This window comes from Quadrisphaera sp. KR29, assembly GCF_052644995.1.
The window spans coordinates 1-56,053 of sequence record NZ_JBQXXG010000009.1; the positions used below are offsets into that span (position 1 = coordinate 1).

Sequence of the window (56,053 nt, forward strand, 5' to 3'; positions counted from 1 at the left end):
GCCGGCGATCTTGGACACGACGGTGTCGGCGATGGTGGTGGAGCCCTGGGTGGTGCTCAGCGCACCGGAGGTGGCCGGGCTGGCCGGGACGACGGCGGTGGTGGTCTTGGAGGTGGTCTGCGACATGGGGTCTGCGTCCTCTCGTCCGTGCCGGCGCTGGGGGCCGGCCCTGTGGGCTGTGGCGCGCCCGCCGGTCTGGCCGGTGGTGCGCGACACCAGGTAGGAGTCAGGAGGGCCCGGATCCGTCATGCCCCGGCTGGTGTGATCTGGGTCACGTCCGGTCTGGGGTGGTCGGCACCGCTCCTCGTCACTGCGCCGCCCGGGCGACCGCACGGCGGGCCGCCGCGGGGCCCGGCTGTGGCAGCATCCGCGTGTGGTGGCCGCGACCCCGACGGTGTGGGAGCGCTGCGCGCCCGACCCGGCCCTGGTGAGCAAGGCGCTGGCGGGCAGCGAGCAGCGGGTGTTCTGGCTCGAGGAGGCCCCGCCGCCGCCCGCTGCCGAACAGCTCACGGCGAGCACCTCCGCTGACCTCGTGGTGGTCGGCGGCGGCTACCTGGGGCTGTGGACGGCGGTGCTGGCCAAGCGGCGCGACCCGGGCCGCAGCGTCGTCGTCCTGGAGGCCCAGACCGTCGGCTGGGCGGCCTCGGGCCGCAACGGCGGCTTCTGCGAGGCGAGCACCACCCACGGCGAGGAGAACAGCCGCAACCGCTGGCCCGCCGAGCACGAGCAGCTCACCCGCCTGGGCCGGGAGAACCTCCAGGCGCTGGCGCGCGACGTCGAGGAGCTCGGGCTGCACTGCCAGCTCGAGAGGACCGGCAGCCTGTCCGTCGCCGTCGAGCCCCACCAGGTGCCGTGGCTGTCCGAGGGGCTGTCCGAGGGGCTGTCCGAGGGCGCCTCCGGCAGCGGGGCGGCCGACGTGCTGGACGCCGCCGCCACCCGCGCGGAGATCGACTCGCCCACCTTCCTCGCGGGCCGGTGGGACCGCGACGACGTCGCCCTGGTGCAGCCGGCCCGCCTGGTCTTCGAGCTGGCCCGGGCTGCCCGCGAGCTGGGCGTGCGGGTCTTCGAGCACTCGGCGGTCACGAGCCTGGACGGGCCCAGCACCAGGGGCGGCCGGCAGGTGGTCCGCACCGCCCGCGCCGCCGTCACCGCCCGCCAGGTGGTGCTGGCCACCGGCGTCTTCCCCGCCCTGCTGCGCCGCGACCGGCTGATGGTGGTGCCGGTCTACGACTACGTGCTCATGACCGAGCCGCTGACCACCGAGCAGAAGCGCGCCGTGGGCTGGCAGCACCGCCAGGGCCTGACGGACCTGGCCAACCAGTTCCACTACGCCCGCCTGTCCGCCGACGACCGCGTGCTCTTCGGCGGGTACGACGCGATCCACCACCCCGGCGGGCGCGTCGACTCCCGCTACGAGGACCGCCCGGCCACCTTCGAGCGCCTGGCCAGTCACTTCCTCACGATGTTCCCCCAGCTCGAGGACGTCAGGTTCAGCCACCGCTGGGCCGGGGCCATCGACACCTGCACGCGCTTCACCGCCTACTACGGCACCGCCCGCAGGGGGCAGCTCGCCTACGCACGAGGGTTCACCGGCCTGGGCGTGGGCGCGACGCGCTTCGCCGCGGAGGTGCTGCTGGACCTGCTCGCCGGCACCGAGACCGAGCGCACGCAGCTGGAGATGGTGCGCCGGAGGCCGCTGCCCTTCCCGCCGGAGCCCTTCGCCTCGGTCGGGATCGCGCTGACCCGGGCCGCCCTCGACCGCGCCGACCACCGGCAGGGCCGGCGCGGTCCCTTCCTGCGGGCGCTCGACGCCGCCGGACTGGGCTTCGACTCCTGAGCGGTCGGCCCGGCCGCCGGGCGCACCCGCGGGCTCCTCGCGCGAGTGGCGAGGGGTGCGCGCGCGGGTCAGTCTGTGGTCGGCGCCGCAAGGCGCGACCGACCCCCGTGAGGAAGGCCAGACATGACCACCACCCCCGCGAGCTCCGGCACCGCCGCCAGCGCCGCCTCGGCGCGCACGGCCTCGGGCACCTCGGACGTCACCAGCCAGCAGACCACCAGCTTCTCCGACCTCTTCCGGGAGATGTGGAGCTACCTGACCGGCCGCGGCGCCGCGATCAACTACGAGTTCGTGGGCATGGAGGTCGAGGTGCCCCGCGAGACCGGCCCCGACGCCCCGCGCGCCACCTGGCGGCTCAACGGCACCCTGCGCATCACCACCGCCGAGGACGCGAGCCGCGGATGAGCGCACCCTCGCCACGCGCGGCCCTCCTGCCCGCGGGCCTGCGCGTGAGCGCCGACCTGCTGGTGCAGGTGGACGACCTCGACGTGCGCGTCGAGGGTGACGGCGCCGAGCTGCGGGTGACCACCGCGGACGCCAGGGCGCTCGTGGCGGGGGTCCGGCAGGCGGCCGCCGCAGCCGGTGTGCGCGGCGGCCGCTCCAGCGCCGCGGTGCTCGCGCGCGTGGGCGAGGAGCTCGCGGCCGCGGGCCTCGTGGCGCGGGTGATCACCCCGACCGGCCCGGTGCTCGAGGCCGGCGCCGGGGTCGACTCCCGCCTCGGGCGCCTGGCCCTGGGCAGCTCGCGGGTGCGCGTGCACCGCGCCGGGGCGCTGGCCGCCGTCGGCGGTGCCCGCTGGGGCCTGGCCGCGGGCCTGGCGGCACTGGTCGGTGCGGTCGCGGTGGCCGCGGCCAGGTCGGGCCGCCGCAGCTGAGCCCCGGCTCAGTGCGACTCGCGACTGACCTCCGGTCCGCTGGAGCCGACGAGGAAGTCGAGGTCGGCGCCGGTGTCGGCCTGCAGCACGTGGTCGACGTAGAGCCGCTCCCACCCGCGCCGGGGCGCCGCGTACGCACGGGCGCTCTCGGGGCTGGGGGCGCGCTGCGCCAGCTCGTCGTCGTCGACGTCCAGGTGCAGCCGCCGCCCGGGGACGTCCAGCTCCACCCAGTCGCCCGTGCGCACCCGGGCCAGCGGGCCCCCGGCGGCGGCCTCCGGCGCCACGTGCAGCACCACCGTCCCGTACGCCGTGCCGCTCATGCGCCCGTCGCAGATGCGCACCACGTCGCGCACGCCCTGTTCCAGCAGCTTCGTCGGCAGCGGCATGTTGGCCACCTCCGGCATCCCCGGGTAGCCCCTCGGGCCGCAGCCGCGCAGCACCATGACGGAGTCGGCGTCGACGTCGAGGTCCGGGTCGTCCACGCGCGCCCGGAAGTCCTCGACCGAGTCGAACACCACCGCCCTCCCGCGGTGGCGCAGCAGGTGCGGTGACGCGGCGGCGGGCTTGATGATCGCGCCGTCCGGGGCGAGGTTGCCGCGCAGCACCGCGATGCCGCCCTCGGCCAGCAGCGGCGCCGACCGCGGGCGGATGACCTCGCGGTCGTGGACCTCCGCTGCGCGCAGGTGGTCCACCAGGCGGGTGCCCAGCACCGTCAGCGCGGTCGGGTCCAGCAGGTCCTCGACCTCGCGCAGCACGGCGAGGAAGCCGCCGGCGCGGTGCAGGTCCTCCATGAGGAAGCGGCCCGCGGGCTGCAGGTCCACCAGCGCGGGCACCCGCGAGCCGATCGCGTCGACGTCGTCCAGGGTCAGCTCCACCCCGAGCCGCCCCGCGATGGCGAGCAGGTGCACCACGGCGTTGGTCGACCCGCCGATCGCGGCCAGCGCCACGACGGCGTTGTGGAAGGAGGCCCGGGTCAGCAGCGCGCTGGGCCGGCGGTCGGCCGATACCAGCTCCACCGCGAGCAGCCCGGTGGCGTGCGCGGCCTCGAGCAGGCGGCTGTCGGGGGCGGGGGTGCCGGCCACGCCGGGGACGGTCGTGCCGAGCGCCTCGGCGAGCAGCCCCATCGTCGAGGCGGTGCCCATGGTGTTGCAGTGGCCGCGGCTGCGGATCATCGCCGACTCCGACGCCAGGAAGTCGGCGCGGCTCATCGTCCCGGCGCGCACCTCCTCCGACAGGCGCCAGGTGTCCGTGCCGCAGCCCAGCGGCCTGCCGCGGAAGGTGCCGGTGAGCATCGGGCCGCCGGGGACGACGACGGCCGGCAGGTCCACGCTGGCCGCGGCCATGAGCAGCGCGGGGATGGTCTTGTCGCACCCGCCCAGCAGCACCACGCCGTCGACGGGGTTGGCCCGCAGCAGCTCCTCGGTGGCCATCGCGGCCATGTTGCGCCAGAGCATGGCGGTGGGCCGGACGTTGGTCTCTCCCAGGGAGACCACGGGCAGCTCCAGCGGGATGCCGCCGGCCTCGTAGACGCCGTCGCGCACCGACTGCGCCACCTCGGACAGGTGCCGGTTGCACGGCGTGAGGTCGGAGGCGGTGTTGGCGATGGCGATCTGCGGGCGCCCCTCGAACGCCGAGCCCGGCACGCCGCGGCGCATCCACGCGCGGTGGATCGAGGCGTTGCGGTCCGTGCCGGCGTACCACTGCGAGCTCCTGAGCTCCACGTCGAGCCCCTCCCTGTGCTGCTGGGCACGATGCTCTACTGCTCGGTGTGCCGACGTCGAGCAGTGTTGCTCAGGGGGTGGGGCGCGCGTGCGCGCGTTCGTGCTGACAGGGCCCGGTGAGGGCGGCGTCGTCGAGCTCCCCGCCCCGGTGGCGGCGCCCGGCGAGGTGGTGGTCGACGTCGAGCGCGCCGGCGTCTGCGGCACCGACGTCGAGTTCTCCACCGGTGAGATGGCGTACCTGCGCTCCGGGCACAGCAGCTACCCGCTGGTGCTCGGCCACGAGTGGTGCGGCACCGTCGCGGCCGTCGGACGAGGGGTCGACGAGGGCTGGGTGGGGCGCCGCGTCATGGGCGACACGATGCTCGGCTGCGGGACCTGCCGCCGCTGCCGGCGCGGTCACCAGCACGTGTGCGAGCAGCGCCAGGAGGTCGGGATCCGCGGTGGCCGCCAGGGCGCGCTGGCCGAGCAGCTCGCGGTGCCGGCGAGCTCGCTGCACGCCCTGCCCGACAGCGTCGACCCGGTGCTGGGCGCGCTCGTCGAGCCCGGCGGCAACGCCCTGCGGGCGGCGCGGGCCGCCGGCGTCGGGCCCGGTGACCGGGCGCTGGTCATCGGGCCCGGGACCATCGGCTGCCTCGTGGCCCTCTTCCTGCGCGCGGCCGGCGCCGAGGTGCACGTGCTGGGGCTGCCGGGTGCGCCGCTGGAGTTCGCCCGCGGGCTCGGCGCCGGGGACGCGTGGACGCGCGAGGAGCTCCCGCAGCTGCCGTTCGACGCCGTGGTCGACTGCTCCACCGGCGCCGGGGTCCCCGCGCTCGCGCTGTCCCTGGTGGAGCCGGCCGGTCGGCTGGTGCTCATCGGCATCGCGCACGAGCCGACGCCGGTGGACACCCGCGACCTGCTGCTGGCCGACGTCACGGCGGTCGGCGTCCTGTCGGCCTCCCCGGGGCTGGAGGACACCGTCGCCGCGTACGCCTCCGGCGCCGTCGACCCGAGCCCCCTGGTGGCGGCGACCGTGGCCCTGGAGGACGTCCTCGGCGTCCTGGCCGGCCACCGCCCGCCCGGCGCCGGGGCCGGACCCAAGGTGCACGTCGACCCTCGCCTCCGCCCGTGATCATGGGCGGTCGGCCACCGTCCCGGTGACGACCGAGCGCCTGGGCGCTACGCCCCGGTGACGGGTGTGGCGCTCAGGTGCTTGATCGTCGCGAGGGAGGGAGGCCTCCGGCGCGGTGCCGCGCTCCCGGGCCGGCTCAGACGACGACGACCTTCCCTGAAACCTCGCCCGCCGCGGCGCGCGCGTGCAGCGCCGGCAGGCCGGCGAGCTGGATGCGCTCGCCCACGGTGATGCGCAGCTCTCCGGCGTCGACGCGGCGGACCAGCTCGGCCAGCTGACCGGCGTCGCTGCGGACGAACACGTCGACGCCCCGCACGCCGCGCGCCTCGTCGCTGGGCGCGGGCATCCACACGGTGGTGTTCACCAGCCGTCCCCCGTCGCCGACGAGCCCCAGGAGCACCGTCAGCAGCTCGGGCTCGACCGGTGCGAGGTTGAGCGCCAGGTCGACGGGGCCGCCCACCGCTGCCGCCAGCTCCTCGGGCGCGCCGAGCGAGCTCCTGTCGACCACGACGTGGGCCCCGGCCCCGCGCACCCGCTCGGCGCTGCGCGGTCCGGCGACTCCGATGACGTGCGCGCCCGCCGCCACCGCCAGCTGGACGGCGAACAGCCCGACCGCGCCGCCGGCGCCGTTGACGAGCACCCGCTGGCCGGTGCGGAGGCCGCCGCGCTCGAAGAGCGCCTGCCAGGCGGTGAGCCCGGTGAGGGGCAGCGCGGCGGCGTCGGCGAGGTCGACGGTGCTGGGTGCCGCGACCAGTGCCTCGGCGGGGGCGAGCGCGAGCTCGGCCGAGGCGCCCGGCGCGGCCATCGGGAGGAACCCGATGACGGCCTGCCCGGGCCGGAGGTGGCCGCGGGCCCCGCCGTCGTCGTCCTGGTCGGCGTCGGGAGCTAGGGCGTCGACCGTGCGCGAGCACCTGCGGACCGCGCCGCCCCGCTCGGCGGCCCGCCGGCGCAGGTCCGCGGGCTGACGGCCGGCTGCCCTCAGTCCTCGATGACGTCCAGCCCCTGCTCGCGCAGGCGCGCCAGGCCGTCGAGCATCCCCTGCAGCACCTCGGGGGAGTGGCCGGGCCAGTCCTGCACCTCGCCGAGCACGCGCAGCGGGTGCAGCGTCCGGTAGGACCGGGTGGGGTTGCCGGGGAACTTCTTGTCGGTGACGTTGGGGTCGTCCTCGAAGGGGCCCAGCGGCTCGACCACGTACACGTGCCCGCGGCCCTCGCCGCCCAGCTGCTCGGCCTCGCCGCGCAGCGCCGACGCCAGCTCTGCCCCCCACACCGCGGTCTCCAGCACCCCGGTGAAGTAGACGTGCCGCAGCGCCGCCTCGCGGAAGTTCGAGCGGAAGCCGGGCACCAGCTCCTCGCCGACCGCCACCCGCGCCCGGGTCCCGTGGAAGAACGGGCCCGTGACGTGGTCGCAGTGCTCGTAGGTCACCGGGACCCGGTGCTGCGCGGAGCCGTCGGCGCTCACTGGTCGCTGCTCCGCCCGGCGAGCTCGCGCGCGGCGGCCGCCTCCTCGTCGTCCATGCCCTGGTGGTCAGCGCGCGCGTGCTGGCGGACCTGCTCGTCGATCCACCGCTGGTGGCCCTCCCACGCCGACTGCCGGCTGACCCCGAGCGCCTGCCCGATCTGCGCCCAGCTGGCACCCGCGGCACGCGCCGCGCGGATGGTGAGCTGGCGCCCGTAGCCCGCCTTGCGCACCAGCACCTCGCTGAGCGCGAGCAGCTCCAGCGCGCTGGTCGGGTCGCCGAGCGCGGTGTCGACGCCGGCGGAGTCGGCGATCTCCTGGCGGCGCAGCGCGTCGTAGCGGGCGGCAGCGGTGAGCAGGGTGTGCTCGCGCTCCAGGGCGGTCGGTGTCGTCACGGCGGCACGATGGCCGTCAGGTCACCCTGACGTCAAGGACGTGGGGCGTGACACGCACGACCCCGGTCGACGGCGTCGAGGCTGACGGCGTCGCAGGCTCGGAGGATCGGCCCCTTCGCGGTGACGGAGCGGCACGCCCATGAGGCCGGTCCTCCGAGGCGCGTCCGCGTGCTGTCGCGAGGGGCGCCGTCGTCTCCCCGGTCGTCGCCCAGCCGGGCGCCCCAGGGCCGGGCGCCTCAGGACCAGGCGCCTCAGGACCGAGCGCCCAGCTGGGAGTCCATCCAGCGCAGGTGGGGCCAGCCGGCCCGCTCGTCGGCCTCGACGAACAGCCTGAAGTCGTGGCTGAGCGGCTCGCGCTCGTAGGGGAAGTCGACGCCCTGCTCGGCGAAGAGGTCCACGACGGCCTCCACGCGGTCGCCGTTGAGGTCGCCGCCGGTCAGCTGGACCGGAGGCTGCTGGGCCCGCACCCCGGGCAGGAACTCCAGGTACGACTGCGGGTCGCGGGCCATGGCGCCGTCCACCGACCACACCGCCGCGAAGTCGGCCGGGTGCTCCACCGCGAACCGGAACGCGCCGTGCCCGCCCATCGACCAGCCGACCAGCAGCCGCTGGGCGGCCCCCGGCTCCACGCGGTAGGTCTGCTCGACGTGGGGGATGAGGTCGTCGATGAAGTGCGTGTCGTACACGCCCTCCCAGCGGCCGTCGCGGTTGCTGTCGGGGGTGATGATGACGACGTCGCGCAGCGCCCCCGCCTCCACCGCCGCGCGCAGCCGCTCGGCCTCCGGCAGGAAGGTGGCGTTGGACTGGTCCCGCCCGTGCAGCGCGTACAGCACCGGGTAGGTCGTGCAGGCGGTGTAGTAGTCGGCGGGCAGGCTCACGCTGTACGGGACGGCCTGGCCGTCGGCGCCGGTCATCTCCGTGTCGAAGCGCAGGTCACCCTCGGTCTGCCCGTCGCACCCGGCCGAGGACGTCGGTGTCGGCGACGACGACGGCCCGGCCACCGGCGCTCCCGCCTCGCCGCCCTCCTGCCCGCGCTGGCGCAGCTCGCGGACCGCGAGCACCCCTGCCGCGACGAGCACCACCACCGCGGCGGCGGCCAGGACGACGACGAGGCGGCGGCGCCCGCGCGGTCGGCGGTCGGCAGGAGGGGCGGGAGGGGTCACCCCACGAGTCTGCGGCACGGAGATCGCCGCCGGCACCACCCCGACCGCCGATCGAGCGTCGCGCCCCGCGCGCGGCGGTCGCGCCCCGCGCGGAGCTCTCAGGACGCCAGCGGACCGCCGCGCGCGTCGAGCAGGGTGCGCAGCACCGCCAGCTCGCTGGTCTGCGAGCTGACCACGGCCTGCGCCAGCGAGCGCTCGGCGCTGTCGCGCTCGGGCAGCAGGTCCAGCGCGGCCTGCGCCATCACCACGCCCGCCTCGTGGTGGGGGATCATCAGCTGCAGGTAGAGCCGCTCGGCGTCGGTGCCCTGAGCGGCCTCGAGCCGGGCCAGCTGGGCGGCGGAGGCCATGCCGGGCATCGCGGCGACCCCGGTGCCGCCGCTGGCGCCGTCCGCGCCCTGCATGCCCTCCATGCCCTGCGTGCCGCTCATGTCGTGGCCCTGGTGGCCGGCGCCGCCCCCGTCCGGGTGGCTCATCCACGCCATCACCGGCTGCGCCCCCGTCTGCGGCAGGCCCCACAGCTCCAGCCAGCCGTGCATCTGACCGGCCTGCTGCTGCTGGGTGAGCAGGACGTCGGTGGCCAGCTGGCGCACCTCGGCGTCGTCGGTGGCGCCCAGCACGGACAGCGACATCGCCACCGCCTGCCGGTGGTGCGCCTGCATGTCACGGGCGAAGCCCGCTTCCACCGAGTCGTCCGCCGGTGCCACCGCCGCCCCGCCGCCCGTGGCGCTGCCGGGGCCGGCGCGCTGCACGAGCAGCACCCCGAGCACCACCGCGGCCGCCAGCGCGACGGCGGCGAAGACCGCCAGCGCCGCCAGGAGGGCGGAGCCTCCGGACCGGGCGTCGTCGGGGCCCGCGTCCTCGGCCGGGTCGTCGTGCTGGGCGGTGCTCACGCCGGCGTGCCCACCCCGCCCGTGCACGGAGCCCCCGGCTCGGGCGTCTGCGGGCCGTTGACGTACTTGCGCAGGAAGACGGGCAGGCGCGGGTCGTCGGCGTCCGGCAGCTGCAGCTGCACGCCCCAGGCGCTGGCCACCACGGGGCTGGGCACACCGGCGTAGGGGCTGAGCAGGGTGTAGTCGCTGACCGAGACCGCCTCGCGCAGCGCCTCCACCTGCTCCTCGGGCAGCGCGGGGTCGTAGGTGACCCACACCGCGCCGTGCTCGAGCGCGTGGACGCCGTTGCGGTCGGCCACCTGGGCCTGGTCGGTGTAGACCCCGCAGTTCTGCCACACCGCGTCGTGGTCCCCGCCCACCGGCGGCAGCGGGTCGTAGGTCACCTCGGTGGTGACGTGCTGGCGGCCCAGCTCCGCGCCGAGCGCGCCGCCGTGCTCCTGCACGCCCTCGATGGGCCGGGTGGCGGCCTCGGCGAGCTCGCGGTCAGCGGCGACGTCGAGGGAGATGACCGTGGCGACCACCCCCACGACGACGGCGACGGCGCCCGCCGTCAGCCCGATGACCAGCGCGCGGTGCCGCTTCTCGCGGCGCTCGGCCTCCTGGCGGGCCGCTGCGGCGCGCGCGGCGCGCTCGGCGCGGTCGATCTTGCGGGGTTCGGCCACGCCGTCGATCGTCGCACGGCCCTGCGCGCGCAGGGCCGGGTGCGACGAGGGCGCCGCAGCCCGCCGGTGCTTGACACGGCAGTACCTAGCGCCGCAGAGTACTGGTACTCAGCGTCGCTGAGCACTGACGGCGAGGAGGCCCACCTGGACAACCTGACCGAGGTGCTCAAGGGCGTCCTCGAGGGCTGCGTGCTGCAGGTCATCGACCGCGGCGAGACCTACGGCTACGAGATCACCTCGACGCTGCAGGAGCTCGGGCTCACCGGGGTCGTCGAGGGCACCGTCTACGCGGTCCTGCTGCGCCTGGAGAGGAACGGCCTGGTCAGCACCGAGAAGCGGCCCTCGTCCAGCGGGCCGCCGCGCAAGTTGTACGCCCTCAACGACGCCGGCCGGCAGCGCCTGGCCGCCATCTGGAGCACGTGGGACTTCGTCTCCGCCACCATCGACGACCTGCGGGAGGACCGACGTGCGTGACCTGCTCACCAAGCTGATCGGGGAGAAGAAGGAGTGGCGGGCCATGGAGGCCCGCGCCGCCGCCCTCCCCGAGGACTACCGCGTGGTGTACCGCGAGATCAAGAAGTACGTCTTCAACCTCGCCGGCGGGGACGGCCGCTCGATCGTCGCGCTGCTGGACGACCTGCTCGGCCTCTTCGAGACCGGCGCCGCCGACGGCCGCAGGGCGCTGGAGGTCACCGGCGACGACGTCGCCGGCTTCTGCGACGAGCTGCTGCGCGGCGCCCGCACGTACACCCAGGACTGGCGCGAGCGGCTCAACCGCACGGTGCAGCAGGAGCTCGGTGACCCCTCGTGACCGGTGCTGGTGCCTCGCCTCGGAGGACCGGCCCAGGGGAGTGACCGGCTGGTCACCGCGATGGGGCGCGTCCTCCGAGCACCGCCCACCTGGTCCGGGGTCGGCCCGGCCCGCACGGCGTCCCGGCGACCGCTACGGGGCCCCGGCCGGACCCGGTCGGTGGGCCCGCCAGAAGGCCGCGGCGCCAGCGGCGGCGCGCTCCCGGATCCGCGCCGCGGGGGGCGGCGGCTCGCCGAGCATGCCGCGGTCGAGGTCGGCGCCCATGACGAGGAAGGCGAAGTGCTCCGCGGCCAGGTGCGCGTCGTCCACCCGCAGGGTGCCGCTGCCGGACAGGGCCGTGAAGGTGCTGGCCAGCGCCTCAAGCACCGCCTCGGGCGCCCGGCGGCGGTAGTCGGCGAGCAGCTCGGGGAACCGCTCGCCCTCGCGCGCCAGGAGGCGGCGCAGCGGGACGACGGGGCCGGTGAGCACCGTGAGCGCCAGCTCCTCGGCGAGCCGGGCCAGCCCCGCGCGGGCGTCGGCGCTCGCGGCGAGCTCGTGCACGTGGGCCAGCAGCTGCGCCGTGAAGCGCTCGGCGGTGTCCACCGAGCCCTCGAGGGCGGCGCGGAAGAGGGCGGGCTTGTCGGGGTAGAGGTTGAAGACCGTCCGCTTGGCCAGGCCGGCCCGGGCGGCGACCTGCTCGACCGTCGTCGCGTCGTAGCCGCGCTCCAGGAAGCAGGCCGTCGCCGCCGCCAGGACGCGCTGGCGCGAGCGCGCGGCGCGGGGGTCCTCGCGACTGCCGCCGTCGTCGTCCTCGGTCACAGCCGCCACGACGTCCCTCCGGGCGGGGTGCTGGGAACGAGGTCCCGCCGGCGCTACCGTACGACCAGCGCTCTTGCACCCACCGGTGCACCAGAGCGGTGGGCTCGGACGGAGGGCGGTGGTGGCCGTGGCGCAGGGGGAGCTGGACGGGTCGGCGGCGGTGACGCGGAGCCTGCTGGGCTGGGGCGTCGTCGCAGGTCCGTTCTACGTGGTGGTCGGGCTGGTGCTCGCGCTGACGCGGCCCGGCTTCGAGCTGCCGCACCACGCTCTGTCGCTGCTCATGCTCGGTGAGCACGGCTGGCTGCAGCGCACCAACCTCGTGCTCACGGGGCTGATGGTCCTGGCCGCGGCGCTGGGCGCCGCGCGCGCCCTGCGCGACGGCCGCGGGCTGGCGATCGCGGCGACGACGGGCGTGTACGGGCTGTGCCTGCTCGCCAGCGCCGTCGCGCTGCCCGACCCGGTCGCCGGCTTCCCGCCCGGCTCGACCTCCGGCACCGTCAGCACCCACGGGCTGCTGCACATCGTCGTCGGCGCGCTCGGCTTCCTCGCGCTGGCGGTCGGCGCCTTCGCCGAGGCCCGCTGGCGGGCCGGGCTGGGGGAGCGCGGTGCGGCGCGGCGCTCGCGGCTCCTGGGGGCGCTGGTGCTCGCCGGGTTCCTCGCCGGGGCCGCCCTCGCCCAGCAGGTGGCCGGCACGGTGCTGCTGTGGGTGGCGGTGCTGGCCGGCTTCGCGTGGCTGGCGCTGGCCTGCGCGCGCCTCTACGTGCACGTGCCGCACCCGCTCCACGCCCGCCGCACGGCCGGGGTCGGCTGACGCGAGGGCCGGGGCGCGCTGCTCGAGCGGCGCCCGGTCAGGCGGTGGCGGAGCGCGCCTGCCGACCGGGCCTCGCGCCGGACCCGGTGGCGAGCGGCCCCGTGCCCGCGCGCGGCGTCGCGGCCTTCCACGCCGAGAGGGCCTCGGCCAGCGTCGCCCGCGCGGCGACCTCGCCCGCGGTGTCCGCTGCGGCGAGGAGCCGCTCGACGGCCGGGTCCGCCCCGACGACGGCCGCGCGCCCGCCCAGCGCCGTGGTGCGGCGCAGGGTGGCGAGCAGCAGGCCGCCGCCGGCGGCGTCGGCGGTGGGGACGGCGGCGAGGTCGACCACCACGTCGGGCGCCACCGCGGCCGCGGAGGCGCCTGCCGCGGCGTCGTCCTGCGGCCTGCGGGGCGACCACGTCCTCAGCAGGGCCTGCTCGAGGGCCGAGCGCAGGTGCGGACCCGCCGAGGCGTCGAGGTCGCCGGTGAGCGTCATGACCACCAGGGCGCCTGCGCCCGCGGCGCGCTGGTGCACCTCCACGGCCACCCGCAGCGGCGACCGGCCTGGCGGGGCGAGCGCACCGGCCGCCGCTGCGCCGGGTGCTGGGGGTGCTGGGGGTGCTGGGGGACCGGCGGGTGCGGTGGTGCCGGGGCGGAGGACGGTCAGGGCCATCGGGCGCCTCCTCGTCGTGCGCACTGTGCCTGAGGTGTCACTCAAAGTAGCCACATCGGGTGACACCTGGCAAGGGCGCAGCCGTCGGCCGCGGGGCCGCTGCGGCCGGTGGCCGGGTGCCGCCCGACGTCCCCGCGGCTAGCCTCGACGCGTGGACCTCGGGCTGTCAGGTCGTGCGGTGCTGGTGGTCGGAGGCGGTGGCCTCATCGGCCGCGCCGTGGTCGGGCGGCTGCGCGAGGAGGGCGCCACCGCCGTGGTGGCCTCCCGGTCCACCGAGCCCGACGCCACCGGCACCCGGCTGCGGCTGGACGCCCGCGACGACGCCTCGGCCACGGCCGCCGTCGAGGCGGTCCTGGCCCACCACGGCCGCCTGGACGGTCTCGTGGTCACCGCGGCCCCGAGCGCGCAGACCCTCGACGCCACCCGCAACGACGACCCCGCCCAGGTGCTGGAGGCCTTCGACGCCAAGGCCGTCGTCTTCCTGCGCCTGGCCGCTGCGGCGCTGCCGGTGATGCGGGAGGCGGGCTACGGGCGCGTGGTGGGCATCAGCGGCCAGAACGCCTTCCTCACCGGCGGCACCACCGGTGCCGTCCGCAACGCCGCGCTCATCGTCACGGCGAAGAACCTCGCCGACGCCGTCGCCGGCAGCGGCGTCACGGTCAACACCGTCAGCCCCGGCACCGTGACCCCGACCCCGGCCGCCGAGGTGCAGCCGGGCCGCGGCGGGGAGTCCAGCCCCGACCAGGTCGCCGACCTCGTGGCCTTCCTGCTGTCCCCGCGCGCCGCGGCCATCTCGGGGGAGTCCATCGCCACCGGTCACCGCGTGCGCGGCGTCGTCACCTTCTGAGGCCCCTCCTCTCCCACGACGACGCGGACCGGCTCCGCGAGCGCAGGGTGCCCGGTGTTGACGGCGCCGCGTCCAGCAGCCACGCTGGTCCCGATCCACAGCACCGCCTGAACCACCCGAACCACCCGCTCCACAGGTCATGAGCGTCAGCGACAAGCCCTGGCTGGCTGACCGGCAACCCTCGCTCCGCGGCGGGGTGCCCCAGGTGACGACCCGACCGGACCCACCCGTCCGGTAAGCGCGATGCCCCTCCCGGGGCGGAAGAGGTCCCCCGATGTCCACGCTGCACCTCGCCCTCGCCCTCGGCGGCCCTCGACCGGGCCCGTCGACCAGCTGGTCGCACCTCGTGCGCGAGGCCGAGGCCGGCCTGCTCGACCTCGTGACGCTCGAGGGCGCCGGGGCCGGCGCGGACGAGCTCGGGGACGTGGCCCTGGCGACCCGGCTCGCTGCGGGCACGCGCTCCATCGGCCTGCTGCCCACCGTCCACGCCGGGCGCAGCGAGCCGTCGGCCATCGCCCGCGCGGTGGAGGCCCTCGACGCCGCCTCCGGAGGCCGCGCGGGCGTCCACCTGCGGGTGCCGGTGCCCGCTGACGAGCACGGCTGGGTCCAGGCGGTGCGCCGCCACTCCTCGAGCGGTCCCGGTGCTGTCGTGGCGCTGCCCGGACGTCCGGGGCGCGGGCCCCGTGCCCTGCCCGCGGGTGCCGCCGACCTCGCCTTCGTCGCGCCCCGCACCACCGTCGACGCCCAGCAGCTGGTCGCGGCGGCCCGCGCCGCCGGGGCACCCCCGCTCCTGCTCGGAGACCTGGTCGTGGTGGTCGACGAGAGCGCGGAGCGCGCCCGGGCGCGCTGGGAGCGCTCCGCCGGTGAGCTGCCCGGCACCGCGCCCGAGGGCACCCGCGTCTTCTGCGGCACCCCGGCCCAGCTGGCCGACCTGGCCCAGGGGTGGCGCGCCGCCGGGCTGGCGGGCCTGCGGCTGCACCCGGCTGACCCGGCCGTGGACGTCCTCGCCGCCACCCGCGCCCTGGTGCCCGAGCTGCAGCGGCGCGGCGCGTTCCGCCGCGCGTACAGCGGTGCGGGCCTGCGCCAGCGCCTCGGCGAGCGAGCGCCAGCGCACCCCGCGCCGGCGCACCTCGTGCCCGGGGCACGCCCGTCGGACCACTGCGCGGCCGCCTGACGGCTGCCCGCGGCCGGTGCAGGACCAGGAGCGGAGCGCGCTGGAACAGATGCGCCCCCACCCCTGCTGACCCGGACGTGGCCGCTGGACCGGATCCGACCATGAGCTCCTCACCCGTGCCCCTGCACCTGGCCGTGGCGCTGGACGGCGCGGGGTGGCACCCCGCCGCCTGGCGCGAGCCCACCGCCCGGCCCACCGAGCTGTTCACCGCCCGGTACTGGACCGACCTCGTCCGCGAGGCCGAGGCCGGTCTGGTCGACCTCGTGACGCTCGAGGACGCGCTGCGCCTGCAGTCCGACGACCCGCGCCGCCCCGACGACCGCACCGACAGGGTCCGCGGCCGCCTCGACGCCGTGCTCCTCGCGGCCAGGCTCGCGCTGGTCACCGACCGCATCGGCCTCGTGCCGAGCGCGACGGCCACGCACACCGAGCCGTTCCACCTGTCCAAGGCGATCGCCACCCTCGACCACACCACCCGGGGCCGCGCCGGGGTGCGCGTGCAGGTGTCGCTGCGCCCCGACGAGGCCGCGCACTTCGGCCGCCGCCCCGAGCTGCAGGCGCTCACCGCCGGGCAGGTGCCACCCCCGGCGCTGGTCGAGGACGTCGCCGACGAGGCCCGCGACTGGACCGAGGTGCTGCGGCGCCTGTGGGACTCCTGGGAGGACGACGCCGAGGTCCGCGACGTCGCCACCGGCCGGTTCGTCGACACCGCCAAGCTCCACACCGTCGACTTCGCCGGCCCGCACTTCTCCGTGCGCGGCCCCTCGATCACGCAGCGTCCGCCGCAGGGCCAGCCGGTCGTCGCGGCGCTGGCCGGCGGGCCGCCCGGCGACCGGCTCGTGGCGCGCTGCGCGGACCTGGGGTTCCTCACCCCCCACGACGACGCCGAGGTGCGCCGCCTCGTCGCGGCCGTCCGCCGCGAGCGGGAGGACCAGCCCGCCTGGCCGGACGGCCTGGGCGAGGCGCCGCTGCGCCTGCTCGGTGACGTCGTCGTCGTCCTCGACGAGCGTCCGGGGGCCGCCGCGGAGCGGCTGGCCCGCCTCGACGCGGCTGCCGGTGCGCCGCTGGCGGCCACCAGCGACGCGCTGGTCTTCGCCGGGACGCCGGCCGAGCTCGCCGACCTGGCCCTGGCGTGGCAGGAGGCGGGCCTGGACGGGCTGCGGCTGCGCCCCGCCGCCCTGCCCGACGACCTGCTGGCCGTCACCCGCGCGCTCGTGCCCGAGCTGCAGCGCCGCGGGGCCTTCCGCACCGCGTACGCCGAGACCACCCTGCGCGAGCGCCTCGGGCTGCCGCGCCCCGCCAACCGCTACGCCGCTGCCGACAGGGAGCCCACGCCATGACCCGCAAGCGCCAGGTGCACCTCGCGGCGCACTTCCCCGGCGTCAACAACACCACCGTGTGGTCCGACCCCGCCGCGGGCAGCCACATCGACCCCGACTCGTTCGTCCACTTCGCGCAGACCGCCGAGCGCGGCAGGTTCGACTTCATGTTCCTCGCCGAGGGGCTGCGGCTGCGCGAGCACGCCGGGAAGATCTACGACCTCGACGTCGTCGGCCGGCCCGACACCTTCACGATCCTCGCGGCGCTCGCCGGGGTCACGACGCACCTCGGGCTCACCGGGACGATCAACTCGACGTTCAACGAGCCGTACGAGGTGGCCCGGCAGTTCGCCACCCTCGACCACCTGTCCGAGGGCCGCGCGGCGTGGAACGTCGTCACCAGCTGGGACGCGTTCACGGGCGAGAACTTCCGCCGCGGCGGCTTCCTCGCCGCCGACCAGCGCTACTCCCGTGCCCGCTCCTTCCTGGAGACCGCCGTCGAGCTCTTCGACTCCTGGCGCGGCGACGAGGTGGTCGCGGACCAGGCCACCGGCCGGTTCCTGCGCGCCCCCGGCCCTGGCGCGTTCTCCCGCCACGACGCGCACTTCGACATCGCCGGGCACACCACCGTCCCCCGCAGCCCGCAGGGCCGGCCGGTCGTCTTCCAGGCCGGCGACTCCGAAGAGGGCCGCGAGTTCGCCGCCGAGCACGCCGACGCCATCTTCAGCCGCCACGCGACCCTGGAGGCGGGCAGGCCGTTCTACGCCGACGTCAAGGCCAGGCTCGCGCGGTTCGGGCGCCAGCGCGAGGAGCTGCTCGTGCTGCCCGCCGCCACCTTCGCCCTGGCGGACACCGACGCCGAGGCCGAGGAGCTGGCCCGCGAGGTGCGCCGCGCGCAGGTCAGCGGCGCCACGGCCATCGTCCTCCTCGAGCAGGTGTGGAACCGCGACCTGTCCGGCTACGACCCCGACGGGCCCCTGCCCGACGTCGACCCGGTGGTCGGCGAGGAGCTCATCAGCAAGGGCCGCGCCAGCGTGCGGATGCACCGCGACCCGCTGGCCACCGCCAGGGCGTGGCGCGAGCGCGCCGCGGCGGAGGGCCTGTCGATCCGCGAGCTGATGATCGAGCAGACGGCGCGCCAGACGTTCGTGGGCTCGCCCACCACGGTGGCGGACCAGGTCCAGCACCTCGTGGAGGCCGGGGCCGCCGACGGCTTCATCCTCGTCCCGCACCTCACTCCCGGCGGCCTGGACCCCTTCGTCGACCAGGTGGTGCCGGTCCTCCAGGAGCGCGGCGTGCACCGCACCGAGTACTCCGGCACCACCCTGCGCGAGCACCTCGGCCTGCCGCCGCTGCCCGCTCCCGCGACCCCGTCCCTGGACACGACGGCGGGGACCCGCGCGTGAGCACGCCGCTGGCCGTCCTGGACCTCACCCCCGTCCCCTCGGGCAGCACGGTCGCGCAGGCGCTGGCGAACAGCGCCGACCTCGCCGAGGCCGCCGAGCGGTTCGGCTACGCCCGCTACTGGGTGGCCGAGCACCACCTCAACCCGGGCGTGGTGGGCGTCTCGCCCGCCGTCGTCCTGGCCCTCGTGGCCGGGCGCACCCGGAGGATCCGGCTCGGCTCGGCCGCCCTGCAGACCGGGCACCGCACCGTGCTGTCGTGCGTGGAGGACTTCGCCCTGCTCGACGCCGTGCACCCCGGCCGCGTCGACCTCGGCCTCGGGCGGCCCGGCGGCCCGCCCCGCGGGCCCGACGGCTCGCTGCCCGCACCGCCTCCGGCGCCCACCCCGGAACAGCAGGAGGGGACCGTGGTGGACGGTCTGCGCGTGCCGGGGCCGTTCCCGCTGGCGCCGCTGCTCACGTCGCAGCGGTTCGCGGCCATCCCCGAGCTCGTGCCGCCCCCCGGCCCGGCCGCCCCGCCCTTCGCCGACCAGGTCGACACCGTGCTCGCCCTGCTGGCCGGCACCTTCACCTCCTCCGCCGGCGTGCCGCTGCAGGCGCACCCCGGCACCGGCGCCGACCTGCAGGTGTGGCTCTTCGGCAGCACCGGCGGCACCACCGCGGCCGTGGCGGGCCAGCGCGGGCTGCGCTTCGGCGCGAACTACCACGTGGCCCCGCAGGGCGTCCTGGAGGCCGCCCGCGCCTACCGGGCGGCGTTCCGCCCGTCGTCCGGGCCGAGCGGGACGGCGCAGCCGCACCTGGCGGTGTCCGCCGACGTCGTCGTCGCCGAGACCGACGAGGAGGCCGAGCACCTCGCCGCCGGCTACGGCCCGTGGGTGCGCTCCATCCGGACCGCCGCCGGGGCGATCCCCTACCCGAGCCCGGCCGAGGCCGCCGAGCTCACCGCTCCCGGCCGCTGGACCGAGGACGACGACGCACTGGTCCGCGACCGCCTCGCGACGCGCTTCGTGGGGTCCGCCGCGACCGTCGTGGAGGGGCTGCAGCGCCTGCGCGACGCCACCGGCGCCGACGAGCTGCTCATCACCACCGCCACCCACGACCACGCGGCGCGGCTCCGCTCCTACGAGCTGCTGGCCGCGGAGTGGGGGAGGCGGTGACGCAGCTCGCTGCGGAGGAGCTGGCGCAGCTCGACAGGTCGGTGTGGAACGCCCTGCACGGCCCCCACGCGGCGCTCGCAGTGCGCCGCGGCCGCGTGGTGACCTACCCCGACGACGTCACGCGGTTCTCCTCCCTTCCCGAGGACCCGACCCCGGCGGACTGGGACGACGCCGCCGCCCTCGCGGCCGGTGCGACCGGCGACCGGGCGTTCCTGCTGCTCACCGGCGACGTGCCGGAGCCTCCGCCGGGCTGGGGCGTGCTGGTGGACCTGCCGGGGGTGCAGATGGTCGCCACCGACGCCCTGGGCGCGGCGCCCGACGCCGAGGCCGTCGTGCTGGACCTCGACGACCCGACCGACGTCGCCGAGGCGCTCGCGCTGGTGGAGCGCACGCGGCCGGGCCCGTTCTTCGAGCGGACGATGGCGATGGGCACCTACCTCGGCATCCGCCGCGGGGGCCGGCTGGTGGCGATGGCGGGGGAGCGGCTGCACCCGCCGGGGGCCGTGGAGATCAGCGCCGTGTGCACCGACGCCGACCACCGCGGCCAGGGCCTGGGCACGCGGCTCGTGCACGCGGTGGCGCACGGGGTCCGGGAGCGCGGCGAGGTGCCCTTCCTGCACGCGTCGGCCTCGAACACTGGGGCGATCCGCCTGTACGAACAGCTCGGCTTCCGCCTGAGGCGCCCCACGCGCTTCCTGGCGCTGCGCCCGCCGACCGCGGGGGGCGCAGCACCACCGGGGCGCGTGTGACGAGGGACTCAGCCGTGCGCGCCCGGCTGGGCGGGCGGGCGCGCGGGGCCCTGCCTAGCGTCGGAGGTGCCGGTGGTCACCGGCGTCCTTCGAGCAGAGGAGGGTGACGTGCACGCAGTGGACGAGACCGAGCAGGGGCGCCGACCGGTGCCGGGGCTGATGCCGGCCCGGGGGGCCGGGCCGTGGCGCTGACCGCACCGCGCACGACCGGTCGCTCCGCGGCCGCCCGAGGAGACTCCCCGGGGACCGCTGGGGCCGCGCCGGGGACGGTGGCCGTCACCGGTGCGGCCGAGCCCGTGGTCCTCGAGCTGCTGGCCGCGGTCGGCTGCGCGCCGGAGGTCGCGGCCCTCGACCTGCACGCGAAGCTCCGGCTGCTCGCCGCGGCGAGCGAGCCGTGGCGCCACCCCGGCGGCCACCTGCACTCGCGGGTGCCCGAGGTGCTGGCGCAGGCGCTGGGCGGGGAGTGGCCCAGCCGCATCCACGCCGGCCTCAGCGAGCGCCGCGGCGAGCCGGTGGCGCCGCACCAGCTGCCGCACCTGGCTCGCAGCGTCACCGCGGTGCTCGGCGGGGACGAGCAGCGCCGGGGGGCCTTCGTCACCGAGGTGGTCCGGGCGCTGCAGGGGCAGGACCGGCCCAGCTGACGGGCCCAGCTCACCGGCGCTGACCGGCCCCACCGGTGCTGACCGAGGTCGGCCTCGCCTGCGCCGGCCCGGTGCCGCGCTGGCACGGGCAGGTGGGGAGCCCGAGTCCCGGTGGGCAGTCCTGGTCCCGGTCCGGGCACCGGACCCGGAACTCAGCCTGCCCACCGGGACTCAGCCTGCCCACCGGGACCCGGCCCGCCCACCGGGCGCAGGCCGGGTCTCCTCGCGCCGGGGCGCCCGGGCCCCAGTAGCGTGGCCAGCCGTGCTGACGGCGCCCTCCGACGACGACCAGGCCCTCCCTGGGGCCAGCTCCGACGCCACCCAGGTGGTGCCCACCGACGTGGTCCTGCCCGACGGGGAGCCGCTGGCCGGCCCGTGGCGGCAGGTGCCGCTCACGGGCCTGGTGGCGCTGCTGGAGCACTCCGCCGACGTGCCGGCGGGCCGCCCCCGCGTCGTGGCCGTCGACGGGCGCGGTGGGAGCGGCAAGTCGGCCCTGGCCGACCGGCTGCTGGCCGCGGTGGAGGGCGGGGTGCTGGTGCGCACCGACGACGTCGCGTGGCAGCAGGCCTTCTTCGACTGGACCGACCTCCTCGTGGAGGGCGTCCTGCGGCCGGCCCGCGACGGGCAGGCGGTCAGCTTCCGCCCGCCGGCGTGGGAGCAGCACGGCGGCGAGGGGGCCATCGAGGTGCCGGAGGGCACGCGGTGGCTGTTCCTGGAGGGTGTCGGCGCCGGACGCCGGGAGCTGGCCGACCACGTCGACGTGGCCCTGTGGGTGCAGTCCGACCCGGCCGAGGCCCAGCGCCTCGGCATCGACAGGGACGTCGCGCTCGGCGTCAACGGCGAGCGCGACGCCGCGACGCGCTTCTGGCACGAGTGGCAGGCCGAGGAGCTGCCGTTCCTGGCCGAGCAGCGCCCGTGGGAGCGGGCCCGCATCGTCGTCGCCGGCGCGGGTCTGGCCGGGGTGCTGCGCGAGGAGGTCGTCGTCGCACCGCGCCCGATCGCGGCCCCGTCCGCTCCCGGCGGTGAGGACTCCGGGGAGCCGGGCGAGATCACCTACGACGAGGCGCGCTACCCGGCGCGCCCGCGCCGCCTGCGCCCGCAGGCCCAGCTGGAGACCCGCCGCCGGCGCGCACCGCACCGGCGCACCGCTGACGGCACCAACCCCGCCTACGTGGCCTGGCTGGTGCAGCAGTCGATGCTGGCCGACGCCGAGGGCCTGTCCCGCCAGCTGTCCGGCAGCCCGGCGATGTGGCGCAACCCCTACGCCCGCCCGAACGCCCGCCGCGCGGTCTCCACGTCGTCGGTGTGGTTCACCGCGTACCCGATCTCCCTCATCACGCGCGAGGGCGAGTCCTTCCTGGCGTCCGTGGCCGACGAGCGCCTGTGGACCGCCTTCGAGGAGATCGGCATCGACGGCATCCACACCGGCCCGGTGAAGAAGGCCGGCGGCATCACCGGCTGGGAGGAGACCCCCAGCGTCGACGGGCACTTCGACAGGATCAGCACCCAGATCGACCCGCTGTTCGGCACCGAGGACGAGTTCCGGGCCGTCTGCGAGGTGGCCGACGCGCACGGCGGCTCCGTCATCGACGACATCGTCCCGGGGCACACGGGCAAGGGCGCCGACTTCCGCCTGGCCGAGATGGGCCACGGCGACTACCCGGGCGTCTACCACATGGTGGAGATCCCCCGGGAGGACTGGCACCTGCTGCCCGACGTGCCCGAGGGGCGCGACGCGGTGAACCTCGACGCCATCACCGAGGCCCGCCTGGCGGAGGCCGGGTACATCATCGGCGCCCTGCAGCGCGTGATCTTCTACGCCCCGGGCGTCAAGGAGACCAACTGGAGCGCGACCTCCGAGGTCACCGGGGTGGACGGGCAGGTGCGCCGCTGGGTGTACCTGCACTACTTCAAGCAGGGCCAGCCCTCCATCAACTGGCTCGACCCCACCTTCGCGGGCATGCGCCTGGTCATCGGCGACGCCCTGCACTCCCTGGCCGAGCTCGGCACCAGCGCGCTGCGCCTGGACGCCAACGGCTTCCTGGGCGTCGAGAAGTCCTCCGAGGGCGCCCCGGCGTGGTCCGAGGGCCACCCGCTGTCCGAGGCCGCCAACCACGTCATCGCCAGCACGGTGCGCAAGGTCGGCGGGTTCACCTTCCAGGAGCTGAACCTCGGCATCGAGGACATCCGCGACACCGGCCGCGTGGGCGCTGACCTCTCCTACGACTTCGTCAACCGGCCCGCCTACCAGCACGCCCTGGTCACCGGTGACACCGAGTTCCTGCGCCTGACGCTGCGCACGTCCCTGGAGGTCGGGGTCGACCCGGCCTCCCTGGTACACGGCATGCAGAACCACGACGAGCTCACCTACGAGCTGGTGCACTGGGCCACCGCCCACACCCACGACACGTACACCTTCCGCGGCCGGGAGACGACGGGCGCGGAGCTGGCCGAGGCGGTGCGCGCGGACCTGCTGGCCGGCATCACCGGTGAGGCGGCGGACTACAACCACGTGTTCACCACCAACGGCATCGCGTGCACCACCGCCTCGGTGATCGCCGCGTCCCGCGGGCACCGCGCGCTGGAGGAGATCGGCGACGACGACGTCGAGATGATCCGGCGGGCGCACCTGCTGCTGGCGATGTTCAACGCCTGGCAGCCCGGCGTGTTCGCGCTGTCCGGGTGGGACCTCGTGGGCGCGCTGCCGGTGCCGATCGAGCAGGTGGCGGCGCTCACCGCTACCGGCGACACCCGGTGGGTGGAGCGCGGCGCGCACGACCTGCTCGACGTGGACCCGCACGCCACCCAGTCGGCCAGCGGCATGCCGCGCGCCCGGGTGCTCTACGGCTCCCTGCCCGAGCAGCTGCGCGACGAGCGCTCGTTCGCCTCCCGACTGAAGGGACTGCTGGCGCTGCGCGCCAAGCACGGCATCGCCACGGCCACCCAGGTCGACGTGCCCGCGGTCGCCCACCCGGGGATGCTCGTCATGGTCCACCGCCTCGACGGCGGGGACCCCACGCGCTCGGCGCAGCTTCAGGTGACGGTGCTGAACTTCACCGGCGAGACGATCGAGGGCACCGTCAGGTCGGAGCACTTCCAGCCGCGGATGGCCGTCCTCGACGCGCGCGACGAGGGTGAGATCGGCTGGGTGGACGACCTGCAGAGCTTCAGCGTGTGGCTGAGCCCCTACAGCGGGCTGTTCCTGCTCCTCAAGGACCCGGGCGCCCCCGAGGACGACCTGCGCCGCTCCGGCACCCACCGCTGAGAGCACGACGACGGAGGGCCGGCCGCTGGCAGCGGCCGGCCCTCCGTCGTCGTCAGGCGGGGGTGGGGGACCTCAGGCCCGCCCGGCCACGCGCTCGCGGGCAGCGGTCTGCTCGACGCGGACGTCGCCGCGCTCCTCGCTGGTGGCCAGCAGCACCCGGTGCACCAGCGCCGCGACGACACCGCCCGCCAGCGGCGCGACGATGAACAGCCACACCTGGCCGAGCGCCTCCGGGCCGGCGAACAGCGCCGGGGCCAGGGAGCGGGCCGGGTTGACCGAGGTGTTGGTGACCGGGATCGAGATGAGGTGGACCACCACCAGGGTCAGGCCGATGGCCAGCGGCGCGAGCCCGGGGGCCCCCTTCGGGCCGGTGGTGCCCAGCACCACGAGCACGAACACCGCCGTCAGGACGACCTCGATGACGAGCGCCGCGAGCAGGCCGTAGCCCTCGGGGGAGCGGTCGGCGTAGCCGTTGGCGGCGAAGCCGCCGGTGGGGTCGAAGCCCGCGCGGCCGCTGGCGACCGCGTAGAGCACCGCGGCGCCGGCGACGGCGCCGACCAGCTGGGAGGCGACGTAGACCGGCAGCTCGCGCCAGGGCAGGCGGCCGGCCACGGCCAGCCCGAGGGAGATCGCGGGGTTGAAGTGGCCGCCGGAGAGGTGGCCCAGGGCGTACGCGCCCGTGGTCACCGCCAGGCCGAAGGCCAGGGCGACGCCCAGCCATCCGATGGCGACCTGCGCCCCGGTCTCACCCGGAGCCGCCGCGGTGGCCAGGACGGCGGCGCCGCACCCCGCGAGGACCAGCCAGAACGTGCCGAGGAGCTCAGCACCGACCTTCTGCACTGTCGAGCCCATGGTCTTCCCCCTCCTGCGGGCCTGGCCCGCGCGTTCGGTGGACCAGGACCGGGAGCGGTCCTGGACGTGGTGGCGGCGCGGACCCCTGCCCGCGCCGCGATCAGATCGTGCACGACTCATCTGCGGGGCGCCACCCGGCCGCGCTCAGGGGCTGCGTCGGCGACGTCGACGACGGTGACGTCGACGGCGGTCACCTCCAGGCCCACCAGGTCTGCCAGCGCACGAGCCACGGCGGCGCGCACCCGGGCCGCGACCTCCGGAGCGCGGGCGCCGAGCTCGGTCACCACCGCGACCTCCACGGCGGCCTGGCGCTCGCCCACCTGGACGGCCACTCCCGGGCAGCCCGGGCGCGCGGTGCCCGGGAGGTGGTCGAGCACGGAGCCCGCGGCGCGCTCGGCGGCGGTGCCGAGGGCGTGCACGCCCGGCACCTCGCGGGCGGCGATCCCGGCGAGGGTGGCGATGACGGCGTCGGTGGTGGTGGTCGCGCCGACGGCGCGCACCCCGCGGCGCTGCCCGGAGGTGCTCGTGGCGGCGGTCTCGTCCATGGTCCTCCTCAGCGCACCTGCGGGCCGGACGGGCGCCGGCGCTCACCCCACGCGCAGGTTTACACCGTAAGCCCCCGGCCGCCACCCCACGCCCGGCCCACGGCGACCTGCGGTGTCCCCCGGACGGTGACAACCTGCGTCGGTGACGACCAGCGGTGGCCCCGGCGGCGGGCCCGAGGGCCCGGACCAGGAGCCCGACGTCGACCTCCTGGCCGTCCGCGGCGAGGAGCCGCCCTCGGCGCGGGTGCCCCTGAGCCGCGAGCGCATCCTGGTCGCCGCGCTCGAGTTCATCGACGAGGACGGCGTGGGCGCGCTGACGATGCGACGCCTCGGCGCGCGCCTCGGCGTGGAGGCGATGTCGCTGTACCGCTACGTGCCGGGCCGCGAGGACCTGCTGGACGGCGTCGTCGACACCCTGGTCACGGAGCTGGACCGGGACGCCGACGTGCTCACGACGCCCGAGCACGGCTGGCAGGACTTCCTGCAGCGCATGGCGCACGGCGTCCGCCGCATGGCCGTCGCCCACCCCCGGGCGTTCCCGCTCATCGCCTCCACCCCGCCTGAGGCGCCGTGGCTGAGGCCCCCGCTGCGCTCGGTGCGGTGGGTGGAGGCGTTCCTGTCGGGGCTGCTGGCCGAGGGCTTCGACGACGAGCAGGCGGTCGCGGTCTACCGCGCCTTCACGAGCTTCCTGCTGGGCAACCTGCTGCTGGAGGTCTCCCACCGCGGCGGTGCCGTGGGGCCGCTCGACCTCGTCGAGGAGGAGGTGCCCGACCACGGCCTGCGCGACGCCCCGACCGTGGACCGGCTCAGCGACCTGCTCACCGAGGACCGCTCGCTGCAGGAGTTCGAGGAGTCCCTCGAGAGCCTCATCGACAGGATCACCACGCAGGTCGTCGCCGGCAGCGGCGCCTGAGCCCGCAGCCGCGCCGACGCCGGGTGCCCTGGCCGGATGCCGCCGGCCGGTAGCGTGCAGGCGGTGAGCACCCCGGACCGCGGCGCCCTGCGCGCGGTCCGGTCGGCGGTGCTGGCGCTGCTCGTCGTGGGGCTGTCGCTGCTCGGGCACGCCGCCGCCGGAGGGCAGCTGCCCGGTGCTGCCGCCACCGCCGCGACCGGCCTGGCCGTGCTGGCGTGCTGCGCGGCGGCCACCCGGTGGCACCTGCCCGTCCCGGCCGCCGCGGTCGTGCTGGCGGGCGGCCAGGTCGTGCTGCACGCGGTGCTCGAACGGCTGGCCCCCACCCCCGACGCCCACGGCGCCGCCCACGGTGGCGCGCACGCCGCAGCACCCCCGCTGCCCCCGGGGCTGGTGGAGCACGCCGGGCACCTGGCGCCGGCGAGCGCGGTGGCTGGCACCTCGCGGCTGTGGCTCGGCGGCCCGTCCACCGCCGAGGCGTCCATGCTCCTGGCCCACCTCGTCGTCGCGGTGGCGCTGGCGCTGGTCTACAGCCGCGGCGAGGACGCCCTGTGGGCGCTGTGCGCCTGGCTGGCGCCGCTGGCCGCCGTCGTGGTCGCCCTGGCCCCGCGGCCCGTCGTCGTCCGGCGGGCCCCGCGCCCGGCCCCCACCGCCGTCCTCCCGGGGTCGGTGTGCGTGCTGCGCGGCGTGCGGCGGCGCGGGCCGCCGGTGCGCGCCGCCGGCTGACCCCGCCCCCGGGGTGCGGCCGGCCTCGCGCCACCCGACCAGCCGCTGCGCGGCCGCACACCCAGGAGCACCCGTGTCCCCGACCCAGCCCACCCCTGCCCGCACGCCCGCCGACCTGCACGGCCACCGGCCGGTCCGCGCCCTCGCCACCGGTGGGCTCGCCGCCGGGCTGCTGCTCGTCCCGGTCGCCGCCGCGTCCGCGCACGTGCACGTCACCCCCGACACCACCGCCGCCGGCAGCTACGCCCTGCTCGACGTGCGGGTCCCCAACGAGTCCGACAGCGCCAGCACCACGCGCGTCGAGCTGGCGCTGCCCACCGACCACCCGTTCACCTACGCCGCCGTCCAGCCCGTGCCCGGCTGGACGGCGCGGGTCACGCAGGCGCCGCTGCCGTCCCCCGTGGACGTCGGGGGCACCACCTTGACCACCGCCCCGCGCACCATCACCTGGACCGCCCGGGGCGACGGCATCGGCCCGGGGGAGTTCCAGCAGTTCCCCGTCTCGGTGGGCGCCCTGCCGGACGCCGGCACCACGCTGCTGCTGCCGGCCACCCAGACCTACTCCGACGGCACCGTGGTCGCGTGGGACCAGCCCGTCCCCGCCAGCGGCGAGGAGCCCGAGCACCCCGCCCCCGTGCTGACCACCACGGCCGCTGCCGGGCACCACGACGACGGCGGGGACGCCGACCCCGCGGCCGCGCCTCTCGGCGCTGCGTCGGGCGGCACGGGCAGCACGGGCGGCAGCACGGGGACCTGGCTCGGGGCGACCGGAGCCGTGCTGGGCGCCGCGGCCCTCGCAGTGGCGCTGCTGCGCCGCCGTCCCGCGGCGGTGGCCCGGTGAGCCGCGCGCACGGCGCCCGCCGGCTGCTCGCGGCGATCGCGGGGCTGCTGCTCGTGGTGCTGCCGGCGCTGCCCGCCCAGGCCCACGACCGGCTCGTGGCGTCCTCACCGGCCGACGGCGCCGTGCTCGACGCGGCGCCGCCGTCCCTCGTGCTGACCTTCAGCGCCCCGGCCCTGGCCCTCGGCTCCCGGGTGGTGGTCACCGGCCCCACCGGCGCCGTCGTGTCCACCGGCGAGCCGCAGTACACCGACGACACGGTCGTGCAGGCGCTGGGAGGCGACCTGCCGGCGGGGGAGTACCGCGTCCAGTGGCGCGTCACCTCCTCCGACGGCCACCCGGTCTCCGGGGAGCTCGCGTGGACCGCGTCGGCTCCCGCCGCGGGAGACGGCTCCGCAGCAGGGGCGGCCGCGCCCAGCCCGCCGAGCCCGGCGGCTCCGTCCAGCGCGCCCGCTGGCCCGCCGTCCCCGGCCACCGCACCGGCCTCGGCCACCGCTCCCGACGGCGCCTCCGGCGCGCCGCCGTGGGTGGTGGCGCTCGCGGCGGCGGCGCTCGCGGCCCTGGTCGCCGCCGCGGTCGCGGTGGTGCGCCGGCGCCGCAGCGCCTGACCGGCCCGTGCGCCCCCGGCCCGTCGCGAGCCCTCGACCACAGGCCCGTGACGAGCTGCCCCTGACCGGACGCCCGTCACCACGGGCGCAGCGGCGGCTCGGGGGCGCGCTGGCCCTAGCATCCCCGCCATGGGCACCGCCACCGCCGCCCGGCGGCACCCGCTGCTCACCAGCCGCGGCCGCGCGGCCCTGCCCTTCCGCCACCGCGTGGGCGCCGCCCTCGCCGTCGTCGCCGGCCTGCACCTGGCGGGGCTCGGCCTGCTGGTCCTGGGCGTCGTGGCGGGGACCGCGGGCGCCGTCACGGTCGGGCTGGCGGCCGTGGCGTACCTGCGCGGGCTGGTGCACTCCTTCGACTTCGACCACATCGCGATGATCGACAACAGCACCCGCAAGTTCGTCGCGGAGGGCCGCAGCCCCGCCTCGGTGGGGCTGGCGTTCTCCCTGGGCCACTCCACCGTGGTCGTGCTCACCGGGGTGCTCGTCATCGCCGGCGCGGGCTTCATCCGCACAGCGCTCGACGAGTCCTCCGGCGCGGCGCGGGTGCTCGGCGTCATCGGCGTCTCGGTCTCCGGGCTCTACCTCGTGCTCGTCGCCGTCGCCAACCTCGCCACCTTCCTGCGCGCGTGGGAGCTGCGCCGCGCGCTGCGGGCCGACCCGCACCTGGAGGTGCCACCGCACGCCCTCACCCCGCGCGGGCCCGCCGCCGTGGTGCTCACCACCCCGCTGCGGCGCGTCCGCCACCCCTGGCACGTGTACGTGGTGGGCCTGCTGTTCTCCCTCGGCTTCGACACCTCCAGCCAGATCGGGGTGCTCGTCCTGACCGCCGGCGCCGCGCTCGCCGGCGCGTCGCTGGTGTCGCTGCTGTGCCTGCCGCTGCTGTTCACCGCGGCGATGACCCTCGGCGACACGGCCAACGGCCTGTTGATGCTGCGGATGTACAGCGCCGCGGACCAGGACCCGGCCCGCAGGATCACCTACAACCTCGTCATCACCGGCGTCGGCATAGCCTCCGGGCTGCTCGTGGGGGCGCTGGCGGCGGCGTCGCTGCTCAGCGAGCAGCTGGGCGTCACCGGCGGTCTGGTCGGGCTGCTGACCCGGCTGGACACAAAGCACGCCGGCTACGTGCTGGCGGGCTTCTTCGCGGTGGTCTTCGCCGCCTGCGCCGTCGCCTGGAGGCGGGCCCGCCCGTGAGCCGCGCCCCCTTCGACGCCGTGCTCTTCGACTGCGACGGCGTCCTGGTCGACTCCGAGCCCATCACCAACGAGGTCCTCCGGCTCATGCTGGGCGACCTCGGCTGGGTGATGACCCCGCGCGAGTGCCTGCGCCGCTTCGTGGGGGTCGCCGTGGCCGACCAGACCGACCTCATCGAGGAGCGCACCGGCGTGCGCATCACGCAGGCGTGGCTGGCGGAGTTCCGCCGGCGGCGCAGCGCCGAGCTGGCGCGGCGGGTGGCGCCCGTCGACGGCGTCACCGAGGCGCTGCGGGCCGTGGTCGCCCGCTACGGCGAGCGGCTCGCGTGCGCCTCCGGCGCCGACCGCGCCAAGGTCCAGCTGCAGCTCGACACCACCGGCCTGGCGCCCTTCTTCGGCGACCGCGTCTTCAGCGGGATGGAGCTGGCGCGCAGCAAGCCCGCGCCCGACGTCTACCTGCAGGCGGCCGACGCCCTGGGCGTCGACCCGCGTCGTGCGGCCGTGGTCGAGGACTCCCCGGCGGGCGTGCGCGCCGGCGTCGCCGCCGGCGCCCGGGTGCTCGGGTACTGCCCGGGCGGTCCGGCCAGCAGCACCCCGGCGGACCTCCTCGCGCTCGGCGCCGCCACCACCTTCGCCTCGATGCGGGAGCTGCCGGCGCTGCTCGGGGCGCCGGCACCACCGCCGGCCGTGCGGCCCGCCGGCCCCTAGGCGCGCGCATCATCGCCCAGGACCGCCCGCCCGCGGCGGCGCCGCGCCGGACGGGCGTCCGCGAGTTTCCCCGGATGCCGGACAGGGCGGCCGCGGTGACCCAGACTGGTGACCGTGGCGGGCCAGACCGAAGCGGGCGGTGAGCGCAGGCGTGCGCTGCGTGAGGAGCGCGCCGGTGCAGGACGGCGGGCCCCCGGTCACGCCGCTCCGGTGCCCGGCCCCCTCGGAGACCCCTTCGCCACCCTCGCCGACGGCACCGGAACCACCCAGCGGGCCGCCGCGAGCCCGCCGCCGGGGCTGCAGCCCGCCCCGCCGGCCCCGCACGTCCCGGCGGTCGGAGGCACGCCCACCCCGCCGCTGGGCACCGCGCTGCCCAGCCGGCGCGACCGCGCCGCCCTGCGCCGCCCGACTGCGCTCGACGAGGCCGCCGTCCAGGCCAGCGACAGCGCCGCCTGGCGCACCTCGCCGGCCCTGGAGGACCCCCGCACGGCCAGCGCGATCTCGCGCCCGGCGCCCCTGACGCGCGCCCTGGCGCGCACCCTCACCGAGCACCTCGACTCCCTCACCCCGCCGCCGTCCGTCGCGGGCCGCACCGCCGCCGCACCCGCGGTGTACGTCCCCCGCCGCCGCTCGGCTCCCGCCGTCTCCGGCCCGCTGCCGGTGGTCGGGACGACAGAACCCCTCCGCGAGCCGTCGTGGACCACCGGGCCCACCCGGGCCACCGGGCCGTCCTGGACCACCGACCCCGTCGCCGGGGCCCGCCCGCTGCGCCCGCAGGCCGGTGCGCCCTCCCGCCCCGCAGCGCCGGTGGACGCCCTCGGCGAGCCCGACCTGCCGCCCCCGCCGCCCGCCGCCGAGGTCGAGGCGGCCCTGCGGGCCCGCGCGGCCAGGGTCCCCACCGCACCCGTCCCGCCGCCCGTGCCGCAGCGCAGCGCGCCGGAGCCCGCGGCGGGGCGCTCCTCGGTCCTCGTGCCCCCGGCAGCCCTGCCGCAGGCCGCCCCGCCCCGGGTCGGCGGGCCCGGGGCCGTCCGCGCCGGCACCCCGCAGTCCGGCCCCACCGCCGCGCTGACCGCCGCCGACCTCGCCGCCGTCCGCGCCGCCACGGCGAGCCTCAGCCCCACCCCCGACACCTCCACCGCGGGCCCCGCGACGGCCGCCACCCCCGCCGCCGCTCCCGGCGCCAGCACGTCGGTCCTGCACCCGGAGGGCCGCCACGGCCGCGCCGGCGCCCGCACCGGCCGCGCGGCACGCACCTCCGCCCGCAGCGGCCCCGCGGCCCGGGGCACCGACGGCCGCAGCAGCCGCCCGGCGCCGCGACCGGACGCCACCGCGCCCCGCGCGCCGCGCCGCTGGCACCAGCGCCGCGCCCTGGGCGTCCCCGTCGGGCTGCTCGCAGCGGCCGGGGCCCTGGCCGTCGCCGTCGTCGTCGGCGTGTGGTCGACCCCCGGCCACCCCGACCTCAGCGCCGCGCTGACCTCGGCGGGCGCGGCCGTCGCCCCCGCCCAGCCCACCCCGCCGGCGGCCGCGCCGCAGGAGCAGGCCCCGTCGGCGGCGCCTGAGGACGCCGGCGGGCAGGCAGCCGGGACCCCGCAGGAGGCCGCCGGCAGCGAGGCCCCCGCCGCCTCCGAGGCTCCCGCCACCGCCCCGGCTGACGCCCCCGCGTCCAGCGCCGCACCCGCGGACGCGGCGCTCATCCCCACCGGCGACGTGACGTACGAGGGCTTCGGGACGGCGCAGCACACCTACGTCGAGCTGGGCACCGCCGACCACCGCGAGGTCCGCGAGGACCTCGGCTCCACCTTCACCCAGCCTGCGGCGGGGTCGAAGGACTGGCCCGGCTGGTACGTCGCGGTCTACAGCTACGACGGCCCCGAGGGCGGCAGCGTCGGGTGCCGCATCAAGGACGCCGACGGCCGCGTGCTGGAGGAGCAGAGCTCCGCCGACGGCCAGCTGGTCATGTGCAGCCTCGGCTCGCCCGCCGGCCTGCGCTGACGACCCGCCCCTCCCGAGCCGCCGGCGCCGCCCACGGCGCCCCGGGCGGCCGCTGCGTACGGTGGGGCGATGAGCTCCACCCCGCACGACGCCCCGCACGACGCCTCCCGGGACCTCGCCCAGGAGGAGGTCGTGAGCATCTGCCGGGACCTGCTGCGCCTCGACACCACCAACCCCGGTGACGGGTCGGGCCCCGGCGAGCGCGCCGCCGCGGAGCTGGTGGCGGGCCTGCTCGCCGAGGTGGGCCTGGAGCCGCAGCTGCTCGAGAGCGAGCCCGGGCGCGCCAGCGTCGTCGTCAGGGTCGAGGGCGACCCGGCCGGCACCGCCGAGCGCGGGGCCCTGCTGCTGCACGGGCACCTCGACGTCGTCCCCGCCCGCGCCGACGACTGGAGCGTGCACCCCTTCTCCGGGGAGGTCACCACCGAGACCACCGCGGAGGGGGAGCAGGAGTTCCTCTGGGGCCGCGGCGCGGTGGACATGAAGGACATGGACGCGATGCTGCTGGCCGTGGTCCGCGACCTCGTCCGCCGCGGCCAGCGGCCCCCGCGCGACCTCGTGCTGGCGTTCATGGCCGACGAGGAGGCCGGCGGCGTCAAGGGCGCCCACTGGCTGGTCGACCACCACGCGGACCTCTTCGAGGGCGCCACCGCCGCGGTCAGCGAGGTCGGCGGCTTCTCCACCACCATCGGCGCGGGTCCGGGCGGCGGGCAGCGGGCCTACCTGCTGCAGACCGCGGAGAAGGGCATCGCCTGGCTGCGCCTGGTGGCGCACGGCCGCGCCGGTCACGGCAGCCAGGTCAACACGGACAACGCCGTCACCCGCCTGTGCCAGGCGGTCGCCCGGATCGGCGCCCACCCGTGGCCGGTGGAGGTCACCCCCACGGTGCGCCGCTTCCTGGACGGCGTCACCGACATCACCGGCGTCGCGTTCGACCCCGACGACCCCAGCGCCCTGCTCGACCAGCTGGGGACGACGGCGCGCTGGGTCGGCGCGACGCTGCGCGACACGGCCAACCCCACGCTGCTCGAGGCCGGCTACAAGCACAACGTCATCCCCGGCACCGCCACCGCGCTGCTGGACTGCCGCTTCCTGCCCGGCCACGAGGAGCGCCTCGTGCAGACCATCAGGGAGCTGGCCGGGGAGGGCGTGGAGGTCCAGGACGTCCACCGCGACGTCGCCCTGGAGACCGACCCCGACGTGCCGCTGGTCGACCGCATGGTCGAGGCGCTGCTCGCGGAGGACCCGGGCGCGCGCGTCCTGCCGTACTGCCTGTCCGGCGGCACGGACAACAAGTCCTTCAGCCAGCTGGGCATCCCCGGCTACGGCTTCGCGCCGCTGCGGCTGCCCGCCGACCTGGACTTCGCCGGGCTGTTCCACGGCGTGGACGAGCGGGTGCCGCTCGACGCGCTGCGCTTCGGCACCCGGGTGCTGCAGCGCTTCGTGGCCAGCGCCTGACGCGGCGGCCCCGGGTCAGCTGGGGCGGGCCACCCGCACGATGCGCCGCCGCAGCTGCACCTGGCGCCGCCCGCCCAGGTAGAGGCGCACGCGCGCCAGCTCCCAGTGGCCGTGCTCGGCGGCCTCGGTGAGGAGCCGCCGCGCCTCGGTGCGGGAGGTGCCGCGCGACATGGTGATCGTGCGGTACTCGTACTCGACGTCGGAGCGGCCGGGGCGGCGGCCGCTGCTGCGGGGCGAGGGGATCTGCTCCATCGCCGTCCATGATGCCCACCCGCTACCGTTCGGGCCATGGCGACCGACCCGCGCGCGGCCCTCGACCGACTCGTCGCCGCGCTGGAGGCCCACCTGGCAGCCGCCCAGCGGCGGCGCGGTGACGACGACCCGGCGGTCGAGGCGGCCTACTCCGCCCTGGCCGACGCCTTCGAGGTGTACGAGGAGTCCCTCTACACCGCCTACGAGGAGGTCACCCCGTTCGAGCTCTTCGACGAGGACGAGGACGGCCTCGACGAGGACGACGACGAGGACGATGACGACGACCTCGACGACGACGCCCCCGAGTCCGACGAGGACGACGACGGGGACGGCGCCGCCGGCGGCGTCCTCGGAGGCGGCGGCACCGGCGGCCGGGGCCGCGTCAGCCGGCGCTGAGCTCGTCGAGCACCGCGCGGATCTCCGCGGGGAGCTCGAGCTCGGCCGCCGCGAGGCTGCCGAGCAGCTGCCCCGGGGTGCGGGCGCCGACCACGGCGCTGGACACCCCGGGGTGGTCGCGCACCCACGCCAGCGCCACCTCCAGGGGCGCCGCGCCCAGCCCGTCCGCGGCGGTGGCCACGGCCTGCGCCACCCGGCGCGGTCCGGTGCCCAGGTAGGGCTGCACCCAGGCGGCGAGGTGCTCGGAGGCGCCGCGGGAGTCCGAGGGGGTGCTGGTGCGGTACTTGCCGGTGAGCACCCCGCGCCCCAGCGGGGCCCACGCCAGCACGCCGAGGCCGTGGTGGGCGGCGGCGGGCAGCACGTCGGCGTGGTCCCCGGCGAGCACGCTCAGCTCGGTCCCGGCGGCCACCAGCGGCTGCCCGGCGCCCCGCGCGGCGGCCGCCGCGGTGGCCAGCTGCCAGCCGGAGTGGTCCCCGGCACCGGCGTAGCGGGCCCGGCCGGTCGCGACCGCGCGGCCCAGGGCCGCGGCCACCTCCTCGGCCGGGGTGCCCGGGTCCCAGGCGTGCACCATCCACAGGTCGACGTGGTCGGTGCCCAGGCGGGCCAGGGAGGCGTCCAGCCCGGCCAGCAGCGCCCGCGCGGAGGTGTCGGGACCGGGTCTGCGGGCGCGCCCGGACTTGGTGACGAGCACGACGTCCTCGCGCGGCACCACGTCACCCAGCAGCTCCCCGAGCAGCTCCTCCGCGGCGCCGCCGCCGTAGACGTCGGCGGTGTCGACCAGGGTGCCGCCGGCCTCGACGAAGGGAACCAGCAGGTCGCGCGCCTCGTGGGCGTCGGTGACCCCGTCGCTGCCCCAGCCCATGGTGCCCAGGCCGAGCGCGGAGACCCGCAGCCCCGAGCGTCCGACGGTGCGCTGCTCCACCGCTGCAACGTACTGGAGCCGGCCCGCGACCCCCGGTGAGCACCCCCTAGGGTCGGCGCGCATGAGGCTGGGGCTGTCGCTGGGGTACTTCGGCTCCGACCGCCCGGTGGCCGCGCAGGCCGCCGACGCCCTCGCGCTGGCGCAGCGCGCCGAGCAGCTCGGCTACGACGCGGTGTGGACCAGCGAGGCGTACGGCTCCGACGCCGTGAGCGTGCTGGCCTGGCTGGCGGGGCAGACCTCGACCCTCGGCCTGGGCAGCGCGGTGCTGCAGGTGCCCGCGCGCAGCGCGGCGGCCACCGCCATGACCGCCGCCACGCTCGACGGCCTGTCCGGTGGCCGCTTCCGCCTGGGCCTGGGCGTCTCCGGCCCGCAGGTCTCCGAGGGCTGGCACGGGGTGGGCTTCGCCGCGCCGCTGGCGCGCACCCGCGCCTACGTCGCCGACGTCCGCCGGGCGCTGGCCCGCGAGCCGGGCCTGCACGGGCCCTCCCGGCTGCGCCTGGCCCTGCCCGCGCCGCGCCCGGAGCTGCCGGTCCTGCTGGCGGCGGTCGGCCCGAAGAACGTGGAGCTGGCGGGGGAGGTGGCCGACGGGTGGCTGCCGGCGTTCCTCGTGCCCGAGGCGGCGACCGAGCAGCTGGAGGCGCTGGCGCGCGGGCGGGCGCGGTGCGAGCTGCCCGGCGGCCAGGAGCGGCCCCTCGACGTCGTCGCCACGGTCACCGCGCTGGCGGTGGACGACGGCGCCGACCTGGACGACCCCGCCGTGGCGGCGCCGCTGCGGGCGCACACCGCGCTGTACCTGGGCGGCATGGGCAGCCGGCAGAAGAACGTCTACGCCGAGCAGGCCGCCCGCCTCGGCCACGGGGCGGCTGCCGCCGCGGTGCAGGAGGCCTACCTCGCCGGCGACCGGGCGCGCGCGGCGGCGCTCGTGCCGGCCGAGCTGCTGCGCGCGGCGTGCCTGCTGGGCACCCCCGCCCAGCTGCGCGAGCGGCTGCGCGCCTACGCGGCGGCCGGGGTCACCTCCCTGGCGGTGGCGCCGATGGCCGCCACGGCCGCCGAGCGCCTCGCGCTGCTGGAGGCGCTGGCCCCTACAGCCAGCCCGAGCGCTTGAACGCCCGCCACAGCACCAGGCAGACCAGCACCATCAGGCCGAGGGCCCAGGCGTAGCCGTAGCGCCACGCCAGCTCGGGCATGTGCGTGAAGTTCATGCCGTAGATGCCCGCGATCAGCGTGGGCACCAGCGCCATCGCCGCCCACGCCGAGATCTTGCGGGAGTCGGCGTTCTGCTGCACCGAGACCTGCGCGAGGTGGACGCTGAGGATGTCCGTCAGGGAGCGCTCGTAGCCCTCCACCCGGTCCTGGGTGCGCACGAGGTGGTCCAGGACGTCGGCGAAGAAGGGCCGCAGCTTCTTCGGCACGCTGCCGACCTCTCCGCGCGCCAGCGCCGCGACCGGCTCGACCAGCGGCACCACCGCCCGGCGGGCCTCGGAGACCTCCCGCTTGAGCCGGTAGATCTCCCCGGCGTCGACCCCGGCCGCCTCACCGGCGTCACCGGCGGTGAAGACGCGCCGCTCGAGGGCGTCCAGGTCGTCACCCAGCTCGTCGGCGACGACCACGAAGTGGTCGACCACCGCGTCCAGGACGCCGTGCAGGGCGCCCAGGGCGCTGCCGCGCAGCGGCGCGGGCGCCTCGTCGAGGCGGTAGCGCACCCCCTTGAGCGGGGTGTGCCCGCCGCGGCGCACGCTGACCACGTACTGGGGCCCCACGAACATCGTCAGCTCGCGGGTCTCGACGCCGGAGGTGGCCTCGTCGTACTCCAGGGGCCGCAGCACCACCAGCAGCGACTCGTCGTCGTAGACGTCGACCTTGGCCCGCTGGCCGCCCTGCACCGCGTCCTCCACCGCCAGCGGGTGCAGGTGCAGCTGGTGGGCCAGGCGCTGCAGCTCGTCGGGGTCGGGCTCGTCCATGCCGATCCAGACGAACCCGCCCTCCCCGGCCCGGCACCCCCGCAGCGCCCCCTGCCAGTCCTCCACCTGGTGGTGGCCGGCGCCGTCCCACACCCACGTGCCCACGATCACGGCGACCATCCTCGCCCCGGCCGCTCAAGGCCGGCGGCCGACGTGCCGATGCAGGGGCGTGGACCCCGTCCTCGCGCGGCGCGCCCCCCGCGGACCGGCGCTGTCGCTGGTCGCCGCCGCGGCGGCGGCGCTGCTGTCCGCCTGCGTGCCGCTGGGCCCCTTCGCCCCCGACGACGCGGCGGCGCCGCAGCCGCCGCTGTCCACGGCCGCGGCGCCCGCGGGGCAGTCCTCCGTGCTCGGCAGCGGCGTGCCCGAGCCGACCCCGACCACCCCGCCGCCCGCGCCGGCCGTGGCCGCCGACCCCTACTGGGGCCTGACCGCCCCACCGGTCCTCACCGCCACGCCCTCACCGCGCTCCAGCGCCGCCGCGACCCCGCCGTGCGACCTGCGCCCGCGCCACACCATCCCCTTCACCGCCACCGGCGCGCCCGGCCAGGCGACGCTGACGTGGTACAGCCACGGCGGGGGGTCGCTGGTGGGGTGGCGCCTGGCCGTGGTGCCGCAGCAGCTGGTCAGCGGCGAGCAGCCGCCGCTGCGCTGGCAGAGCGTGCCCGCGCCGCCGGGGTGCACCACCGTCACCACCACCGTCACGGGGCTGACCAGCGGGCAGTCCTACTCCTTCTGGCTGCACGCGGAGATCTCCACCCCGCAGGACCCGGGCCCCACCGTGGAGATGGTGGGCCGCACCACCCCGCTGCTGGTGCCCTGACCCGCGCTGACCCGCGCTGACCCGCGGCGACGGCCGGTCGGGGGCGCTGACGTAGCGTCCTGGTGTGCCCGTCCTCCTCCTGGTCCGCCACGGCCGCACCGCCGCCAACACCGGCGGCGTGCTGGCCGGGCGCACCCCCGGCGTCGCGCTCGACGAGACCGGCCGCTCCCAGGTCGCCGCCCTCGCCCGGCGCCTGGCGCCGCTGCTCCTGGTCCGGGTCGTCGCCTCCCCGCTGCAGCGCTGCCAGGAGACCGCCGCCGCGCTGCTCGCCGTCGACGGGCCGGACGGCGCGCCGCGACCGGAGCTGGTGACCGACGAGGGCCTGTCGGAGTGCGACTACGGCGACTGGACCGGCCGGCCGATCTCCGAGCTCACCAAGGAGCCGCTGTGGGGGGCGGTGCAGGCCCACCCCAGCTCGGTGGTCTTCCCCGGCGGGGAGTCGATGCGGGGGATGCAGCAGCGGGCGCTGGACGCCGTCCGCCGGGTCGACGCCGAGGTCGCCGCCGCGCACGGCCCCGACGCGGTGTGGGCCGCCGTCAGCCACGGCGACGTCATCAAGGCGGTGCTCGCCGACGCGCTCGGGGTGCACCTGGACGGCTTCCAGCGCATCGTCGTCGACCCGGCCTCGGTCTCGGTGGTCCGCTACACCCCGCTGCGGCCGTTCGCGGTGCGCACCAACGACACCGGCGGCGACGTCACCTCCCTGCTGCCGCCCCCGCCGAAGCCCGACCAGGACGCTGACCAGCACACCGCCGCCGCCTCCGACGCCGTCATCGGCGGTGGCGCGGGAGGCGGGCGCTGAGCGGGAGGTAGGTTCGCGCCATGCCCCGGCAGGTCTTCGACTACGACCCCCCGGAGCGGTTCGTGGCCGGCACCACGGGCCCCCCGGGAGCGCGCACCTTCTTCTTGCAGGCCCGCTCCGGCCCCGCCCTGACGTCCGTGGCGCTGGAGAAGGCGCAGGTCTCCGCCCTGGCCGAGCGCGTCGAGGAGCTGCTCGACGAGGTGGTCCGCCGCAGCGGAGGCGCCGCTCCCGTGCCGGCCGTGACCCCCGCCGACGCCCGCGACGACGCCCCGCTGGACACCCCCATCGAGGAGGAGTTCCGCGTGGGCACGATGACGCTGGCGTGGGACGGGGAGCGCCAGCTGGTGGTCATCGAGTGCTTCGAGGTCGGCGACGACGACGAGGAGGCCGCCGCGGCGGGCCTGGCCGGCGACGCCGAGGACCCCCGCTCCCTGCTGCGGGTGAGCCTGTCGGGCGCCAGCGCCCGCGCGTTCTGCAGCCGCGCCCTCGCCGTCGTGGCGGCGGGCCGCCCGCCGTGCCCCTTCTGCGGGGACCCGCTGGACCCGGCCGGGCACGTCTGCCCCCGCGCGAACGGGTACCGCCGCTGACCAGCGCCCAGCACGACGGCACCGAGGAGGTGCTGGAGCTGCTCGCCGCCGGTGACCTGGAGGTCACCGGGCGGGTGCTGGGGGCCTCCAACACCACGCTGCTGGCGCGGGTGGCGCTGGGGGAGCGCTCCCTGGCGTGCGTGTACAAGCCGGTGGCGGGGGAGGCCCCGCTGTGGGACTTCCCCGACGGCACCCTCGCCGGCCGGGAGGTGGCCGCCGCGCTGGTCTCCTCCGCCGCCGGGTGGGGCGTGGTGCCCCCCACGGTGCTGCGCGACGGCGAGCTGGGCCTGGGCTCGGTGCAGGCGTGGGTGGGGCCCGGCCCCGAGGTGGGCCCGGGCGGCGCCAGGGGCGGGCGCGCCGGCGCGCCGGAGCCCGGGGCCGGCGTCATCGACGTCGTCCCCCCCTCGCGGGTGCCGCCGGGGTGGCTCACCGTGGTGCAGGGCGAGGGATACCGCGGTGAGGCGGTCAGCCTCGTGCACGCCGACGACCCGGCGCTGGCGCGGATGGCCGCCTTCGACGCGGTGGCCAACAACGCCGACCGCAAGGGCGGCCACGTGCTGCGCGGCCTGGACGGCGGCCTGTACGGCGTGGACCACGGGCTGACCTTCCACGAGGACCCCAAGCTGCGCACCGTGCTGTGGGGCTGGGCCGGGCGGCCCCTGCCCGAGGACGTCGTCGCGCTGCTGGAGGCGACCGCCGCGGCCCTGGACGGGGAGCTGGCCGACCTGCTGCCCGGGCTGATCACCGAGGACGAGCTGCTCGCCGCCGAGCTGCGCGTGGAGCGCCTGCTGGCGCGGCGGCGCTTCCCCACGCCCCCGCCGGGCGGGCGGGCGCTGCCCTGGCCCCCGTTCTGAGCGGCCCGCCCCGCCTCGCGCCCCCGGCCGCTGGGTAGTGTCGCGGGCGATGCGCCCCTGGTCAGCCCCCGCCGTGCCCGAGCTCCCCGGCAGGGGCGGCCCCGTCCGCCTGCACGACACCTCCACCGGTGAGCTGCAGGTCGCAGCCCCCGGCCCCTCGGCGCGGCTGTACGTGTGCGGCATCACCCCCTACGACGCCACCCACCTCGGCCACGCGGCCACCTACCTGGCCTTCGACCTGCTCGGCCGGGCCTGGCGCGACGCCGGCCTGCGGGTGCGCTACGCGCAGAACGTCACCGACGTCGACGACCCCCTGCTGGAGCGCGCCACCCGCGACGGCGTCGACTGGCGCGAGCTGGCGGCCTCCCAGGTCGAGCTGTTCGCCGCGGACATGGAGGCGCTGCGGGTGCTGCCGCCGGACGCCTGGGTGGGCGCGGTGGAGGCGGTCCCGCGCATCGCGGCGACCGTGCGCGCGATGCTCGCCCGCGGCGCGGCGTACACCCTCGAGCCCGAGCCGGGGTGCGAGCACGGCGACGTCTACGCCGACCTGTCCGCCGACCCCGGCTTCGGGGCGGTCTCCCACCTGGCGCGCGAGCAGATGCTGGCGCTGGCCGCCGAGCGCGGGGGCGACCCGCAGCGGCCCGGCAAGCGCGACCCGCTCGACCCGCTGCTGTGGCGGGCGGCCCGCGAGGGCGAGCCCCGCTGGGACGGCGGCACCCTCGGTGACGGGCGCCCGGGCTGGCACGTGGAGTGCACCGTCATCGCCGCCGACGACCTCGGCTCCGGCTTCGACGTGCAGGGCGGCGGCTCCGACCTCGCCTTCCCCCACCACGAGATGAGCGCCAGCCACGGCGCGGTGCTCTACGGCCCGCCGTTCGCCCGCGTCTACGCGCACGCCGGGATGGTCGGCCTCGACGGCGAGAAGATGAGCAAGTCCAAGGGCAACCTCGTGCTCGTCTCGCGGCTGCGCGCCGCCGGCGTGGAGCCCGCCGCGGTGCGCCTGGCGGTGCTGGCCCACCACTACCGGTCGGACTGGTCCTGGACCCAGGACGGCCTGGAGGCCGCCGTCGAGCGCCTCGTGCGCTGGCGCGCCGCGGCCGCCGTGGGCGGCGGCGACGACACCGGGCAGCTGGCGGTGCTGGAGGACCTGCGCGCCCGCCTGGCCGACGACCTCGACGCCCCCGGCGCCCTCGCCGTCCTGGACGCGTGGGCCTCCACGGCGCTGCTGGTGCCCGGCGGCGCCGGGAGCGGCCAGCGCGCCGACCTGGTCGCGGACGCCGTCGACGCCCTGCTCGGCATCGCCCTCTGAGCCCGGCCCCGGCCCCGGCTCACGCCTCGGCCCCGAGGCCGGTGCGGCCGGGGCTCAGCGCCGCCCGACGAGACCGATGAGCTCGGTGAGCAGCCGGGGCACCTCGAGCAGGACGGCGACGTGGCCGGCGCCCTCGACGCGCACCAGCCGGGCGCCGGGCACCGCTGCGGCCAGCGCCTCGCCGTGCGCGGGCGGCACCACGAGGTCGGCCGTCCCGTGCGCCAGCACCACGCCCCCCTCACCGACCCCCGCCAGCTGAGCGAGGTCGACGCCCCACGGGGCCACGAGCGCGAGGTCGTCGTCGACCTGCCCGTCCGGCACGCCCGGTGAGGCGTCGGGGCGCGGCGGCGCCGCCGCGCTCGCGGCATGCGCGTCGAGCCCCACCGCACCCCACGGGCCCTCCAGCGCGGCCCAGTCCGAGGCCGTGAACTGAGCCGGGTCGAACTCCTCGACCAGCGCCAGCCGCTCGCGCGCGCCCCGGCCCGCCAGGGCGGCGCGCAGCGCCTGCGGGCTCGCCGTCCCGCGCAGCCAGGCGTCGTCGTCCTGAGCCGCACCGGGCAGCCGGCGCGGTGCCGGGCAGGCCACCGCCAGCGCGCCCACGACCCGCGGCTCGGCCGCCGCGGCCGCCAGGGCGTGCGGCCCGCCGCCGGAGTAGCCGACGACCACCGCGCGGGCAGCGCCGAGGCGGTCCAGCGCCGCCGCGGCGTCGGCGGCGCCGTCGGCCACCACCCTGCCGATGGCGCGCTCGCGACCCGCGTACCCGGGCCGGGGCCAGGACGCGACCGCCATCCCGAGGGCGTCGCAGGCCTCGCGCAGCGGCGCCGGCACGGCCCCGGTGGACGGGGTGCCGCCGCACCACAGCACCGCCTCGACGGCTCCCGCAGCGCTCACGGCCGCGCCCTCAGCTGATCGGCCGCTCAGCCGCCGGTGAGCCCGTCCTTGCCGTCGTCGGGCCGTCGGCGCAGGTACCTCTCGAACTCCCGGGCGATCGCCTCCCCGGAGGCCTCGGGCAGGTCGGCGGTGTCCTTGGCCTCCTCCAGCTGGCGGACGTACTCCCCGATCTCGGCGTCCTCCCCGGCCAGCTCGTCCACGCCGTGCTCCCACGCGCGGGCGTCGTCGGTGAGGTCGCCCAGCGGCACCGCCTCCCCGAGCACCTCCTCGATGCGGCCCAGCAGCGCCAGCACCGCCTTGGGCGAGGGCGACTGCCCCACGTAGTGCGGCACCGCCGCCCACAGGCTCAGCGACGGCAGCCCCGCGCTGGCGGCGGCCTCGGAGACCACCCCGACGATCCCGGTGGGCCCCTCGTAGGTGGAGCGCTCCAGCGACAGCCGGCGCAGCAGCTCGGTGTCGTCGGTGGTGGAGGAGACCGGGATCGGCCGGGTGTGGGGGACGTCGGCCAGCAGCGCCCCCATGGTGATCACCGTCTCGACGCCCAGGCGGCGGGCGTGCCCCAGCAGCTCGGAGGTGTAGCGCCGCCAGCGCATCGACGGCTCGATGCCGTGGACGAGCACCACCGTCCGGCCGCTGGCCGGGGCGGTGGCCGCGAAGATGCGCGTGGTGGGCCAGGTGATGGTGCGCCGGCCGTCGTCGTCCAGGGCCACCTGCGGCCGGTTGACCTGGAAGTCGTGGTACTCCTCGGGGTCCAGCTCCGCGACCTGCTCCGCGCCCCAGACGCGGCGCAGGTGGTCGAGCGCTCCGCTGGCGGCCTCGCCGGCGTCGTTCCAGCCCTCGAACGCCGCGAGCATCACCGGCTCGGCGAGCGGGTGCTCCTCTGGTGCCACGTCTGCCTCCTGTCAGCGCCCCCGTCTGGGCGGCGCCACCCCCGCCAGCCTAGGCGGGGGGTGCCCCCGGGGGCGGAGGCGCGGGGCGCGGGGCTCACCCGCCAGGACGACGCCGGGGCGCCCGCCCGGGCCTAGCGTGGGCGCGTGCTGGAGCGCGCCCACGGGCAGGCCGGGGGCCTGCGCGGCCGCGTCGAGGGCGGCGAGGCGTGGGTCAGGAGCCACCCCGTCGCCGTCGACGCCGCCCTCTTCGGCCCCCCGGCGCTGCTGCTGGCGGCGCTGCTGGCCAGCTCCGGCTCGCCGGTGCAGGCCGCGGCGGCCCTGCTGCAGGTCGGGGTGCTCGCCCTGCGCCGGACGCGGCCGGTGCTGGTGGCCGTCGTCGTCGACGCCGTCGCCGCCCTCCACCTGTCCACCGGCGCCGTGCTGGGCGGGACGGGCCTGCTCGCGTCGCCCTCGGACGCCGCGGTGCTGGTGGCGCTGTACTCCGTGGCCGCGCACGGGCCGCGCTGGGCGCGCTACGTCGGGCTCCTGGTGGCCCTGGCCGGCGCCGTCGGCCTGGGCGTGGGCACGGGCCTGGCCACCGGCTCGGTGCGCGAGGCGCTGGTGGTGGCCGCCGCGGTCACCACCACGGCCGGGGTCTTCGCCCTGCTGGCGTGGACGCTGGGCCAGTGGCGGCGCACCCGGCTCGCGCACGTGCACGCCCTGGAGGACCGCGCCCGCGGCGTGGAGACCGAGCGCGAGCAGCTGCAGGCGCTGGCCGCCGCGGCCGAGCGGGCCCGCATCGCCCGCGAGATGCACGACGTCGTCGCCCACTCCCTGTCGGTCGTCATCGCCCAGGCCGACGGCGGGCGGTACGCGGCCGCCGCCGACCCCGCGGCCGCGGTCCGGGCGCTGGAGTCGGTGGCCGCCACCGGTCGCGCCGCGCTGACCGACATGCGCCGCCTGCTGGGGGTGCTGCGCGAGGACGGCGGGTCGGTGCTGGAGCCGCAGCCCGGCGTCGAGGACGTGCCCGACCTCGTCGCCTCGGTGCGCGCCAGCGGGCTGCCCGTGGCGCTGGTGACCACGGGGGAGGCCCGGCCGCTGCCCGCCGGCGCCGGGCTGGCGGTCTACCGCGTGGTCCAGGAGGGCCTGACCAACGTCCTCAAGCACGGCGGCCCGTCGGCGCGGGCCACCGTGAGGCTGCACTGGTCCCCGGGCCGCCTGGAGGTCCACGTCGAGGACGACGGCCGCGGCGCCTCGGCCGGGCCCGCCGCCGACGGGGTCGGCCGCGGGCTGTCCGGCATGGCCGAGCGGATGGCCCTGTACGGCGGCACCGCCCACGCCGGGCCGCGCACCGGAGGCGGCTTCGCGGTGCGCGCGGTGCTGCCGCTGCCGGGCGGCGCCGCCGACCGCGCCGCCACCAGCCCTGTCACCAGCCCTGTCACCAGCCCTGCCACCAGCCCGCTGCCGGCCCCGGTGGCGCGGCCGGGCCAGCCGGTGACGGCGCAGGTGCCCGCGTCACCTCCCAGCGGCACGCCGGGTCCACCGCGGGGATGACGGCGCCGGCGCACCGTCGAGACCGTGCGCCGATGACCGCACCCCGGCCGGCGGGCCACGGTGGTGCCATGAGCAGCACCCCCGCCGCGACCGCCGTGGCGCTCACCAAGACCTACGGGCGCGCCGCCGCTGCCGTCCACGCCCTGCGCGGGGTCGACGCGACCTTCGAGCGCGGCGCCCTCACGGCCATCATGGGCCCCTCCGGCTCGGGCAAGTCCACCCTGCTGCACCTGCTGGCCGGCCTGGACACCGCCACCTCCGGCCGGGTGCTGCTGGGGGAGACCGACCTCACCGCGCTGCCGGACGCCGAGCTGACGGTGCTGCGCCGCCAGCGCCTGGGCTTCGTCTTCCAGCAGTTCAACCTCCTGCCGGTGCTCACCGCGGAGCAGAACATCGTGCTGCCCACGGAGCTGGGCGGGCGCCGCGCGGCGCCGCTGGACCGCGAGTGGCTGGACCTGCTCGTCGACGTCCTGCGGCTGCGCGACCGCCTCGGCCACCGGCCGGGGGAGCTGTCCGGCGGGCAGCAGCAGCGCGTGGCGATCGCCCGTGCGCTCATCACCCGGCCCGAGCTGGTGCTGGCCGACGAGCCCACCGGCAACCTCGACTCGCGCTCGGGCGCGGAGGTGCTCGACTTCCTGCGCCGCAGCGTGCGCGAGCTGGGGCGCACCGTGGTGATGGTGACGCACGACCCGGTGGCCGCCTCCTACGCCGACCGCGTGGTGCTGCTCGCCGACGGCGCCCTGGCCGGGGAGGTCACCGACCCCACGCCGGAGGCCGTCACCAGCGCGCTGGAGGCCCTGCGCACGTCGCTGCCCGCGGCGGGGGTCCGCTGATGCTGCGGCTCACGCTGCGCCAGGCCCGCGGCACCGCCGGCCGGCTGGCGCTGGCCGGCACCGCCATCGCGCTGGGCACCGGCTTCGTGGCGGCGGTGCTGCTCACCTCCGCCCTGTTCACCCGCACCGTGGAGGCCACCGCCTCGGCGGGGTACGCCGGCTCGGACGTCGTGGTCACCGACACCTCCTCGCTGCTGGACGACGCCGCCGTCTCCGCCGTCGCCTCGGCAGCCGGGGTCGCCGCCGCCGAGGGCCGCGTCGACTCCGCGGTGCAGCTCGTGGGCCCCGCCCGGTCCCAGTACGTGGGGCTGCAGAGCACCTCCTCGCTGCCGCAGCTGCAGCCGCAGCGGGTGGTGGCCGGCCAGCTGCCCACGGGTGCGGGCCAGCTCGCGCTGACCGAGGGGACGGCGGCCCGGCTCGGCGTCGACGTGGGCGAGCAGGTGTCGGTGAGGACCTACCCGGCCCCCGCGGTGCTCGAGCCCGGCGAGGTGGCCACGGCGCCCGCTCCCGTCGACGTGCCCGTCACCGTGGTCGGCCTCCTGGCCGGCGGGCTGAGCACGCCGCTGGCCACCACCGGGTGGGCGCTGGCCGTGCCGTCGGAGGCGGTGGCGTGGACCTCCGGGACCACCGCCGACGGCACCCCGGCCGCCGGCTACAGCAGCGTGCTGGCGGTCGCCGCGCCCGGCACGACCCCCGAGGCGGCCAGCCGCGCCGTCCAGCGGGCGCTCGCGGGCACGGCGGCCTCCGGCGCCCTGGTGCAGACCGCCCAGGAGCGCACCGACCAGGCGGTGGAGGACTTCGCCGGGGGCACCTCCCTGCTCACCGGGCTCGGCCTGGCCTTCGCGGCGCTCGCCGTGTTCGTGGCGGGCTCGGTCATCACCAACACGTTCTCGGTGCTGGTGGCCCAGCGCACCCGGCAGCTGGCCCTGCTGCGCTGCATCGGCGCCACCAGCACGCAGGTGCGCCGCTCCGTGCTGGTGGAGGCGGCGGTGCTGGGACTGCTCGCCTCGCTGGTCGGCGTCCTCGGCGGCACGGCGCTGGCGGTGGTCGCGGCCGAGGTCCTCAGCCGCGCCGTCGTCGGTGTCGCGGTGCCCGGCGGCGTCGTCCTGACCCCCGCCGCGGTGCTCCTGCCCGTCGCGGCGGGCCTGCTCGCCGCGGTCCTGGCGGCCCTGGCACCGGCCCGGGCCGCCACCCGGGTGTCCCCGCTGGAGGCGCTGCGGCCCGCCGGCCCGCCGGACCCCCGCACGGCCGGCTCCCGGCTGCGCCTGGCGGCCTCGGCCCTGCTGGTCGTCGGCGGCCTGGTGCTGCTGGCGGGCGGTGCAGGGCTGTCCACGCAGGCCGGCCGCGCCCCCGGCGGCAGCGGCCACTGGGACGACCTGGCCGTCGCCGGCCTGCCGGTGGCCGTGCTGGGCGGCGCCGCGTCCTTCACGGGCGTCCTGGTCGGGGCCGTCTTCATCGTCCCGGGGACGGTGGCCCGGGTGGGGGCGCTGCTCGCGCGGGCCGGCGGAGCCCCAGCCCGCCTGGCCGCGCTCAACGCGGGCCGCAACCCGCGCCGGACCGCCTCGACCACCAGCGCCCTGCTCATCGGCACCACCCTGGTGGCGCTCATGGTGGTCGGCGCGGCCACCACCAGCCGCACCCTGGGGGCGGCCCTGGACCTGCAGTTCCCCGTCGACGCGACGGTGGACTCGGTGGAGCAGTCGGCAGGCGGCGCCGACGCGCTGCCCCAGCCGGTGGCGCTCGACCCCGCCGTGGTGCAGGCGGCCCGCGCCGTGCCCGGCGTGCGCTCCTCCGCGCTGGTCACCACCGCCCAGGCCACCCTGGCCGGAGACGGCGGCGAGCTCGGGGTGCAGCTCGCGGCCTCCGACGAGGACCTCACCGCGGTCCTCACCGCCCCCGGGTCGGTCCCCCGCCCGGTGCGCGGCACGGCCGTGGTGCCGGCGCTGCAGGCCGAGGCCCTCGGCGTCGCCGACGGGGAGGTCCTCGAGCTCACCGCCGGCGGGACCCGGCTGGAGCTGCTGGCCGTCGTCGGCGGCCTGGGGGGCCAGCAGCTGCTGGTGGACCCCGCCGACCTGCGGGCGCTGGTGCCGCAGGCCGCCCAGGGGGCCCTGTGGCTCCACCTGGACCCGGCCGCCGACCCCGTGGAGACCGTGGAGGCCGTGCAGACGGCCGTCAGCGACGCCAGCGGCGACCAGGCCGTCTCCGTGGCCGGCGCCGCGGCCCAGCGCGCCTCCTACGAGCAGGTCATCGACTCCATGCTGGCCGTGGTCGTGGCGCTGCTCGCCGTGGCGGTCGTCATCGCCCTGGTCGGGGTGGCCAACACCCTCAGCCTGTCGGTGATCGAGCGCACCCGGGAGAACGCCGTGCTGCGCGCCCTCGGGCTGACCCGAGGCCAGCTCCGCCTGACCCTGGCGCTGGAGGGGGCGCTGGTCGCCGGCGTCGGGGGGCTGCTGGGCGTGGTCCTCGGCTCGCTGTACGGCTGGGCGGGCGCCGCCTCCCTGCTGGGTGGCGCCGCCACCGCCGCCGGGGACGCCGTCTGGACGCCCTCGCTGCCCTGGGGCCGGCTGGCGCTGCTGCTGGCCGTGGCCGTCGCCGCGGGGCTGCTGGCCTCGGTGCTGCCGGCCCGGCGCGCCGTGCGCACGCCCCCCGTCGCCGCCCTCGTCGACCAGTGAGCGGACCAGTGACCACCACCGGCGCCGCCGGCGCCCCGGCTAGGTTCGGCGGCGTGCCTCCCGCCGACGACGTGATCCGGGTCCTCCTGGTCGACGACCAGCAGCTGCTGCGCGCCGGCTTCCGCATGGTCATCGACTCCCAGCCCGACCTGCACGTGGTGGGGGAGGCCGGCGACGGCGAGCAGGCGGTGGCCATGGCCACCGCCGTCCGGCCCGACGTGGTGCTCATGGACGTGCGCATGCCCCGGGTCGACGGCATCGAGGCGACCGCGCGCATCACCGCCTCGCTGCCCGACTCGAGGGTCGTCGTCCTCACCACCTTCGACCTCGACGAGTACGCCCTGGCCGCGATCCGCGCGGGCGCCAGCGGCTTCCTGCTCAAGGACGCCCCGCCGGAGGAGCTGCTCGCCGCGGTGCGCACCGTCCACGCCGGCGACGCGGTCATCGCGCCGTCGACCACCCGGCGCCTGCTGGAGCACGTCGCACCGCTGCTGGCCGCCGAGGCCGCCGAGGCCGGCGGCGGTGGCACCAGCCCGCTCGACGCGCTCACCGAGCGCGAGCGCGAGGTGCTGGTGCTCATGGCCCGCGGGCGGTCCAACACCGAGATCGCCGGTGACCTGTTCGTGGCCGAGGCGACCGTGAAGACCCACGTCGGCCGGGTGCTGGCCAAGCTCGGCGCCCGCGACCGGGTGCAGGCGGTGGTCACCGCCTACGAGACGGGGCTCGTGAGGCCCGGCGGGTAGCCTCGCCGCGCGTGAGCGACGCACCCCCCGCCCAGGCCGACCGGCACCCGCTGCCGCACCCGCTGCCGCAGGCGGTGCTGTGGGACATGGACGGCACGCTGGTCGACACCGAGCCGTACTGGTTCGAGGCGGAGTTCGCCCTCGTCGCCGAGCACGGCGGCACCTGGTCCGAGGACCAGGCGCGCTCCCTGGTCGGCTCCGACCTGCGCGAGTCCGCCCGCCGGCTGCGCACCGAGGGCGGAGTCGACCTGGTCATCGACGACGTCGTCGCCGAGCTCCTGCGCCGCGTCGTGGACGCGGTGCGTCGCGAGGTGCCGTGGCGCCCCGGCGCCCGGGAGCTGCTGGGCGCGCTCGGCGAGGCCGGTGTGCCGTGCGCGCTGGTGACGATGTCCTGGGAGGTGCTGGCCCGCGAGCTGGTGGCGGCGCTGCCCGAGGGCACCTTCGCGGCGGTGGTCACCGGCGACGCCGTCCGCCGCGGCAAGCCCGCCCCCGACCCCTACCTCGAGGCGGCCCGGCGCCTGGGCGTCGAGCCCTCCCGCTGCGTGGCCCTGGAGGACTCCACCACGGGCGTGACCAGCGCGCTCGCGGCCGGCGTGCCCACCGTCGGCATCCCCTGCGTGGTCGAGCTGGAGGCGCGCCCCGGCCTGGTGCGCGTGGCCTCCCTGGAGGGCCGCGACCCGGCCTGGCTGGCGGCCGTCGCAGCCGGTGCCGCGGGAGACGAGGGAGCCTCCCGGCCCGTCCGGCGCTGACGCGCCGGTGACGGGCCGCCGACCGGCGCGTGACCGGATCGTGACCCGCGAGCCCGCCCCCGGTGGTGTCCACCGGTCCATCGACGGCCTAACGTGCTCCGCGCCGCAGATCCAGCACACCGGCTGCGGCTCGACCGTCGATGCTCGAGGAGACCCCTGTGCGAGCCCTCCGCCGCCCCGCAAGCCCCGCACCCCGCCGTGCGGCGCGCCTGGTCGGGGCTGCTGCCGCCGTCCTGGCCACCGCCGTGGCCCTCACGGGCTGCGCGCAGAGCCAGCGCGACACCTCCTCCGGGGAGGGGTCCGGCGGCTCCGGCTCCGGCGGGGGCACCTTCGTCTTCGCGGCCTCCTCCGACCCGGTCATGCTCGACCCGGCGTTCGCCTCCGACGGGGAGACCTTCCGCGTGGCGCGTCAGATCTTCGAGGGCCTGGTCGGCACCCAGCCCGGCACCGCCGACCCCGCGCCCCTGCTGGCGGAGAAGTGGACCGGCAGCGAGGACGGCCTGAGCTGGACCTTCGACCTCAAGCAGGGCGTGAAGTTCTCCGACGGCACCGACTTCGACGGTGAGGCCGTCTGTGCCAACTTCGACCGCTGGTACGACTGGACCGGGGTCAACCAGTCCGGGAACATCAGCTACTACTACGGCTCGATCTTCAAGGGCTTCAAGACCAGCGACGACCCGGCCAAGCAGGGCGGCATCTACGGCGGCTGCACCGCCCCGTCGGCCAGCCAGGCCGTGGTGACGCTGACGCAGCCGTTCGCCGGCTTCATCCAGGCCCTCTCGCTGCCGGCGTTCTCCATGCAGAGCCCCACGGCGATGGAGGAGCACGACGCCGACAACACCGGCGGCACCGAGGACGACCCCCGCTTCTCCGCCTACGCCACCGAGCACCCCACGGGCACCGGGCCGTTCCTCTTCGACTCCTGGGAGCGCGGCCAGCAGGTCACCCTCAAGGCGAACCCCGACTACTGGGGTGAGAAGCCGAAGGTCGACGAGGTCATCATCCGCACCATCGCCGACGGCAACGCCCGCCTGCAGGCGCTGCAGGCCGGTGACATCGACGGCTACGACCTCGTGGCCCCCGGTGACATCGACGGCCTGAAGGCCGGCGGGTTCCAGGTGGTCAACCGCCCCGCCTTCAACATCCTCTACCTCGGGTTCAACCAGGCCGACCCGGCGCTGGCCGACGTCCGCGTGCGCCAGGCGATCTCCCACGCGATCGACAAGAACGCCGTCATCAGCCAGTCCCTGCCCGACGGCAGCACCCCGGCGATCGAGTTCATCCCCGAGACGGTGGCCGGCTACAACCCCGACGTCACGACCTACGACTACGACCCCGAGCGCGCCAAGCAGCTGCTCGCCGAGGCCGGCCAGTCGAACCTGACGATCGACTTCAACTACCCGACCGACGTCTCGCGGCCGTACATGCCGAGCCCGGAGGCCACCTTCACGGCCATCCAGAGCCAGCTGCAGGCGGTGGGCATCACCGTGAACCCCGTGGCCAACAAGTGGAGCCCGGACTACCTCGACAAGATCCAGGGCAGCTCCGAGCACGGCATCCACCTGCTGGGCTGGACCGGTGACTACAACGACCCCGACAACTTCCTCGGCGTCTTCTTCGGCCAGGAGTCCAACGAGTGGGGCTTCGACAACGCCCAGCTCTTCGACGCCCTGACCGCCGCCCGCGGCCTGCCCACGCGCGACGAGCAGATCCCGGCCTACCAGGCCATCAACGAGCAGATCGCGCAGTTCGTCCCGGGCGTGCCGATCTCCTCGCCGGTGCCCTCCCTGGCCTTCGCCCCGACCGTGCAGGGCTACCAGCCCTCGCCCGTGCAGGACGAGGTCTGGAACACCGTCACGCTGTCCGAGTCCTGAGCCCGCAGGGCTGACAGCACCTCGTGCTGAGGTTCGTCGTCCGGCGCCTGCTGCTGCTGGTGCCGGTGCTGGCGGGGCTCGTGGTCCTGCTCTTCGCATGGCTGCGGGCCCTGCCCGGCGACCCGGCGCGCGCGCTGCTCGGGCAGCGCGCGACGCCGGAGTCCATCGCCCAGGTCAACGCCGCCTACGGCTTCGACCAGCCGCTGCCGGTGCAGTTCGCGACCTACGTGGGGCGGCTGGCCCGCGGTGACCTGGGCTCCTCGAGCTCCTCGGGGGAGCCGGTGCTCGACTCCTTCCTGTCGCGCTTCCCGGCCACCATCGAGCTCAGCGCTGCGGCGCTGCTGTTCGCCGTCGTCCTGGGGATCCCGCTGGGGTACGCCGCGGCGCGGCGCGCCGGCGGGGCGCTGGACACGCTCATGGTCGGCGGCTCGCTGCTGGGCGTGACCATCCCGGTCTTCTTCCTGGCGTACCTGCTCAAGATCGTGTTCTCGCAGTGGCTGCCGTGGCTGCCGACCTCGGGGCGTCAGGACCCGCGCATCGACGCCACGCACGTCACGGGCTTCTACGTGCTCGACGGGATCCTCACGCGGGAGTGGGACGCCAGCTGGGACGCGGTGGTCCACCTCGTCCTGCCGGGCATCGCGCTGGGCACCATCCCGCTGGCGATCATCGTGCGCATCACGCGCGCCTCGGTGCTGGAGGTGCTGGGGGAGGACCACGTGCGCACCGCGCGCGCCAAGGGGCTGCCGCGGGCCCTCATCAGCCGCCGCCACGTGCTGCGCAACGCGCTGCTGCCCGTGGTCACCACCATCGGCCTGCAGACGGGCCTGCTGTTCTCCGGCGCCGTGCTCACCGAGTCGGTGTTCGCCTTCAACGGCATCGGCAGCTACCTGTTCCAGGCCATCAGCCAGCTCGACTACGCCGTGCTTCAGGGGTTCATCCTCTTCATCGCGCTGACGTACGCGCTGGTCAACCTCGTCGTCGACCTGCTCTACGGCGTCATCGACCCCCGGGTGAGGCTCTCGTGAGGCAGCGGAGGACGTCATGACGCAGGTCTCCGACGCGCTCGGACCGGCCACCCCCAGCGCGCCCGACCCCGACGCCGTCGGCAGCGGGGGCCTGTGGGCGAGCGCCTGGCGCCGGCTGCGGCGCAACCCCACCGCCATCGCCGGCGCGGTCATCGTGGCGGCGTTCCTGCTGGTGGCGCTGTTCGCGCCGCTCATCGCCCCGGGCACGCCCGGGGTCCCGCTGCCCAACAGCGGTGTGACGCCGTCCTCGGTGCCCGGTCCCTCCCCGGGCCACCCGCTCGGGCTGGACAGCACCGGCACCGACCTGCTCACGCAGCTGGTCTACGGCGCGCGGCAGTCGCTGCTCATCGGCGTCGTCTCCACCTCCCTGGGCCTGGCCGGCGGGGCGCTGCTCGGGGTGCTGGCCGGCGGCATCGGCGGCTGGGTCGACACCGTGGTGATGCGCCTGGTCGACATCCTGCTGTCCATCCCCTCGCTGCTGCTGGCGGTCAGCGTCGCGGCGGTGCTGGGGCAGCGGCCCCTGTCGGTGATGATCGCCATCGCGGCGGCCCAGGTGCCGATCTTCGCGCGGCTGCTGCGCGGGTCGATGCTGGCCCAGCGCGGCTCGGACTACGTGCTGGCGGTGCACTCCCTGGGGGTGCGGCGGCGCACGGTGGTGATGAGCCACCTGCTGCCCAACTCCCTGGGCCCGGTCATCGTGCAGGCCACCCTGACGCTGGCGACGGCGATCATCGAGGTCGCCGCGCTGAGCTACCTGGGCCTGGGCGCCTCCAACCCCTCCACCGCGGAGTGGGGGCGCATGCTGGTCAACGCGCAGTCGCGCCTGGCCACCGACCCGCACCTGGCCATCTGGCCGGGTGCCTGCATCGCCGTCACCGCGCTCGGCTTCACCCTGCTCGGTGAGGCGATGCGCGAGGCGCTCGACCCCAAGGGCAGGAAGTAAGTGGCACTCCTGGAGGTCAGGGACCTCTCCGTGGCCTTCCCCGGCGGGTCCGGGCGCGGCTCGTCGTCGTCGAAGGCCGTCGACGGGGTCTCCTTCGACGTCGAGGCCGGCCGGGTGGCCGGGCTGGTCGGGGAGTCCGGGTCCGGCAAGTCGGTGACGTCGCTGGCGGTGATGGGCCTGCTGCCCAGGACCGCCCGGGTGAGCGGCACGGCGGCCTTCGACGGGCGCGACCTGCTGGCGCTGCCCGAGAAGGAGCTGGAGGGGGTGCGCGGCCGCGACGTCGCGATGGTCTTCCAGGACCCGATGACCTCGCTCAACCCCGTCGTCACCGTCGGCACGCAGATCACCGAGGTGCTGCGCCGCCACACCGGGGCCTCGCGGCGCGCGGCGCGGGACGAGGCCGGTGAGCTGCTGGCCCGGGTCGGCATCCCGGCGCCGGTGCGGCGGCTGCGCGAGTACCCCCACCAGCTCTCCGGCGGCATGCGCCAGCGCGCCATGATCGCCATCGCGCTGGCGTGCCGGCCCAAGCTGCTCATCGCCGACGAGCCCACCACCGCCCTCGACGTCACCATCCAGGCGCAGGTGCTGGAGCTGCTGGCCGACCTCGTGCACGAGCGGGGCACCGCGATGCTCCTCATCACCCACGACCTCGGCGTGGTGGCCGGCCTGTGCGACACGGTGACCGTCATGTACTCCGGGCGCGTGGTGGAGCGGGCCGGGCGCCACGAGCTGTTCGCCAGGCCCCGCCACCGCTACACCTCGGGCCTGCTGGCCTCGGTGCCGCGCCTGGACGCCCCGCGCGGGCAGCGGCTGCAGCCGATCCCCGGCACGCCCCGCGACGTCATCGGCTGGACCGACGGGTGCGCCTTCGCCCCCCGCTGCACGGCCGCTGCCGACGACTGCCGGGTGCCGGACCTGCCCCTGGAGCAGGACGACGACGCGCCGGTCGCGGCCGGGCAGCACCTGCTGCGCTGCGCGCACCCCGTCCCGGCCGACCACCCCGAGGAGCGCAGCGCATGAGCGCCCACCGAGCCGACGACCAGCGACCCGACGACCAGCGACCCGACGACCAGCGAGCCGGCGACGTGCTGCTGTCCGCGCGCGGCGTGGCCGTGCACTACCCGGGCCGCGGCGGGCTGCTGCGCCGTGCCGGGTCCCCGGTCAAGGCCGTGGACGGCGTGGACCTCGACGTGCGGCGCGGGGAGACCTACGGCCTCGTGGGGGAGTCCGGCTGCGGCAAGTCGACCCTCGGGCGGGCGCTGCTGCGCCTGACCGAGCCGACCGCGGGCACCGTCACCCTGGACGGCACCGACCTGCGCTCGCTGGGCACCGAGCAGCTGCGGCGGGCCCGCCGGCGGATGCAGATGGTCTTCCAGGACCCGATGGCCAGCCTGGACCCGCGCATGGACGTCGAGGCGGCCATCGGGGAGCCGCTGCGCGCCCACGGGCTCCACCCCGGCAGGGGTGAGCGGGCGGCGCGGGTGCGCGAGCTGCTCGGGATGGTCGGGCTGCCGGCCTCGGCGGCCACCAGGTACCCGCACGAGTTCTCCGGCGGGCAGCGCCAGCGCATCGGCATCGCGCGCGCGCTGGCCGCCGAGCCGGCGCTCGTCGTCGCCGACGAGCCCGTGAGCGCCCTGGACGTCTCGGTCCAGGCGCAGGTGCTCAACCTCCTGGAGGACCTGCAGGACGCCCTGGGCCTGACCTACCTGGTCATCGCCCACGACCTCGCGGTGGTGCGCCACTCCAGCGACAGGGTCGGGGTGATGTACCTCGGCGGCATCGTGGAGGAGGCCGACTCCGACGACCTGTACGCCCAGCCGCTGCACCCGTACACGCTCTCGCTGATGTCGGCCGTGCCGGTCCCGGACCCGGTGGTGGAGGACGGCCGGGAGCGCATCCTGCTCACCGGTGACCTGCCCAGCCCCGCCGACCCCCCGTCGGGCTGCCGGTTCCACACGCGCTGCCCCTTCGTGCAGCCCACCCGGTGCGCCGACGAGCGCCCCGCGCTGCGCGAGCTGGGACTGCCCGGGGTGGGAGCGCCGGCCGGCGCACCCACCCGCGCGGTGACCGGGGGCAGCCCGCACCGGGTGGCGTGCCACTGGGCCGAGGCGATCCGCGACGGCCGGCTGCAGCCGTCAGCGGCTTCCCACGACCCCGCGGCGGTGGAGCCGGTCTGAGCCGGGGCGGGACTACCTGACGACGTCGACGACGGCGTAGACCCCGTCCTGGGGAATGCTGATCGTCGTCCGCTCCAGCGGCAGGCCGGCGCGCCGCACGAGGCCCACCAGCTCCTCGACGCTGCGCGGCACCAGCAGGGGCCAGCCGATCGCCCGCTGGTTGAAGTGCAGCTCGCGGCGGTCCGACAGCATGTTGGCCACCACGAGCGACCCTCCGGGCCGCAGGAGCCGGAAGGCCTCGCGCAGCAGTCGGACGCACG

The 56,053-nt window shown here is 77.1% G+C and carries 57 protein-coding genes and 1 riboswitch (1 of these 58 cut by a window edge); of the genes, 40 read left to right on the forward strand and 17 right to left on the reverse strand.

The window, feature by feature from the left end:
• Positions 1-376: 376 nt before the first annotated feature.
• The 3 genes from ACUN9U_RS09800 to ACUN9U_RS09810 all read left to right on the forward strand — a co-directional run bounded on the left by ACUN9U_RS09800 (position 377) and on the right by ACUN9U_RS09810 (position 2,709).
• Positions 377-1,837 (forward strand): NAD(P)/FAD-dependent oxidoreductase, encoded by a 1,461-nt coding sequence (locus tag ACUN9U_RS09800; protein WP_445484902.1) that lies wholly within the window; start codon positions 377-379, stop codon positions 1,835-1,837.
• A 123-nt stretch (positions 1,838-1,960) separates the two neighbouring features.
• Positions 1,961-2,242: a hypothetical protein gene (locus ACUN9U_RS09805; protein ID WP_445484774.1), complete on the forward strand. Its 282-nt coding sequence runs from the start codon at positions 1,961-1,963 to the stop codon at positions 2,240-2,242.
• A complete protein-coding gene (locus ACUN9U_RS09810) occupies positions 2,239-2,709 on the forward strand; it encodes a hypothetical protein (protein WP_445484775.1) in 471 nt (156 codons plus the stop codon). Before ACUN9U_RS09805 ends, ACUN9U_RS09810 begins: the two co-directional genes overlap by 4 nt.
• 8 nt (positions 2,710-2,717) lie before the next feature.
• On the opposite strand, the gene ACUN9U_RS09815 is transcribed toward ACUN9U_RS09810, so the two are convergent.
• Complete coding sequence (locus ACUN9U_RS09815; protein ID WP_445484776.1) at positions 2,718-4,430, reverse strand: IlvD/Edd family dehydratase; 1,713 nt, start codon at positions 4,428-4,430, stop codon at positions 2,718-2,720.
• Positions 4,431-4,518: 88 nt separating this feature from the next.
• Between ACUN9U_RS09815 and ACUN9U_RS09820 the strand changes: the two genes are divergently transcribed.
• The gene (locus tag ACUN9U_RS09820; protein WP_445484777.1) at positions 4,519-5,538 is read left to right on the forward strand and encodes a zinc-dependent alcohol dehydrogenase; all 1,020 of its coding nucleotides are present in this window, start codon (positions 4,519-4,521) and stop codon (positions 5,536-5,538) included.
• Between the two features lie 136 nt (positions 5,539-5,674).
• Here ACUN9U_RS09820 and ACUN9U_RS09825 read toward each other — a convergent pair whose 3' ends face one another.
• The 6 genes from ACUN9U_RS09825 to ACUN9U_RS09850 all read right to left on the reverse strand — a co-directional run bounded on the left by ACUN9U_RS09825 (position 5,675) and on the right by ACUN9U_RS09850 (position 10,106).
• Complete coding sequence (locus ACUN9U_RS09825; protein WP_445484778.1) at positions 5,675-6,343, reverse strand: zinc-binding dehydrogenase; 669 nt, start codon at positions 6,341-6,343, stop codon at positions 5,675-5,677.
• Between the two features lie 173 nt (positions 6,344-6,516).
• The gene (arr, locus tag ACUN9U_RS09830; protein WP_445484903.1) at positions 6,517-6,963 is read right to left on the reverse strand and encodes an NAD(+)--rifampin ADP-ribosyltransferase; all 447 of its coding nucleotides are present in this window, start codon (positions 6,961-6,963) and stop codon (positions 6,517-6,519) included.
• Between the two features lie 32 nt (positions 6,964-6,995).
• Positions 6,996-7,391, reverse strand: coding sequence for a hypothetical protein (locus tag ACUN9U_RS09835; protein WP_445484779.1), 396 nt, complete (start codon positions 7,389-7,391; stop codon positions 6,996-6,998).
• 251 nt (positions 7,392-7,642) lie between these two features.
• Positions 7,643-8,554: an alpha/beta hydrolase gene (locus tag ACUN9U_RS09840; protein WP_445484780.1), complete on the reverse strand. Its 912-nt coding sequence runs from the start codon at positions 8,552-8,554 to the stop codon at positions 7,643-7,645.
• Positions 8,555-8,652: 98 nt separating this feature from the next.
• Positions 8,653-9,444, reverse strand: a complete 792-nt coding sequence (locus ACUN9U_RS09845; protein WP_445484781.1) for a DUF305 domain-containing protein — start codon at positions 9,442-9,444, stop codon at positions 8,653-8,655.
• Positions 9,441-10,106 (reverse strand): DUF3105 domain-containing protein, encoded by a 666-nt coding sequence (locus ACUN9U_RS09850; protein WP_445484782.1) that lies wholly within the window; start codon positions 10,104-10,106, stop codon positions 9,441-9,443. Before ACUN9U_RS09850 ends, ACUN9U_RS09845 begins: the two co-directional genes overlap by 4 nt.
• 144 nt (positions 10,107-10,250) lie before the next feature.
• On the opposite strand from ACUN9U_RS09850, the gene ACUN9U_RS09855 reads away from it, so the two are divergent.
• The gene (locus ACUN9U_RS09855; protein WP_445484904.1) at positions 10,251-10,580 is read left to right on the forward strand and encodes a PadR family transcriptional regulator; all 330 of its coding nucleotides are present in this window, start codon (positions 10,251-10,253) and stop codon (positions 10,578-10,580) included.
• Positions 10,573-10,917 carry a DUF1048 domain-containing protein gene (locus ACUN9U_RS09860; protein WP_445484783.1) on the forward strand — a complete coding sequence of 115 codons (345 nt, stop codon included), beginning with the start codon at positions 10,573-10,575 and terminating at the stop codon, positions 10,915-10,917. The genes ACUN9U_RS09855 and ACUN9U_RS09860 overlap by 8 nt, the downstream gene beginning before the upstream one ends.
• A 132-nt stretch (positions 10,918-11,049) precedes the next feature.
• On the opposite strand, the gene ACUN9U_RS09865 is transcribed toward ACUN9U_RS09860, so the two are convergent.
• On the reverse strand, positions 11,050-11,724 hold the full coding sequence (locus ACUN9U_RS09865; protein WP_445484784.1) for a TetR/AcrR family transcriptional regulator: 675 nt from the start codon (positions 11,722-11,724) through the stop codon (positions 11,050-11,052).
• 112 nt (positions 11,725-11,836) lie between these two features.
• On the opposite strand from ACUN9U_RS09865, the gene ACUN9U_RS09870 reads away from it, so the two are divergent.
• Positions 11,837-12,526: a DUF998 domain-containing protein gene (locus ACUN9U_RS09870; RefSeq protein ID WP_445484785.1), complete on the forward strand. Its 690-nt coding sequence runs from the start codon at positions 11,837-11,839 to the stop codon at positions 12,524-12,526.
• A 37-nt stretch (positions 12,527-12,563) separates the two neighbouring features.
• Here the strand turns inward: ACUN9U_RS09870 and ACUN9U_RS09875 are convergent, their stop codons facing one another.
• A complete protein-coding gene (locus ACUN9U_RS09875; RefSeq protein WP_445484786.1) occupies positions 12,564-13,178 on the reverse strand; it encodes an STAS domain-containing protein in 615 nt (204 codons plus the stop codon).
• A gap of 151 nt (positions 13,179-13,329) precedes the next feature.
• Here ACUN9U_RS09875 and ACUN9U_RS09880 point away from each other — a divergent pair, with 151 nt between their 5' ends.
• The 8 genes from ACUN9U_RS09880 to treS all read left to right on the forward strand — a co-directional run bounded on the left by ACUN9U_RS09880 (position 13,330) and on the right by treS (position 23,733).
• Complete coding sequence (locus tag ACUN9U_RS09880; RefSeq protein WP_445484787.1) at positions 13,330-14,025, forward strand: SDR family oxidoreductase; 696 nt, start codon at positions 13,330-13,332, stop codon at positions 14,023-14,025.
• A gap of 135 nt (positions 14,026-14,160) precedes the next feature.
• A riboswitch (SAM riboswitch) is annotated at positions 14,161-14,272 on the forward strand.
• 27 nt (positions 14,273-14,299) lie between these two features.
• Complete coding sequence (locus ACUN9U_RS09885) at positions 14,300-15,199, forward strand: hypothetical protein (RefSeq protein ID WP_445484788.1); 900 nt, start codon at positions 14,300-14,302, stop codon at positions 15,197-15,199.
• A 101-nt stretch (positions 15,200-15,300) separates the two neighbouring features.
• A complete protein-coding gene (locus tag ACUN9U_RS09890) occupies positions 15,301-16,539 on the forward strand; it encodes an LLM class flavin-dependent oxidoreductase (RefSeq protein ID WP_445484789.1) in 1,239 nt (412 codons plus the stop codon).
• A complete protein-coding gene (locus ACUN9U_RS09895) occupies positions 16,536-17,924 on the forward strand; it encodes an NtaA/DmoA family FMN-dependent monooxygenase (RefSeq protein WP_445484790.1) in 1,389 nt (462 codons plus the stop codon). The genes ACUN9U_RS09890 and ACUN9U_RS09895 overlap by 4 nt, the downstream gene beginning before the upstream one ends.
• Positions 17,921-19,078 (forward strand): LLM class flavin-dependent oxidoreductase, encoded by a 1,158-nt coding sequence (locus ACUN9U_RS09900; RefSeq protein ID WP_445484791.1) that lies wholly within the window; start codon positions 17,921-17,923, stop codon positions 19,076-19,078. Before ACUN9U_RS09895 ends, ACUN9U_RS09900 begins: the two co-directional genes overlap by 4 nt.
• Complete coding sequence (locus ACUN9U_RS09905) at positions 19,075-19,827, forward strand: GNAT family N-acetyltransferase (protein WP_445484792.1); 753 nt, start codon at positions 19,075-19,077, stop codon at positions 19,825-19,827. The genes ACUN9U_RS09900 and ACUN9U_RS09905 overlap by 4 nt, the downstream gene beginning before the upstream one ends.
• 269 nt (positions 19,828-20,096) lie before the next feature.
• Positions 20,097-20,468, forward strand: a complete 372-nt coding sequence (locus tag ACUN9U_RS09910; protein ID WP_445484793.1) for a hypothetical protein — start codon at positions 20,097-20,099, stop codon at positions 20,466-20,468.
• Positions 20,469-21,465: 997 nt separating this feature from the next.
• Positions 21,466-23,733 (forward strand): maltose alpha-D-glucosyltransferase, encoded by a 2,268-nt coding sequence (gene treS, locus ACUN9U_RS09915; protein WP_445484905.1) that lies wholly within the window; start codon positions 21,466-21,468, stop codon positions 23,731-23,733.
• A gap of 72 nt (positions 23,734-23,805) precedes the next feature.
• Here the strand turns inward: treS and aqpZ are convergent, their stop codons facing one another.
• On the reverse strand, positions 23,806-24,585 hold the full coding sequence (gene aqpZ / locus ACUN9U_RS09920) for an aquaporin Z (RefSeq protein WP_445484794.1): 780 nt from the start codon (positions 24,583-24,585) through the stop codon (positions 23,806-23,808).
• A gap of 116 nt (positions 24,586-24,701) precedes the next feature.
• Positions 24,702-25,130, reverse strand: coding sequence for an Asp23/Gls24 family envelope stress response protein (locus ACUN9U_RS09925; RefSeq protein WP_445484795.1), 429 nt, complete (start codon positions 25,128-25,130; stop codon positions 24,702-24,704).
• 142 nt (positions 25,131-25,272) lie between these two features.
• Here ACUN9U_RS09925 and ACUN9U_RS09930 point away from each other — a divergent pair, with 142 nt between their 5' ends.
• The 8 genes from ACUN9U_RS09930 to ACUN9U_RS09965 all read left to right on the forward strand — a co-directional run bounded on the left by ACUN9U_RS09930 (position 25,273) and on the right by ACUN9U_RS09965 (position 33,557).
• Positions 25,273-26,043, forward strand: coding sequence for a TetR/AcrR family transcriptional regulator C-terminal domain-containing protein (locus ACUN9U_RS09930; RefSeq protein WP_445484796.1), 771 nt, complete (start codon positions 25,273-25,275; stop codon positions 26,041-26,043).
• Positions 26,044-26,106: 63 nt separating this feature from the next.
• A complete protein-coding gene (locus tag ACUN9U_RS09935) occupies positions 26,107-26,766 on the forward strand; it encodes a hypothetical protein (protein WP_445484797.1) in 660 nt (219 codons plus the stop codon).
• A 73-nt stretch (positions 26,767-26,839) separates the two neighbouring features.
• Positions 26,840-27,607: a YcnI family copper-binding membrane protein gene (locus ACUN9U_RS09940; RefSeq protein ID WP_445484798.1), complete on the forward strand. Its 768-nt coding sequence runs from the start codon at positions 26,840-26,842 to the stop codon at positions 27,605-27,607.
• Positions 27,604-28,212, forward strand: coding sequence for a copper resistance CopC family protein (locus ACUN9U_RS09945; RefSeq protein WP_445484799.1), 609 nt, complete (start codon positions 27,604-27,606; stop codon positions 28,210-28,212). The genes ACUN9U_RS09940 and ACUN9U_RS09945 overlap by 4 nt, the downstream gene beginning before the upstream one ends.
• Before the next feature lie 129 nt (positions 28,213-28,341).
• A complete protein-coding gene (locus ACUN9U_RS09950; protein WP_445484800.1) occupies positions 28,342-29,403 on the forward strand; it encodes a HoxN/HupN/NixA family nickel/cobalt transporter in 1,062 nt (353 codons plus the stop codon).
• Complete coding sequence (locus ACUN9U_RS09955) at positions 29,400-30,110, forward strand: HAD family hydrolase (RefSeq protein ID WP_445484801.1); 711 nt, start codon at positions 29,400-29,402, stop codon at positions 30,108-30,110. Before ACUN9U_RS09950 ends, ACUN9U_RS09955 begins: the two co-directional genes overlap by 4 nt.
• Positions 30,111-30,320: 210 nt before the next feature.
• A complete protein-coding gene (locus ACUN9U_RS09960; RefSeq protein WP_445484802.1) occupies positions 30,321-32,102 on the forward strand; it encodes a hypothetical protein in 1,782 nt (593 codons plus the stop codon).
• Between the two features lie 69 nt (positions 32,103-32,171).
• A complete protein-coding gene (locus tag ACUN9U_RS09965; protein ID WP_445484803.1) occupies positions 32,172-33,557 on the forward strand; it encodes a M20/M25/M40 family metallo-hydrolase in 1,386 nt (461 codons plus the stop codon).
• Between the two features lie 15 nt (positions 33,558-33,572).
• On the opposite strand, the gene ACUN9U_RS09970 is transcribed toward ACUN9U_RS09965, so the two are convergent.
• Positions 33,573-33,809, reverse strand: coding sequence for a DUF5703 family protein (locus ACUN9U_RS09970; RefSeq protein WP_445484804.1), 237 nt, complete (start codon positions 33,807-33,809; stop codon positions 33,573-33,575).
• Positions 33,810-33,845: 36 nt separating this feature from the next.
• Between ACUN9U_RS09970 and ACUN9U_RS09975 the strand changes: the two genes are divergently transcribed.
• Positions 33,846-34,205 (forward strand): primosomal protein, encoded by a 360-nt coding sequence (locus tag ACUN9U_RS09975; RefSeq protein WP_445484805.1) that lies wholly within the window; start codon positions 33,846-33,848, stop codon positions 34,203-34,205.
• Here the strand turns inward: ACUN9U_RS09975 and ACUN9U_RS09980 are convergent.
• Complete coding sequence (locus ACUN9U_RS09980) at positions 34,192-35,127, reverse strand: aldo/keto reductase (RefSeq protein WP_445484806.1); 936 nt, start codon at positions 35,125-35,127, stop codon at positions 34,192-34,194. The two genes, ACUN9U_RS09975 and ACUN9U_RS09980, sit on opposite strands and share 14 nt — an antisense overlap.
• A 61-nt stretch (positions 35,128-35,188) precedes the next feature.
• Between ACUN9U_RS09980 and ACUN9U_RS09985 the strand changes: the two genes are divergently transcribed.
• Positions 35,189-36,232, forward strand: a complete 1,044-nt coding sequence (locus tag ACUN9U_RS09985) for an LLM class flavin-dependent oxidoreductase (protein ID WP_445484807.1) — start codon at positions 35,189-35,191, stop codon at positions 36,230-36,232.
• Here the strand turns inward: ACUN9U_RS09985 and ACUN9U_RS09990 are convergent.
• The gene (locus ACUN9U_RS09990) at positions 36,210-37,208 is read right to left on the reverse strand and encodes a magnesium and cobalt transport protein CorA (RefSeq protein ID WP_445484808.1); all 999 of its coding nucleotides are present in this window, start codon (positions 37,206-37,208) and stop codon (positions 36,210-36,212) included. The genes ACUN9U_RS09985 and ACUN9U_RS09990 overlap by 23 nt on opposite strands.
• 49 nt (positions 37,209-37,257) lie before the next feature.
• Here ACUN9U_RS09990 and ACUN9U_RS09995 point away from each other — a divergent pair, with 49 nt between their 5' ends.
• The 5 genes from ACUN9U_RS09995 (at position 37,258) to mshC (ending at position 41,460) form a co-directional block, all read left to right on the forward strand.
• Positions 37,258-37,908, forward strand: coding sequence for a hypothetical protein (locus ACUN9U_RS09995; protein ID WP_445484809.1), 651 nt, complete (start codon positions 37,258-37,260; stop codon positions 37,906-37,908).
• A gap of 64 nt (positions 37,909-37,972) precedes the next feature.
• Positions 37,973-38,710 carry an MSMEG_4193 family putative phosphomutase gene (locus ACUN9U_RS10000; RefSeq protein WP_445484810.1) on the forward strand — a complete coding sequence of 246 codons (738 nt, stop codon included), beginning with the start codon at positions 37,973-37,975 and terminating at the stop codon, positions 38,708-38,710.
• A gap of 20 nt (positions 38,711-38,730) precedes the next feature.
• Complete coding sequence (locus tag ACUN9U_RS10005; RefSeq protein WP_445484811.1) at positions 38,731-39,297, forward strand: DUF3090 domain-containing protein; 567 nt, start codon at positions 38,731-38,733, stop codon at positions 39,295-39,297.
• 29 nt (positions 39,298-39,326) lie between these two features.
• The gene (locus tag ACUN9U_RS10010) at positions 39,327-40,151 is read left to right on the forward strand and encodes an SCO1664 family protein (RefSeq protein WP_445484812.1); all 825 of its coding nucleotides are present in this window, start codon (positions 39,327-39,329) and stop codon (positions 40,149-40,151) included.
• A gap of 49 nt (positions 40,152-40,200) precedes the next feature.
• Positions 40,201-41,460, forward strand: coding sequence for a cysteine--1-D-myo-inosityl 2-amino-2-deoxy-alpha-D-glucopyranoside ligase (gene mshC / locus ACUN9U_RS10015; protein ID WP_445484813.1), 1,260 nt, complete (start codon positions 40,201-40,203; stop codon positions 41,458-41,460).
• A 54-nt stretch (positions 41,461-41,514) separates the two neighbouring features.
• Here mshC and ACUN9U_RS10020 read toward each other — a convergent pair whose 3' ends face one another.
• Together ACUN9U_RS10020 and ACUN9U_RS10025 are read right to left on the reverse strand one after the other, a co-directional pair.
• Positions 41,515-42,351, reverse strand: coding sequence for an alpha/beta hydrolase (locus ACUN9U_RS10020; protein ID WP_445484814.1), 837 nt, complete (start codon positions 42,349-42,351; stop codon positions 41,515-41,517).
• Positions 42,352-42,377: 26 nt separating this feature from the next.
• The gene (locus ACUN9U_RS10025) at positions 42,378-43,205 is read right to left on the reverse strand and encodes a PAC2 family protein (protein WP_445484907.1); all 828 of its coding nucleotides are present in this window, start codon (positions 43,203-43,205) and stop codon (positions 42,378-42,380) included.
• A gap of 180 nt (positions 43,206-43,385) precedes the next feature.
• On the opposite strand from ACUN9U_RS10025, the gene ACUN9U_RS10030 reads away from it, so the two are divergent.
• The 10 genes from ACUN9U_RS10030 to ACUN9U_RS10075 all read left to right on the forward strand — a co-directional run bounded on the left by ACUN9U_RS10030 (position 43,386) and on the right by ACUN9U_RS10075 (position 55,793).
• Positions 43,386-44,774: a sensor histidine kinase gene (locus ACUN9U_RS10030; protein ID WP_445484815.1), complete on the forward strand. Its 1,389-nt coding sequence runs from the start codon at positions 43,386-43,388 to the stop codon at positions 44,772-44,774.
• A gap of 68 nt (positions 44,775-44,842) precedes the next feature.
• Entirely contained in the window at positions 44,843-45,607 is a 765-nt protein-coding gene (locus ACUN9U_RS10035; RefSeq protein WP_445484816.1) for an ABC transporter ATP-binding protein, read from the forward strand.
• Positions 45,607-48,279, forward strand: a complete 2,673-nt coding sequence (locus ACUN9U_RS10040) for an FtsX-like permease family protein (protein WP_445484817.1) — start codon at positions 45,607-45,609, stop codon at positions 48,277-48,279. The genes ACUN9U_RS10035 and ACUN9U_RS10040 overlap by 1 nt, the downstream gene beginning before the upstream one ends.
• Before the next feature lie 53 nt (positions 48,280-48,332).
• The gene (locus ACUN9U_RS10045; RefSeq protein ID WP_445484908.1) at positions 48,333-49,022 is read left to right on the forward strand and encodes a response regulator; all 690 of its coding nucleotides are present in this window, start codon (positions 48,333-48,335) and stop codon (positions 49,020-49,022) included.
• A gap of 11 nt (positions 49,023-49,033) precedes the next feature.
• A complete protein-coding gene (locus tag ACUN9U_RS10050) occupies positions 49,034-49,771 on the forward strand; it encodes an HAD family hydrolase (protein WP_445484818.1) in 738 nt (245 codons plus the stop codon).
• 158 nt (positions 49,772-49,929) lie between these two features.
• Entirely contained in the window at positions 49,930-51,645 is a 1,716-nt protein-coding gene (locus tag ACUN9U_RS10055) for an ABC transporter substrate-binding protein (RefSeq protein ID WP_445484819.1), read from the forward strand.
• Between the two features lie 23 nt (positions 51,646-51,668).
• The gene (locus tag ACUN9U_RS10060) at positions 51,669-52,673 is read left to right on the forward strand and encodes an ABC transporter permease (protein WP_445484820.1); all 1,005 of its coding nucleotides are present in this window, start codon (positions 51,669-51,671) and stop codon (positions 52,671-52,673) included.
• Between the two features lie 16 nt (positions 52,674-52,689).
• The gene (locus tag ACUN9U_RS10065; protein ID WP_445484821.1) at positions 52,690-53,616 is read left to right on the forward strand and encodes an ABC transporter permease; all 927 of its coding nucleotides are present in this window, start codon (positions 52,690-52,692) and stop codon (positions 53,614-53,616) included.
• Positions 53,617-54,636, forward strand: a complete 1,020-nt coding sequence (locus ACUN9U_RS10070; RefSeq protein WP_445484822.1) for an ABC transporter ATP-binding protein — start codon at positions 53,617-53,619, stop codon at positions 54,634-54,636.
• Positions 54,633-55,793, forward strand: a complete 1,161-nt coding sequence (locus ACUN9U_RS10075; protein ID WP_445484823.1) for an ABC transporter ATP-binding protein — start codon at positions 54,633-54,635, stop codon at positions 55,791-55,793. The genes ACUN9U_RS10070 and ACUN9U_RS10075 overlap by 4 nt, the downstream gene beginning before the upstream one ends.
• A gap of 12 nt (positions 55,794-55,805) precedes the next feature.
• Here the strand turns inward: ACUN9U_RS10075 and ACUN9U_RS10080 are convergent, their stop codons facing one another.
• Positions 55,806-56,053, reverse strand: the 3' portion of a protein-coding gene (locus ACUN9U_RS10080) for a class I SAM-dependent methyltransferase (protein WP_445484824.1). The gene runs 853 nt beyond the window's last position; 248 of the gene's 1,101 nt are visible here — the last part of the coding sequence; the start codon falls outside the window, past its right edge — the gene reads right to left on this strand; it ends in the stop codon at positions 55,806-55,808.

Excerpts from the sequence above, each read along its gene's own strand:
- ACUN9U_RS09805 (WP_445484774.1), top strand. The coding sequence starts at position 1,961 with ATGACCACCACCCCCGCGAGCTCCGGCACCGCCGCCAGCGCCGCCTCG.
- ACUN9U_RS09810 (WP_445484775.1), top strand. The coding sequence starts at position 2,239 with ATGAGCGCACCCTCGCCACGCGCGGCCCTCCTGCCCGCGGGCCTGCGC.
- ACUN9U_RS09825 (WP_445484778.1), bottom strand. The coding sequence starts at position 6,343 with ATGGCCGCGCCGGGCGCCTCGGCCGAGCTCGCGCTCGCCCCCGCCGAG.
- ACUN9U_RS09875 (WP_445484786.1), bottom strand. The coding sequence starts at position 13,178 with ATGGCCCTGACCGTCCTCCGCCCCGGCACCACCGCACCCGCCGGTCCC.
- ACUN9U_RS09885 (WP_445484788.1), top strand. The coding sequence starts at position 14,300 with ATGTCCACGCTGCACCTCGCCCTCGCCCTCGGCGGCCCTCGACCGGGC.
- ACUN9U_RS09890 (WP_445484789.1), top strand. The coding sequence starts at position 15,301 with ATGAGCTCCTCACCCGTGCCCCTGCACCTGGCCGTGGCGCTGGACGGC.
- ACUN9U_RS09895 (WP_445484790.1), top strand. The coding sequence starts at position 16,536 with ATGACCCGCAAGCGCCAGGTGCACCTCGCGGCGCACTTCCCCGGCGTC.
- aqpZ (WP_445484794.1), bottom strand. The coding sequence starts at position 24,585 with ATGGGCTCGACAGTGCAGAAGGTCGGTGCTGAGCTCCTCGGCACGTTC.
- ACUN9U_RS09925 (WP_445484795.1), bottom strand. The coding sequence starts at position 25,130 with ATGGACGAGACCGCCGCCACGAGCACCTCCGGGCAGCGCCGCGGGGTG.
- ACUN9U_RS09950 (WP_445484800.1), top strand. The coding sequence starts at position 28,342 with ATGGGCACCGCCACCGCCGCCCGGCGGCACCCGCTGCTCACCAGCCGC.
- ACUN9U_RS09965 (WP_445484803.1), top strand. The coding sequence starts at position 32,172 with ATGAGCTCCACCCCGCACGACGCCCCGCACGACGCCTCCCGGGACCTC.
- ACUN9U_RS09970 (WP_445484804.1), bottom strand. The coding sequence starts at position 33,809 with ATGGAGCAGATCCCCTCGCCCCGCAGCAGCGGCCGCCGCCCCGGCCGC.
- ACUN9U_RS09975 (WP_445484805.1), top strand. The coding sequence starts at position 33,846 with ATGGCGACCGACCCGCGCGCGGCCCTCGACCGACTCGTCGCCGCGCTG.
- ACUN9U_RS09985 (WP_445484807.1), top strand. The coding sequence starts at position 35,189 with ATGAGGCTGGGGCTGTCGCTGGGGTACTTCGGCTCCGACCGCCCGGTG.
- ACUN9U_RS09990 (WP_445484808.1), bottom strand. The coding sequence starts at position 37,208 with ATGGTCGCCGTGATCGTGGGCACGTGGGTGTGGGACGGCGCCGGCCAC.
- ACUN9U_RS10005 (WP_445484811.1), top strand. The coding sequence starts at position 38,731 with ATGCCCCGGCAGGTCTTCGACTACGACCCCCCGGAGCGGTTCGTGGCC.
- mshC (WP_445484813.1), top strand. The coding sequence starts at position 40,201 with ATGCGCCCCTGGTCAGCCCCCGCCGTGCCCGAGCTCCCCGGCAGGGGC.
- ACUN9U_RS10025 (WP_445484907.1), bottom strand. The coding sequence starts at position 43,205 with ATGCTCGCGGCGTTCGAGGGCTGGAACGACGCCGGCGAGGCCGCCAGC.
- ACUN9U_RS10035 (WP_445484816.1), top strand. The coding sequence starts at position 44,843 with ATGAGCAGCACCCCCGCCGCGACCGCCGTGGCGCTCACCAAGACCTAC.
- ACUN9U_RS10040 (WP_445484817.1), top strand. The coding sequence starts at position 45,607 with ATGCTGCGGCTCACGCTGCGCCAGGCCCGCGGCACCGCCGGCCGGCTG.
- ACUN9U_RS10065 (WP_445484821.1), top strand. The coding sequence starts at position 52,690 with ATGACGCAGGTCTCCGACGCGCTCGGACCGGCCACCCCCAGCGCGCCC.
- ACUN9U_RS10075 (WP_445484823.1), top strand. The coding sequence starts at position 54,633 with ATGAGCGCCCACCGAGCCGACGACCAGCGACCCGACGACCAGCGACCC.